Origin of the sequence: Bradyrhizobium sp. AUGA SZCCT0431 (assembly GCF_018131065.1) — a bacterium.
Classification (GTDB): domain Bacteria; phylum Pseudomonadota; class Alphaproteobacteria; order Rhizobiales; family Xanthobacteraceae; genus Bradyrhizobium.
The window spans coordinates 1-54,664 of record NZ_JAFCLR010000019.1; the positions used below are offsets into that span (position 1 = coordinate 1).

At 63.7% G+C, this 54,664-nt stretch carries 61 protein-coding genes and 1 riboswitch (1 of these 62 cut by a window edge); of the genes, 30 read left to right on the forward strand and 31 right to left on the reverse strand.

The genetic code is table 11. From position 1 onward, the window contains the following. Positions 1-385: 385 nt before the first annotated feature. Together JQ567_RS38645 and JQ567_RS38650 are read left to right on the forward strand one after the other, a co-directional pair. Positions 386-520 (forward strand): hypothetical protein, encoded by a 135-nt coding sequence (locus JQ567_RS38645; protein WP_283816529.1) that lies wholly within the window; start codon positions 386-388, stop codon positions 518-520. 96 nt (positions 521-616) lie between these two features. Next, complete coding sequence (locus JQ567_RS38650) at positions 617-751, forward strand: hypothetical protein (RefSeq protein WP_283815965.1); 135 nt, start codon at positions 617-619, stop codon at positions 749-751. 19 nt (positions 752-770) lie between these two features. Here the strand turns inward: JQ567_RS38650 and JQ567_RS19545 are convergent, their stop codons facing one another. Further along, positions 771-986 (reverse strand): hypothetical protein, encoded by a 216-nt coding sequence (locus JQ567_RS19545; protein ID WP_212440330.1) that lies wholly within the window; start codon positions 984-986, stop codon positions 771-773. A gap of 262 nt (positions 987-1,248) precedes the next feature. Between JQ567_RS19545 and JQ567_RS19550 the strand changes: the two genes are divergently transcribed. From JQ567_RS19550 to JQ567_RS19560, 3 genes are all read left to right on the forward strand, one after another. After that, positions 1,249-1,398, forward strand: coding sequence for a hypothetical protein (locus tag JQ567_RS19550; RefSeq protein WP_212440331.1), 150 nt, complete (start codon positions 1,249-1,251; stop codon positions 1,396-1,398). Between the two features lie 173 nt (positions 1,399-1,571). Next, positions 1,572-1,874: a plasmid stabilization protein gene (locus JQ567_RS19555; protein ID WP_212440332.1), complete on the forward strand. Its 303-nt coding sequence runs from the start codon at positions 1,572-1,574 to the stop codon at positions 1,872-1,874. Between the two features lie 11 nt (positions 1,875-1,885). Continuing rightward, on the forward strand, positions 1,886-2,119 hold the full coding sequence (locus tag JQ567_RS19560; protein ID WP_212440333.1) for a hypothetical protein: 234 nt from the start codon (positions 1,886-1,888) through the stop codon (positions 2,117-2,119). 104 nt (positions 2,120-2,223) lie between these two features. On the opposite strand, the gene JQ567_RS19565 is transcribed toward JQ567_RS19560, so the two are convergent. The 3 genes from JQ567_RS19565 to JQ567_RS19575 form a co-directional block, all read right to left on the reverse strand. Next, positions 2,224-2,595 carry a hypothetical protein gene (locus JQ567_RS19565; RefSeq protein ID WP_212440334.1) on the reverse strand — a complete coding sequence of 124 codons (372 nt, stop codon included), beginning with the start codon at positions 2,593-2,595 and terminating at the stop codon, positions 2,224-2,226. A 219-nt stretch (positions 2,596-2,814) separates the two neighbouring features. Beyond that, positions 2,815-3,294 (reverse strand): Crp/Fnr family transcriptional regulator, encoded by a 480-nt coding sequence (locus JQ567_RS19570; protein ID WP_212440335.1) that lies wholly within the window; start codon positions 3,292-3,294, stop codon positions 2,815-2,817. Positions 3,295-3,455: 161 nt separating this feature from the next. Next, positions 3,456-4,148 (reverse strand): TIGR02594 family protein, encoded by a 693-nt coding sequence (locus JQ567_RS19575; RefSeq protein WP_212440336.1) that lies wholly within the window; start codon positions 4,146-4,148, stop codon positions 3,456-3,458. Positions 4,149-4,390: 242 nt separating this feature from the next. Here JQ567_RS19575 and JQ567_RS19580 point away from each other — a divergent pair, with 242 nt between their 5' ends. Further along, on the forward strand, positions 4,391-5,257 hold the full coding sequence (locus JQ567_RS19580; protein WP_212440337.1) for an alpha/beta fold hydrolase: 867 nt from the start codon (positions 4,391-4,393) through the stop codon (positions 5,255-5,257). A 164-nt stretch (positions 5,258-5,421) separates the two neighbouring features. On the opposite strand, the gene metW is transcribed toward JQ567_RS19580, so the two are convergent. Both metW and JQ567_RS19590 read right to left on the reverse strand, forming a co-directional pair. Then, a complete protein-coding gene (gene metW / locus JQ567_RS19585; RefSeq protein WP_212440338.1) occupies positions 5,422-6,090 on the reverse strand; it encodes a methionine biosynthesis protein MetW in 669 nt (222 codons plus the stop codon). 1 nt (position 6,091) lies between these two features. Then, entirely contained in the window at positions 6,092-7,294 is a 1,203-nt protein-coding gene (locus JQ567_RS19590; protein WP_212440339.1) for a homoserine O-acetyltransferase, read from the reverse strand. 87 nt (positions 7,295-7,381) lie between these two features. Next, positions 7,382-7,461: riboswitch (SAM riboswitch) on the reverse strand. A gap of 161 nt (positions 7,462-7,622) precedes the next feature. On the opposite strand from JQ567_RS19590, the gene JQ567_RS19595 reads away from it, so the two are divergent. The 8 genes from JQ567_RS19595 (at position 7,623) to JQ567_RS19630 (ending at position 14,705) form a co-directional block, all read left to right on the forward strand. Beyond that, positions 7,623-8,483, forward strand: a complete 861-nt coding sequence (locus tag JQ567_RS19595; RefSeq protein ID WP_212440340.1) for a chorismate mutase — start codon at positions 7,623-7,625, stop codon at positions 8,481-8,483. Between the two features lie 29 nt (positions 8,484-8,512). After that, entirely contained in the window at positions 8,513-9,610 is a 1,098-nt protein-coding gene (gene hisC / locus JQ567_RS19600; RefSeq protein ID WP_212440341.1) for a histidinol-phosphate transaminase, read from the forward strand. A 7-nt stretch (positions 9,611-9,617) separates the two neighbouring features. Continuing rightward, positions 9,618-10,559, forward strand: coding sequence for a prephenate/arogenate dehydrogenase family protein (locus tag JQ567_RS19605; protein ID WP_212440342.1), 942 nt, complete (start codon positions 9,618-9,620; stop codon positions 10,557-10,559). A gap of 23 nt (positions 10,560-10,582) precedes the next feature. Continuing rightward, positions 10,583-11,632, forward strand: a complete 1,050-nt coding sequence (locus JQ567_RS19610) for a malate/lactate/ureidoglycolate dehydrogenase (RefSeq protein WP_212440343.1) — start codon at positions 10,583-10,585, stop codon at positions 11,630-11,632. A gap of 23 nt (positions 11,633-11,655) precedes the next feature. Further along, the gene (locus JQ567_RS19615) at positions 11,656-12,273 is read left to right on the forward strand and encodes a HutD family protein (protein WP_212440344.1); all 618 of its coding nucleotides are present in this window, start codon (positions 11,656-11,658) and stop codon (positions 12,271-12,273) included. 186 nt (positions 12,274-12,459) lie between these two features. Continuing rightward, positions 12,460-13,494: an amino acid ABC transporter substrate-binding protein gene (locus JQ567_RS19620; protein WP_212440345.1), complete on the forward strand. Its 1,035-nt coding sequence runs from the start codon at positions 12,460-12,462 to the stop codon at positions 13,492-13,494. An 18-nt stretch (positions 13,495-13,512) separates the two neighbouring features. Continuing rightward, on the forward strand, positions 13,513-14,409 hold the full coding sequence (locus JQ567_RS19625) for a L,D-transpeptidase (RefSeq protein ID WP_212440346.1): 897 nt from the start codon (positions 13,513-13,515) through the stop codon (positions 14,407-14,409). 137 nt (positions 14,410-14,546) lie between these two features. Then, a complete protein-coding gene (locus JQ567_RS19630) occupies positions 14,547-14,705 on the forward strand; it encodes a hypothetical protein (RefSeq protein ID WP_212440347.1) in 159 nt (52 codons plus the stop codon). A 980-nt stretch (positions 14,706-15,685) separates the two neighbouring features. Here JQ567_RS19630 and JQ567_RS19635 read toward each other — a convergent pair. The 4 genes from JQ567_RS19635 to JQ567_RS19650 form a co-directional block, all read right to left on the reverse strand. Next, positions 15,686-15,940, reverse strand: coding sequence for a hypothetical protein (locus tag JQ567_RS19635; protein ID WP_192738295.1), 255 nt, complete (start codon positions 15,938-15,940; stop codon positions 15,686-15,688). 13 nt (positions 15,941-15,953) lie between these two features. After that, entirely contained in the window at positions 15,954-16,211 is a 258-nt protein-coding gene (locus JQ567_RS19640) for a hypothetical protein (RefSeq protein ID WP_212440348.1), read from the reverse strand. Positions 16,212-16,615: 404 nt separating this feature from the next. After that, the gene (locus tag JQ567_RS19645) at positions 16,616-16,840 is read right to left on the reverse strand and encodes a hypothetical protein (RefSeq protein ID WP_212440349.1); all 225 of its coding nucleotides are present in this window, start codon (positions 16,838-16,840) and stop codon (positions 16,616-16,618) included. A 236-nt stretch (positions 16,841-17,076) separates the two neighbouring features. Continuing rightward, entirely contained in the window at positions 17,077-18,264 is a 1,188-nt protein-coding gene (locus JQ567_RS19650) for a DUF2125 domain-containing protein (RefSeq protein WP_212440350.1), read from the reverse strand. Positions 18,265-18,457: 193 nt separating this feature from the next. Here JQ567_RS19650 and JQ567_RS19655 point away from each other — a divergent pair, with 193 nt between their 5' ends. Then, on the forward strand, positions 18,458-19,054 hold the full coding sequence (locus JQ567_RS19655; RefSeq protein ID WP_212440351.1) for a gamma-glutamylcyclotransferase: 597 nt from the start codon (positions 18,458-18,460) through the stop codon (positions 19,052-19,054). A gap of 83 nt (positions 19,055-19,137) precedes the next feature. Then, a complete protein-coding gene (locus JQ567_RS19660; RefSeq protein WP_212440352.1) occupies positions 19,138-19,860 on the forward strand; it encodes a hypothetical protein in 723 nt (240 codons plus the stop codon). A 21-nt stretch (positions 19,861-19,881) separates the two neighbouring features. On the opposite strand, the gene JQ567_RS19665 is transcribed toward JQ567_RS19660, so the two are convergent. The 3 genes from JQ567_RS19665 to ftsE form a co-directional block, all read right to left on the reverse strand. Next, positions 19,882-20,595, reverse strand: coding sequence for a YdcF family protein (locus JQ567_RS19665; protein WP_212440353.1), 714 nt, complete (start codon positions 20,593-20,595; stop codon positions 19,882-19,884). 116 nt (positions 20,596-20,711) lie between these two features. After that, positions 20,712-21,683 (reverse strand): ABC transporter permease, encoded by a 972-nt coding sequence (locus JQ567_RS19670; RefSeq protein ID WP_212440354.1) that lies wholly within the window; start codon positions 21,681-21,683, stop codon positions 20,712-20,714. Further along, on the reverse strand, positions 21,676-22,335 hold the full coding sequence (gene ftsE, locus JQ567_RS19675) for a cell division ATP-binding protein FtsE (protein ID WP_192738303.1): 660 nt from the start codon (positions 22,333-22,335) through the stop codon (positions 21,676-21,678). Before ftsE ends, JQ567_RS19670 begins: the two co-directional genes overlap by 8 nt. Positions 22,336-22,539: 204 nt before the next feature. On the opposite strand from ftsE, the gene JQ567_RS19680 reads away from it, so the two are divergent. Both JQ567_RS19680 and JQ567_RS19685 read left to right on the forward strand, forming a co-directional pair. Further along, complete coding sequence (locus JQ567_RS19680; protein WP_212440355.1) at positions 22,540-23,412, forward strand: MJ0042-type zinc finger domain-containing protein; 873 nt, start codon at positions 22,540-22,542, stop codon at positions 23,410-23,412. Between the two features lie 39 nt (positions 23,413-23,451). Continuing rightward, on the forward strand, positions 23,452-23,829 hold the full coding sequence (locus JQ567_RS19685) for a response regulator (RefSeq protein ID WP_212440356.1): 378 nt from the start codon (positions 23,452-23,454) through the stop codon (positions 23,827-23,829). A 159-nt stretch (positions 23,830-23,988) separates the two neighbouring features. On the opposite strand, the gene JQ567_RS19690 is transcribed toward JQ567_RS19685, so the two are convergent. After that, entirely contained in the window at positions 23,989-26,637 is a 2,649-nt protein-coding gene (locus tag JQ567_RS19690) for a TIGR02302 family protein (protein ID WP_212440357.1), read from the reverse strand. A 167-nt stretch (positions 26,638-26,804) separates the two neighbouring features. Between JQ567_RS19690 and JQ567_RS19695 the strand changes: the two genes are divergently transcribed. Together JQ567_RS19695 and JQ567_RS19700 are read left to right on the forward strand one after the other, a co-directional pair. After that, complete coding sequence (locus JQ567_RS19695) at positions 26,805-27,185, forward strand: carboxymuconolactone decarboxylase family protein (protein WP_212392321.1); 381 nt, start codon at positions 26,805-26,807, stop codon at positions 27,183-27,185. A 162-nt stretch (positions 27,186-27,347) separates the two neighbouring features. Then, positions 27,348-28,259: an NAD(P)-dependent oxidoreductase gene (locus tag JQ567_RS19700; RefSeq protein ID WP_212440358.1), complete on the forward strand. Its 912-nt coding sequence runs from the start codon at positions 27,348-27,350 to the stop codon at positions 28,257-28,259. Positions 28,260-28,329: 70 nt separating this feature from the next. Here the strand turns inward: JQ567_RS19700 and JQ567_RS19705 are convergent, their stop codons facing one another. The 4 genes from JQ567_RS19705 to argH all read right to left on the reverse strand — a co-directional run bounded on the left by JQ567_RS19705 (position 28,330) and on the right by argH (position 31,696). Beyond that, positions 28,330-28,590: a DUF3551 domain-containing protein gene (locus JQ567_RS19705; RefSeq protein ID WP_212440359.1), complete on the reverse strand. Its 261-nt coding sequence runs from the start codon at positions 28,588-28,590 to the stop codon at positions 28,330-28,332. Between the two features lie 57 nt (positions 28,591-28,647). After that, entirely contained in the window at positions 28,648-29,913 is a 1,266-nt protein-coding gene (gene lysA, locus JQ567_RS19710) for a diaminopimelate decarboxylase (protein WP_212440360.1), read from the reverse strand. 7 nt (positions 29,914-29,920) lie between these two features. After that, positions 29,921-30,193, reverse strand: coding sequence for an LPS translocon maturation chaperone LptM (gene lptM, locus JQ567_RS19715; protein ID WP_212440361.1), 273 nt, complete (start codon positions 30,191-30,193; stop codon positions 29,921-29,923). A 105-nt stretch (positions 30,194-30,298) separates the two neighbouring features. Further along, positions 30,299-31,696: an argininosuccinate lyase gene (gene argH / locus JQ567_RS19720; protein ID WP_212440362.1), complete on the reverse strand. Its 1,398-nt coding sequence runs from the start codon at positions 31,694-31,696 to the stop codon at positions 30,299-30,301. 140 nt (positions 31,697-31,836) lie between these two features. On the opposite strand from argH, the gene tlpA reads away from it, so the two are divergent. Next, positions 31,837-32,514 carry a thiol:disulfide interchange protein TlpA gene (gene tlpA, locus JQ567_RS19725; protein ID WP_212440363.1) on the forward strand — a complete coding sequence of 226 codons (678 nt, stop codon included), beginning with the start codon at positions 31,837-31,839 and terminating at the stop codon, positions 32,512-32,514. A gap of 98 nt (positions 32,515-32,612) precedes the next feature. Here tlpA and JQ567_RS19730 read toward each other — a convergent pair whose 3' ends face one another. The 6 genes from JQ567_RS19730 to JQ567_RS19755 all read right to left on the reverse strand — a co-directional run bounded on the left by JQ567_RS19730 (position 32,613) and on the right by JQ567_RS19755 (position 36,548). Beyond that, entirely contained in the window at positions 32,613-32,801 is a 189-nt protein-coding gene (locus tag JQ567_RS19730) for a hypothetical protein (protein WP_212033028.1), read from the reverse strand. 61 nt (positions 32,802-32,862) lie between these two features. Next, positions 32,863-33,744, reverse strand: a complete 882-nt coding sequence (locus tag JQ567_RS19735) for a 3-hydroxybutyryl-CoA dehydrogenase (protein ID WP_212440364.1) — start codon at positions 33,742-33,744, stop codon at positions 32,863-32,865. Positions 33,745-33,931: 187 nt separating this feature from the next. After that, positions 33,932-34,882, reverse strand: coding sequence for an electron transfer flavoprotein subunit alpha/FixB family protein (locus tag JQ567_RS19740; protein WP_192738319.1), 951 nt, complete (start codon positions 34,880-34,882; stop codon positions 33,932-33,934). Further along, complete coding sequence (locus tag JQ567_RS19745) at positions 34,882-35,631, reverse strand: electron transfer flavoprotein subunit beta/FixA family protein (RefSeq protein ID WP_192738320.1); 750 nt, start codon at positions 35,629-35,631, stop codon at positions 34,882-34,884. The genes JQ567_RS19740 and JQ567_RS19745 overlap by 1 nt, the downstream gene beginning before the upstream one ends. Positions 35,632-35,757: 126 nt before the next feature. After that, a complete protein-coding gene (locus JQ567_RS19750) occupies positions 35,758-36,330 on the reverse strand; it encodes a cob(I)yrinic acid a,c-diamide adenosyltransferase (RefSeq protein WP_212440365.1) in 573 nt (190 codons plus the stop codon). A 23-nt stretch (positions 36,331-36,353) separates the two neighbouring features. Then, positions 36,354-36,548, reverse strand: a complete 195-nt coding sequence (locus tag JQ567_RS19755) for a twin transmembrane helix small protein (protein WP_192738322.1) — start codon at positions 36,546-36,548, stop codon at positions 36,354-36,356. A 238-nt stretch (positions 36,549-36,786) separates the two neighbouring features. On the opposite strand from JQ567_RS19755, the gene JQ567_RS19760 reads away from it, so the two are divergent. Further along, on the forward strand, positions 36,787-37,671 hold the full coding sequence (locus tag JQ567_RS19760) for a YihY/virulence factor BrkB family protein (RefSeq protein WP_212440366.1): 885 nt from the start codon (positions 36,787-36,789) through the stop codon (positions 37,669-37,671). Here JQ567_RS19760 and JQ567_RS19765 read toward each other — a convergent pair. Then, the gene (locus JQ567_RS19765) at positions 37,607-38,857 is read right to left on the reverse strand and encodes an ATP-binding protein (RefSeq protein WP_212440367.1); all 1,251 of its coding nucleotides are present in this window, start codon (positions 38,855-38,857) and stop codon (positions 37,607-37,609) included. The two genes, JQ567_RS19760 and JQ567_RS19765, sit on opposite strands and share 65 nt — an antisense overlap. A gap of 83 nt (positions 38,858-38,940) precedes the next feature. After that, positions 38,941-39,825 (reverse strand): tRNA glutamyl-Q(34) synthetase GluQRS, encoded by an 885-nt coding sequence (gene gluQRS, locus JQ567_RS19770; RefSeq protein ID WP_212440368.1) that lies wholly within the window; start codon positions 39,823-39,825, stop codon positions 38,941-38,943. Positions 39,826-39,862: 37 nt separating this feature from the next. Here gluQRS and JQ567_RS19775 point away from each other — a divergent pair, with 37 nt between their 5' ends. After that, positions 39,863-40,510, forward strand: a complete 648-nt coding sequence (locus JQ567_RS19775) for a DNA-3-methyladenine glycosylase (protein ID WP_212440369.1) — start codon at positions 39,863-39,865, stop codon at positions 40,508-40,510. A 1-nt stretch (position 40,511) separates the two neighbouring features. Here the strand turns inward: JQ567_RS19775 and JQ567_RS19780 are convergent, their stop codons facing one another. Beyond that, on the reverse strand, positions 40,512-41,399 hold the full coding sequence (locus JQ567_RS19780; RefSeq protein ID WP_212440370.1) for a LysR family transcriptional regulator: 888 nt from the start codon (positions 41,397-41,399) through the stop codon (positions 40,512-40,514). 150 nt (positions 41,400-41,549) lie between these two features. Here JQ567_RS19780 and JQ567_RS19785 point away from each other — a divergent pair, with 150 nt between their 5' ends. The 7 genes from JQ567_RS19785 to JQ567_RS19815 all read left to right on the forward strand — a co-directional run bounded on the left by JQ567_RS19785 (position 41,550) and on the right by JQ567_RS19815 (position 50,177). Beyond that, entirely contained in the window at positions 41,550-42,524 is a 975-nt protein-coding gene (locus tag JQ567_RS19785) for a nitronate monooxygenase family protein (protein WP_212440371.1), read from the forward strand. Between the two features lie 76 nt (positions 42,525-42,600). After that, positions 42,601-43,758, forward strand: a complete 1,158-nt coding sequence (locus JQ567_RS19790; RefSeq protein WP_249165573.1) for an ABC transporter substrate-binding protein — start codon at positions 42,601-42,603, stop codon at positions 43,756-43,758. Between the two features lie 12 nt (positions 43,759-43,770). After that, positions 43,771-45,348, forward strand: a complete 1,578-nt coding sequence (locus JQ567_RS19795; RefSeq protein WP_212440373.1) for an acyl-CoA synthetase — start codon at positions 43,771-43,773, stop codon at positions 45,346-45,348. A 73-nt stretch (positions 45,349-45,421) separates the two neighbouring features. Then, a complete protein-coding gene (locus JQ567_RS19800) occupies positions 45,422-46,507 on the forward strand; it encodes a DUF2855 family protein (RefSeq protein ID WP_212440374.1) in 1,086 nt (361 codons plus the stop codon). 106 nt (positions 46,508-46,613) lie between these two features. Then, positions 46,614-48,395 (forward strand): NAD(P)/FAD-dependent oxidoreductase, encoded by a 1,782-nt coding sequence (locus JQ567_RS19805; protein ID WP_212440375.1) that lies wholly within the window; start codon positions 46,614-46,616, stop codon positions 48,393-48,395. 28 nt (positions 48,396-48,423) lie between these two features. Continuing rightward, positions 48,424-49,392: a peptidyl-alpha-hydroxyglycine alpha-amidating lyase family protein gene (locus JQ567_RS19810; protein WP_212440376.1), complete on the forward strand. Its 969-nt coding sequence runs from the start codon at positions 48,424-48,426 to the stop codon at positions 49,390-49,392. A 227-nt stretch (positions 49,393-49,619) separates the two neighbouring features. Beyond that, positions 49,620-50,177 carry an HNH endonuclease gene (locus JQ567_RS19815; RefSeq protein WP_212440377.1) on the forward strand — a complete coding sequence of 186 codons (558 nt, stop codon included), beginning with the start codon at positions 49,620-49,622 and terminating at the stop codon, positions 50,175-50,177. Positions 50,178-50,193: 16 nt separating this feature from the next. Here the strand turns inward: JQ567_RS19815 and JQ567_RS19820 are convergent, their stop codons facing one another. From JQ567_RS19820 to JQ567_RS19835, 4 genes are all read right to left on the reverse strand, one after another. Further along, positions 50,194-51,324, reverse strand: a complete 1,131-nt coding sequence (locus tag JQ567_RS19820; protein WP_212440378.1) for a hypothetical protein — start codon at positions 51,322-51,324, stop codon at positions 50,194-50,196. Positions 51,325-51,587: 263 nt separating this feature from the next. Further along, on the reverse strand, positions 51,588-53,156 hold the full coding sequence (locus JQ567_RS19825) for a GMC family oxidoreductase (protein WP_212440379.1): 1,569 nt from the start codon (positions 53,154-53,156) through the stop codon (positions 51,588-51,590). Positions 53,157-53,174: 18 nt separating this feature from the next. Next, positions 53,175-54,044: a peptidyl-alpha-hydroxyglycine alpha-amidating lyase family protein gene (locus JQ567_RS19830; RefSeq protein ID WP_212440380.1), complete on the reverse strand. Its 870-nt coding sequence runs from the start codon at positions 54,042-54,044 to the stop codon at positions 53,175-53,177. Positions 54,045-54,091: 47 nt separating this feature from the next. After that, on the reverse strand, positions 54,092-54,664 hold the 3' portion of the coding sequence (locus JQ567_RS19835) for a M20 family metallopeptidase (protein ID WP_212440381.1). 846 nt of this gene lie beyond the right edge of the window; only the last 573 of its 1,419 coding nucleotides appear in the window; its start codon lies off the right edge, out of view — the gene reads right to left on this strand; the stop codon is at positions 54,092-54,094.

The following is a 54,664-nucleotide window of genomic DNA, read 5'->3' on the forward strand; positions in this document are numbered from 1 at the left end:
CTGATCAGCTTTTGGCCTCTCAGGAACTTGACGCCAGCAACGGGGCGCCAGGACCACACGACTTCGCCGTACGCCTCAGTGCCGTTCGTCGCCAGCACATCAGCGTCCACCGCAACCCGTCCAACGTCCGTGACGACGGCCGACGCCCTCTGAGTGGGACGGGATGGCGATATATGTGCCCCTGATTTGCCTTCGGGAAAAGCGAAATATTTTTTGTTTCGGGGCTTGACACGATTTCTGTAAATCAGAATTAATTCTGCCCCCGGCTACGCCGGGCGCAGCCGTCGAGCCAATTGTCGCGCCTGCTGTGCCCGTCCGCGGGCATAGGGCCTCCCAAATGGAACCGGCGGCCGCTCAGAAAGTTTGCATGGGGTGGAGGACTACCATGCGTAAAGTCTTCTCCATGTTGGATGACGAACAGCGACAGGCTCTCATCGAGGTTGTCGACCTCAGCACGGCGATTGCTTCAGCCGGGCTAATCGTGGCTATCCTCAAACTGTTCGTCGACCTGATGACGTGAACCGCCTGAGCCATCGGGTGGGTGGGAGTTTCTGGTTAACCCGCTTCGAGGGCCGGAACGACTCGTGCTGTCGGTTTGAATCCCTGGAGGTGCGTAATGAAACACGACCTGATTCATGAGGACGCTGCGAGAGAAGCGCTGCCGACTGAGGCAGAGCGGAACTACGGGATGCTGACCGCTGGTGTTATGGCCCTCGTGGCTGTTGGAATGGCAATCTACTGGATTGCGTAGATTTCACAAAGCGCCGGTGTCAGGAAATATCGCGCGGAAGTTTCCAATCGGGCCGCGGGTCGCAGGGCTCTTCGACCCTAGCGACGTGATAACCGCTGGGAATCACCTGGCCGCCTTCCTCATCCGCAACCGGAACGTCCATCACAAGCCCCTCTATCAGGGCTGCTTCCCAGACCTCTTTCTCGGTAGGGAAGGCACTTCCGATCTGCTTGTCGCCTTCAAATAGCGCATACATCGGGCCTCCTAACCAAAACCCCGCCAGCTACAAGTGTAACTGACGGGGCTTTTGAGATGATATTTCCGGTGGATTTCTCCCTCGTTGTATCACTCGAACAATCAACGTGCCCGGAGAAAAGTCGTTCCTATGTTCCGGCCATTTTTTTCGCGGCCGGAAGCGGACGTCGAGCGGGGAACCTAGGGGATCGGGAGGCCGTTTGTTGCCATGTGCGCAAAGCGTTCATCCCACGAGCGTGCTTTGGGGGCTCTGGAGAAACGTCATGATCCGCAAATTAGCTTCGGGCGAATACCGGCTCTATTCCCGCAAGATTAATCCCAAGACCGGGAAGAGACGCAATCTCGGCACCTTCAAGTCCCGCGCGGCGGCTGAAAAGCATGAACGCGACGTCCAGTATTTCAAAAGGCAGTAGAGCATTATCGGTTCTGATTGAATCAGAACCGAAGCGTTAGACTCTTGCTTTGACGCGTTTTCTTCACGCGAACCGGTATCCACTTCGCTCGAAAACGCTCTAAGGCACGGAAGCAACGATAGGAACTCTCCAGCACCGATGGTGTTTTGCATCAGCCAACGAAGGAAGGATTCATGCCCCGCGGCGACAAATCCACCTATACCGACAAGCAAAAGCGTCAGGCCGAGCACATCGAGGAGGGCTACGAGCACCGCGGCGTCTCCCACGACGAAGCCGAGCGGCGGGCCTGGGCTACCGTGAACGCCGAAACCCATGGCGGCAAAAAGAGCGGATCCGGGCGGGGCAAGAAGGTAGACCACGCCCCGTCCCGCAAGGGCGGCAAGCTCGGTGGAAAGGCCGCCGCGAAACGCCCGGCGGCAGAACGTTCCCGGTCGGCGAGGAAGGCGGCACAGACCCGCAAACGACGTGCAGCTTAAGGAGGCGAAATATGGCCAGTTGCGAGACCTGCGGAAATTCGTACGACAAGGCTTTTCAGGTCGTGATGAACGGCAAATCGCACACCTTCGATAGCTTTGAGTGCGCCATTTTTGCCCTTGCACCAACCTGCAAGCAGTGTGGAACGCGCATCGTCGGTCATGGACTCGAAAAGGCCGGCACCTTCTATTGCTGCGACCATTGCGCTCAAAACGACGGGGTCACCGGGTTGCGCGACCGTCTTTGATACCTGGCGTGATGTTGCTGCAACCAGGATGACGCCATTAAGCCCGCCGGATTCACAGCCGGCGGGCTTGGTGGTCGCATCTAACTTTTAATGAGGTGTCTCGTTCAGGCCGTCTTGGCAAACATCGTCAGGACGCCGTCGGCGATGTTGATGGCCACGACTTGTGACGAAGTCAGGCCCTTGGCCTTGAGCACCGATGCCGCTTCCGGCGTGGCGTCGATGGACTTCCGAAGCGACTGAATGTCTTCCTCGCGGGTTTGGGCCACGAGTTCATCGACCTTCGAGCGCACCGCCGGCTGCAGATCCTTGACGTCGACGACCTGGATGCTCCGGATGACGGTGCTGGACTGCGAAGGCTGCGCCTCGGATTGCGACGGGCTTGCTTGAGATTGCGAGGGGGTTCCCTGTGCCTGCACGAAAGTTGGCGCGCCCAAAGAGAGGGCGGCAATGATGACGGATGCCGTAACGATGCGCATGCTCACTCCTTTTCAGTTTGACTGGAAGGACTCCTATCCACGAAGTTTGGTTGGGGTCTGATTCCGATGTGGCCATTCAGTGAAACCAATGCGGCTGCAATGCGCGCACCCGAGCCTGCCGGTTCCCGGTCTGATCGGCCGAAGGTTCCGATTTGCCCGTCGGAGCTAGATGTTGCGCCCTGTAGCCAGCTCAGCCCACATGATGCACACCCGGCTGTGTCATTCACTCGTGTGAAGCATCTGCAACTCGGCAATGCGTTTGTCGGCCCGGCGGAGCCGCCGGCAAAGCTCGCGGTTGATATTCTGCATCACCATCACATAGGCGTGGATGTCGGCCTTGTAGCACGCGTAGAGTTGCCGGGCCGTGAGCTCGTACAGCACGGTAGGGCTCTCCGCGACGACGGTGGCTGAGCGGTTCTGCATTTCGATCAGCGTCATTTCGCCGAAAAAATCCCCGGGCTCGAGACCCGTCATGCGAAGGACGCGCCCGGAATCCAGCAGCTTGCTTACCACCAGCTGGCCCGAGTGAACGATGAACATCGAACGACCGGGCTCGCCTTCCGCGACCACCGTGGCGCCGGCGTCGAAGCGGCGCTCGGCCAGCATTGAGATCAGGAGATCGAGGCTTGCGTCTGAGAGGCCACCGAAGAAAGGCGTGGCGAGCAGGAACGCTTTCAGATCTGGGGAGCTGACAGCCATCGGGCCAATATACCTGCGCGCCCGGCGGCGGCAAGCGGGCCAGGCCCGACGCACTGCTCAGCGAGGGCGGCGGCGGCCCGCCGGCCTGCTTCGGCGAGGCCATGATGGGCACGGCGCCGACGCGCCTGTGCCCACCCACCGGTTCGTTCGCAATGACGATTTCAGCTCGTCGGCATCACGTAGGCGTAAATCCGGCCGCGCGAGATCGGCGCTTCCCGGACCCGGTTGCCGTTGTTGCCGGAGATCATGATCGGGTTGCCCTTGGCGTCGATGCCGGTGATGACTCCGACATGGCCGCCGCCGCGGCCCCTTGTCATCACGGCGATGGCGCCGACCTGCGGGCCGGAGACGCGCTGGCCGTAGCTGGCGAACGATTTCGCCATGTCCGAGCCGGTGCCGCGATAGCCGGAATGCTGCAGCACCATGTTCATGAAGCGGGCGCACCACAGGCTGCCGCGCCCGGTCGGGTTACCGCCGAGGTAACGCCGCGCCTCAGCGACGACGTTGGAGGAGCCGCCAAAGCTGCTCGGTGCCATCACGCCGCCGGGCGGCGTCAGGGTTGAATTGTGGTCGGTGAAGGTTGCGCTGGCATCGGCGTTGGCGTTGGCATCGGCAAAGCCGCCGGCCTGCATTTGCGCGACACCGCGCTCCCAGCGCGACAAGCGCGCGATCTTGCGGTGATGGTGGCGGGCGTAATGCCGTGCATGGTGACCGGCGTGGTAGCCGCGGACGTGGCGCCCTGCGCCATGGTGGGGCCGGGCTGACGCCGGCGTGGCAATGACTGCAATCGAAACCGAACACAACGCCAGCGCAAGGACACGAAGCGACCGGCGAAACGCAAACAACTGAAGCATCTTTGATCCTCTATGACACACCACAATCCCGCAGCGTTCGTGGACAAACGAACGCGGCGACGGGTTTGAATTTTTGGCTGTGGCGAGAGGAAGATTTCATGCGGCGGTGCGGGAACAATTCCGGGGTGATTCCGCGATCATTTTATGGCCAAAAACAAACAGGGCTGCCTCATTGCAGCCGGGAACATTAACTGCGAATTTCGGGGCCGGAGAGCGCGCAAAACCAAAAAGAGGAACCGCCAATGCCCTATGCCGTCACCAGCGACAATGTCCGCCTGTATTTCGAGGAAGCGGGCTTTGGCACGCCGATCATCTTCCTGCATGAATTCGCGGCCGACCACACCAATTGGGAGCCGCAGATGCGCTACTTCTCGCGTGGCCACCGCTGCATCGCCTATTCGGCGCGGGGCTATACGCCTTCCGACGTGCCGCCGACATCAGAGGTCTACACCTACAAGCATTTCTACACCGACGCGCTTGCCGTGCTCGATCATCTCGGGATCGCAAAGGCGCATTTCATCGGCCTGTCGATGGGCGCCTATTCGTCGCTGCAGATCGGCCTCAACGCCCCGGAGCGGGCGCTGTCGATGACGCTCGCCGGCGTCGGCTCCGGCTCGAGCATCGAAAATCTCGAAGCCTTCCGCAAGCAATGCGTGGCCAATGCCGAGCAGTACGAAAAAATCGGCTCGGTGGAGGTCGCCAAGGTGACGCGCGAGGCGCCGAGCCGGATTCCGTTCCTGGTGAAAGACCCGCGCGGCCACGCCGATTTCTATGCCGCATTGGCGCGCCATGACGCCAAAGGCTCGGCCAACACCATGCGCAGCTTTCAGGGCGGCCGGCCCTCGATCTACACCATGACGGAGGCAATCCGCAACGTGCCGACGCCGGCGCTGATCATCTGCGGCGACGAGGACGACAATTGCATCGAGCCGAGCCTGTTCCTGAAGCAGCATTTGCCGGCGGCGGGACTGACGTTCTTCCCGAAGTCGGGCCACGTGCTCAACCTGGAAGAGCCCGCGCTGTTCAACGAAATGGTCGAGCGCTTTATTGCGCTGGTGGAGGCCGGGAGGTGGCCGGTGCGGGATGCAAGGTCGATGGTGGCAGGGTGAGCGCCGGTGCGCTCCCTCTCCCGCTCTTGCGGGGGAGGGTTGGGGTGGGGGTGTCTCCACCCGACGCGGCCCCCGAGTGGAGAGAGCCCCCACCCGCCGCGCTCTAACGAGCGCGTCGACCTCCCCCGCAAGCGGGAGAGGTGCAGCGGAGCTTGCCGCAAAACCTACTTCCCCTTCTCCGCCCGGCTCAGCAAAAACACGCCCTGCTCGCCGAACATGTTCCAGAACCACCACGGCAAATTCAGCCGCAGCGGGCGGCCGTAGAGATCGAGCGCCACCGCGCGCTCCATCTTGACGTTGATCTCGTCGCAGAGCTGCACGAAATCCTTGATGGTGCAGAAATGGATGTTCGGCGTGTCGTACCAGGTCGCGGGCAGGTTTTCGGTGCGCGGCATGTGGCCGCCGACCAATAATTGCAGCCGCATTTTCCAGAACCCGAAATTCGGGAACGAGACGATGGCGCGATGGCCGATCCGCAGCAGGTTTTCCAACACCACTTTCGGCTGCCGCGTCGCCTGCAGTGTCTGCGACAGAATCACGTAGTCGAAGGCATCGTCGGGATAATTAATCAAATCGGTGTCGGCGTCGCCCTGCACCACTGCAAGGCCCTTGGCGACGCAGCGGTTGACGCCCTCGCGCGACAGCTCGATGCCGCGGCCGTCGATGCCGCGGCTTTCCAAGAGCTGCAGCAGTTCGCCATCGCCGCAGCCGACGTCGAGCACTTTGGAGCCGCTCTGCACCATTTCGGCGACCAGCAAATGATCGCTGCGAAGGTTTTCGGTGCGATGCGGCTCCACGCCGGTGAGCGGCAGTGTCTGTTGCGACAGCGACATATCAACCACCCGCCGTTTTCAGGCCCCGCGCGGTGCCTGCGGATTGCAGAAAAGCGCGGGAAATGTCGAAGAATTCGGGCACGTCGAGCAGGAAGGCGTCATGGCCGCGATCGGTTTCGATTTCGGCGAACGACACCCGCGCGCTCGACGCGTTCAGCGCATGCACCAGCGCACGCGATTCCGCGGTCGGGAACAGCCAGTCCGAGGTGAACGACACCACGCAGAAGCGGGTCTGGATGCCGGTAAACGCTTTCGCCAGCACGCCGCCATGGTCGGCGGCGATGTCGAAATAATCCATCGCGCGCGTCAGATAGAGATAGGAGTTGGCGTCGAAGCGCTCGACGAAGGACGAGCCTTGATAGCGCAGATAGCTTTCGACCTGGAAATCCGCGTCGAACGAAAACGTCGGCAGCTCGCGGTCCTGCATCCGTCGTCCGAACTTGCGATGCAGTGCGGCGTCGGAGAGATAGGTGATGTGCGCGGCCATCCGCGCGACGCCGAGGCCGCGATGCGGATGCGTGCCATGTTCAAAATAGCGCCCCCCGCGCCAGTCCGGATCGGCCATCACGGCCTGTCGGCCAAGCTCATGGAATGCGATGTTCTGCGCCGAATGCCGCGTCGAACATGCGATCGCCAGCGTCGAGAACACGCGCGCCGGATACGCCGCGGTCCATTGCAGCGCCTGCATGCCGCCCATCGAGCCGCCGACCACGCAGAACAGGGTCTCGATGCCGAGACGATCGATCAGCATGGTCTGCGCGCGCACCATGTCGGGAAGGGTGATGATCGGGAAATCGAGGCCCCACAATTTGCCGGTGGCCGGATTGGTCGAGGCCGGGCCGGTCGAACCCATGCAGCCGCCGATTACGTTGCTGCAGATGATGAAGTAGAGGTTGGTGTCGAGCGGCTTGCCGGGGCCGACCATGGTGTCCCACCAGCCATGCTTGCCGGTGACGGGGTGCGCATTGTTGACATGCTGATCGCCGGTGAGCGCATGGCAAACCAGGATGGCGTTGGAGCGATCCGCATTCAGCTCGCCATAGGTCTGGTAGGCGATCTGGAACGGCGCCAGATCGACGCCGCAATCGAGCTTGAGCGGCTGGTCAGCGCCGAACTTCGCGACCTGCGAGGTCGGATGATCCGCCTCATGGGCCCGATCCTCATTATGGATCGAGGGGCTTGGTATCGACTGAACGTTTGTCATCTCGGCCACCGACCTCGAAAGCTGAGGTCCTCCCGGACAGAAATCAGGCCATAAAAAAACCCGGCCTGAACAAAGGTTCGACCGGGATCACTTCTGTCCCCGGCCTGTTTAGCGAGTTGTTTAACGTGGCTGCAAGCCGGCCGGCTCAAATGACCACGGAATGGGCTAAAGCTAGTCCGAAGGGAGCTTTTCGTCAAGGCGGGCCATGGTTAACCGGCCGGGCGCGCCATCATTGCCGATGTTTCTCTTTGCTTTCGGCGGCCGTCTTTCCTAATCAATGCCCTTGTATTTGCCGGTGATTTCGGCCCCCGGCGCTAAAGGCTAGAACATGTCCAAGGGACCCTCGAAGGCACCCCCCGCCCCGCCCTCCCTCGCGGTGCTGCGCAAGGAGATCGACAGCATCGACGAGCAGGTTCACCGCCTGTTGATGGCGCGCGGCGACATCATCGATCGGCTGATCCAGGTGAAAGAGACCCAGGAAGTCGGCTCCGCGTTCCGCCCGGCGCGCGAGGCCGACATGATGCGGCGGCTGGTGGAGCGGCATCGCGGCATCCTCCCGATCGACACCATCGAGAGCATCTGGCGCGTCATCATCTCGACCTTCACCTACGTTCAGGCGCCGTTCTCGGTGCATGCGGACGTCTCGGTTGGCGAATCCGCGATGCGGGATTCGGCGCGGTTTCATTTCGGATTCGTGGTGCCTTACGTGGCGCATTTCAGCGCGCAGGCCGCGGTCGAAGCGGTGGCGAAATCGAAGGGCGATCTGGCGCTGGTGTCGGCGACGTCGAGCCGGACGCCCTGGTGGATCGAACTCGAAGCCGATGGCGCGCCAAAGATCATCGCGCGGGTGCCGTTCCTCGAACGCGCCGACCATCCGGCGGCCTTGCCGGTGTTCTTGGTCTCGCGCGTCGCCGACAACGCCATGGTGATCGAAGTCGAGACCTGGAGCGTGCGCGTCTCCGGCTGGAACGCCGAGACCGCCCGCGCGCTGGCGCCGCTCGCCGAGATCGTCGCTGTCCCCGATACCGCCTTCGACGGCGCCGCGCTCTTGGTGTCGATATCAGGCACCGGGATGGAGAAGATCAAGACCGCCCTGATCGAGGCCGGCGCGTCGGTGCGCTCCTCGGCCCTCGTCGGCAGCCACGCAACACGCTATACGGTGCCCCCGAACGGGGCGGCCAAATCCTAAATAGACGCCCTACGATCCGGAGCCAGAAGATGTCCCGCCCCGTGCCGAACCCCGGCATTCTCGATATTGCGCCCTACACCCCCGGCAAGAGCCCGGTCGCCGAGCCGGGCCGCAAGGTGTTCAAGCTGTCCGCCAACGAGACGCCGTTCGGCCCGTCACCGAAGGCGCTGGCGGTCTACCGGGACGCGGCTGGTCATCTGGAGGACTATCCGGAAGGCACCTCACGGGTGCTGCGCGAGGCGATCGGCCGCGCCTTCGGGCTCGATCCGAACCGCATCATCTGCGGCGCCGGCTCGGACGAAATCCTCAACCTTTTGGCGCACACCTATCTGAAGCATGGCGACGAGGCGATCTCGACCAGCCACGGCTTTCTGGTGTACCCGATCGCGACCATGGCGAACGGCGCCAAGAACGTGATCGCGCCCGAGACCAACTTCACCGCCGATGTCGATGCGATCCTGAAGCTGGTCACGCCGCGCACCAAGATGGTGTGGCTCGCCAATCCGAACAACCCGACCGGAACGTACATTCCGTTCGACGAGGTCAAGCGGCTGCGCGCCGGACTGCCTGATCATGTGCTGCTGGTGCTCGACGCCGCCTATTCCGACTATGTGTCGCGCAACGATTACGAACTCGGCATCGAGCTGGTGGCGACCACGGAAAACACCGTGGTGACGCATACCTTCTCCAAGATTCACGGGCTGGCGTCCTTGCGGATCGGCTGGATGTTCGGCCCGGCCAACATCGTCGACGCCGTCAACCGCATTCGCGGGCCCTTCAACGTCTCGACGCCGGCGATGCTGGCGGCGGTCGCGGCGATCGAGGACACCGCGCATGTCCAGATGTCGAAGACATTTACGGAGCACTGGCGCAACTGGCTGACGGAAGAAATTTCCAAGCTCGGCCTCAAGGTGACGCCGAGCGTGGCGAATTTTGTCCTCATCCATTTTCCGCAGGAAAAGGGCAAGACCTCGGCGGACGCCGACGCGTATTTGACAAAACACGGCCTGGTGCTGCGGGCGCTGAGCAATTACGGCCTGCCGCATGCGCTGCGCATGACGATCGGCACCGAAGAGGCCAACCGCCTCGTCGTCGACGGCCTCAGAGACTTTATGGCGGGCAAGTGAGCATCAAGTGAGCACTGAACCTCTCTTCAAACGCGTCGCGCTGATCGGCTTCGGCCTGATCGGTGGCTCGATCGCCCGTGCCGCACGTGCGCAGGGTCTCGCCGGCGAGATCGTCACCTCGGCGCGCTCGGCCAAGACCCGCGCGCGGGTGGAAGAATTGCGCGTGGTCGATCGCGTGCTCGAAACCAACGCGGAAGCGGTCAAAGGCGCCGACCTCGTGATCCTCTGCATCCCCGTCGGCGCCTGCGGCCCGGTCGCCGAGGAGATCGCGCCGTTCCTCGAGCCGGGAGCCATCGTCTCCGACGTCGGCTCGGTCAAGGGCGCCATCGCCCGCGACATGGGCCCGCATATTCCGCCGGGCGTCCACTTCGTTCCCGCCCATCCCGTCGCCGGCACCGAACATTCCGGTCCCGACTCCGGCTTCGCCGAACTCTTCATCAACCGCTGGTGCATTCTCACGCCGCCTGATGGGACCGATCCCGCCGCGGTCGAAAAGCTTCGCGAGTTCTGGGCCGGGCTCGGCGCCAAGGTCGAGATCATGACGCCGGATCATCATGACCTGGTACTCGCGATCACCAGCCATCTGCCGCATCTGATCGCCTACACCATCGTCGGCACCGCGGACGAACTGGCGCAGGTGACGTCGTCGGAGGTCATAAAATTCTCCGCCGGCGGTTTTCGCGATTTCACCCGCATCGCGGCCTCGGACCCCACGATGTGGCGCGACGTGTTCCTGGCCAACAAGGAAGCGGTGCTGGAAATGCTCGGCACCTTCAACGAGGACCTTTCCAAACTCACACGCGCGATCCGCCGCAACGACGGCGAGGCGCTGTTCGAGCATTTTACCCGCACCCGCGCCATCCGCCGCGGCATCGTCGAGATCGGCCAGGATTCGGCAGCGCCCGACTTCGGCCGCCCGCACGCGAATTTAACGAAGAAGCCGGAGTAGAACGGCTCACGACGGAGTGAAGCATGATTATCGACCATTCGAAGCTGCTTGGGCTTGCCAACCGCATCGTCACGGCCGGCGGCAGTTCGCCGACGGAAGCCGCCATCGTGGCCGAGCATCTGGTCGAGGCCAATCTGCGCGGCCATGACAGCCATGGCGTCGGCATGCTGGTCGCCTATGTGCGCGACCTCGACGCCGGCACGCTGAAGATCAACCAGACACCCGAGGTCGTCTCGGACACCGGAACCATCTCGGTGTGGGATGCCCGCGCCGGCTACGGCCAGGTGGTCGCGCGCCAGGCGGTGGAATGGGCGATCGAGGCGGCCAGGAAACATGGCGTCGCGGTCAACGGGCTCCGCAACGCGCACCATATCGGCCGCGTCGGCACCTATGGCGAGATCGCCGCCCGCGCCGGGATGGTGGCGCTGCATTTCGTCAACGTCGCTTCGGGTTCGCCCGGCGTCGCGCCGTTCCGGGGCCGCGAGGGCCGGTTCCTGACCAACCCGGTCTGCATCGCAATCCCCGGCACCGACAACAACGAGCCGATCCTGCTCGATTTCGCCACCAGCCGCGTCGCACTGGGAAAAGTGCGGGTGGCGCATAATGCCGGCAAGCCGATGCTTGATGGTGCGTTGCTCGACTATGCGGGCCAGCCCACCACCGACCCTTCCGTCATGTACACCGACCCGCGCGGCGTGGTGTTGCCGTTCGGCGAGCACAAGGGCTCCGGATTGGCGCTGGTGTGCGAACTCCTGGCCGGCGCCATTGTCGGCTCGCCAAGCGTCACCACATCGACACCGCCCGAACGCGGCATCATCAATGGCATGCTGAGCATCGTGATTGACCCTATCAGGCTTTCGACGCGCGACAGCATGATGGCCGAGATCGACGACATGATTTCCTGGGTGAAATCGGCCAAGCCCGCCGAGCAGGACTTGCCGGTGCTGATCGCCGGTGAGCCCGAGCGGCTCGCACGAGCCGCACGGATCGCCAAGGGCATCGAAATCGACGACACGACCTGGGGCCAGTTGGCTGATATCGCCCAGCGCTACCAGATCCGGATTGATAGCTGAGCAACACCGTTTGGACGCATGCAATGACATCCTCCGACGGCGGGATTCAGCTAACGGCGCTCGATCCCGCCAGCTACCGGCATATGCCCTGGAAGAACGGCGGCGGGGTCACGATCGATATCGCCGTATCCATGCTCCCTGGATTCGCGCCGGGCAGTTGGGAAGGAATCATCTGGCGTTTCAGCCGGACCGCCATCGTGACGCCGGGCGCGTTCTCGGATTTGAGCGGCTATGACCGCCAGCTGGTGCTGGTTTCCGGCGAGGGTCTCGTGCTCGGGACACCTGTTGGAGAGATCGACGTCCGGCAGCCGTTCAGGCCGGTCCGGTTTACCGGCGAAACCAGTATTGTCAGCCGGCTCGAAGCCGGACCCGTCGAAGTCGTCAATCTGATCGGCGACCGGTCGCGCGTGGCGATTGACCTCTGCTGCCTTTTGGGCGGCGCAACGCACGCCTGCCCGGCCGGCATTCACATCGTCTATGCAGCGACAGGCTCCTGCGAACTGTCGATCAACGACAAGGCCCGCGAGATCGCAGCGGGCCACGCGGTGCGCATCGATGCCGGGGAAAGTTTTGCGGTCGCAAACCGGCTTGGCACCGCGATCGTCGCCAGCGTTATTCCCGTGGCGCGGACATCCGGCTGATCCGGAACGCGTCACAGGACGATGACGGGCGCCAGCGCGTTCCCGTCGCGCAAGCGAGCGGGTCCAAAAATTCATTTGTCGGAAACACATTGGTAACGCTTCCACTTGTGTTAGCTTGCCAACATCACTTCCGCCAAAGAACTTGCCGCCACCAAAGAAGCTGCAGCCACCGATCGCGGGGAAAAAATGTCCGGCTCCAAGAAGCGACCCATCATCTTTCCCGTCATCGCGTTGCTGGCCCTGCTGTTCGCGAGCGGCAATCCCGCGCAGGCCCAGACCCTGAACGCCGTCAAGGAACGCGGCACGCTGAATTGCGGCGTCGGCCAGGGACTGCTCGGCTTTTCCAGTATGGATGACAAGAACGCCTGGAGCGGCTTCGACGTCGATATCTGCCGCGCCGTCGCGGCTGCGATCTTCGGCGACCCTGCAAAAGTGACGTTCACGCCGCTCGATGCGGCCACGCGCTTTTCGGCGCTGCAGTCGAAGACGATCGACGTGCTGTCGCGCAACTCGACCTGGACGATGTCGCGGGAAAGTTCGCTCGGCCTGATGTTTGCAGGCGTCGCCTATTACGACGGCCAGGGCTTCCTGCTGCGCCGAGATGCCAGGATCGACACCGCGTTGCAACTCGGCGGCAAGACCGTGTGCACCCAGACCGGCACCACGACCGAACTGAATCTGGCGGACTATTTCCGCGCCAACGACATGCCGCTCAAGGTGCTCGCGCTCGCCACCGCCGAGGAAAGCCTGAAAGCGTATGATGATCGCAAATGCGACGTGCTGACCAGCGACGTCTCGCAGCTCTACGCCGAGCGTCTAAAACTCTCTGCGCCCGACAGCCACATCATCCTGCCGGAAGTGATTTCAAAGGAGCCGCTGGGACCCGCGGTGCGGCAAGGCGACGACCAGTGGTTCAACCTGGTCAAATGGACGCTCTATTCCCTGATCAATGCCGAGGAGCTTGGCGTCAAACAGGCTGGCATCGACGATGCGGTGAAATCAGCCAATCCCAATATCAAGCGGCTGGTCGGCACCGAGGGCGAATTCGGCGCGCAGTTGGGCGTTGCCAATGACTGGGCCGCGCGCGCCGTGCGGGCCGTCGGCAATTACGGCGAGATCTATGAGAGAAACATCGGCACGCAGTCGAAACTCAGCATTCCGCGCGGGCTGAATGCGCTCTGGACCCAGGGCGGCATCCAGTACGCGCCTCCCGTCAGATAGTTCTTCAGGGGTCAGGCCATGACCGTGGATTATTACGCATTGCTGACCAAGGCCGTTGCCGGCAAGGACACCCTCGGCCGCGACAAGATCTACAAGGACGCCTATGACCTCATTATGAGGTCGTCCCACCTCACCCGCGAGGCCGCCGCCTCAAATGTCGCCGCACTTGAAGCCGCGATCCGGCGGATCGAGGATGACATCGCCGTCGAGGAAGGCCGCGACGCCGCTCAAATCAACGAAGTGTTGTCGGAAGGCACGAACTGGAAGCCATGGGCCTTCGGCGCCGGTGCGCTTGCACTCGCCATCGCCTTGTCGGCACTGGTCTATGGCTATGTCGTCACCAAGGGCCCCGTCGTCGTCGCGACCAGCGTGACGGCGCCGCCACCGCCAAAAACGGCACGCGCGCGCGAAGACGTCGTGATGGCCGACCTGAAGGCCGGCGAAGATGGCGGCTCCACCGGCGAAGGCCTGCCGTTTTCGCTGCAGCGCCAAGTGGTGTTCTACCGCACCACCGTGGTCCCGGGGTCGATCGTGGTCGACCGGGAGAACCGCTTTCTCTATCTGATCGATTCCAACAATTCCGCACGCCGCTACGGCATCGGGATTGCGCAGGAATGCCTCAAGGGCGGCAGCTTCTTCCGCGTCACCAACAAATTGGAATGGCCCGACTGGCGGTCTTCCGCGCAAAACGCCCGGGATGCCGACGCATTGGCCGCTTCCGCCGGCCGTCCCGGCAGTCCGCTCGGCGCCCGCGCGCTGCTATTGGACAAGCCCGGGCTACTGATCCACGGCACGAATTCGCCCAAGACCATCGGCCACCTCGTCGCCTCCGGATGCATCCGGCTCGTCAATGACGACGTCGAGGATCTGTACCGCCGGGTTTCGCTGGAGACGCGGGTGGTGTTTGTCAGCTAGGGGCTGGTCTGCACGCTGACGGCGGGTGCCAATACTCCGGCTGTGACTGTCGTCACAGCCACCGTCGCCTGCCGCGCTTACTCCTGCCCTGACGGATGGCGGGAATAGTCCCTCCACCGGCAACAGGAGGGACTAGAATGGAACAGCTGAGCAAAAAAGCCGACGAACTGACCATCGACGAACTCGATGCCGCGTCGGGCGGCGCCCTCTACCAGCCGCTCATCGTGGTTGCGATTGCCACCGCCGTTGCGATCCGCACGGGCATCGAGTCGCTGGTTCACAAGATTACCCGTTGAGGTTCCTGCAAGCTCCTTGCGGAGAACGTTCGATTCTTCGGAAGGCGCTTGCAGCCTTTGACAGAACGGACATCTGAATGAAGCATCGCGGGCAACTGCCCGCGAAACGTCATTGTGCCGACATAAGAGTCTTTGGATTACGCGCGCGGATTAACGACTGTGTACCCGCGCAACGAGCGCGCATGGATTCTCGTTGCGTGGCTACCCGAGTTGGCATCGTACGCCATCCATGTATCACCTCCGACATGCTGCTCCAGGACGCAGACGTGCCCGCGTCGCGCGGCAACCATTCCCGGTGCTGGCGCCGTCCGGGGAAACCGCAGCCAGTTGGAGGCAAGATTTAATCCGGGCACGATATGGCCGAACACCCGCATGGATGCGCCGCAGCCGCAGAAAGAGCGGGGACAACCGGCTGGGCGCCCGCCGACGATCTGACCACGCCCGCTGTTCGCTTCCGCCCTAGCATTGCGCGGCAGAATTGCCGGCCGTTCTGTGCTCCGCGATTCCCGGCCGTAAGCGTTCACACCAACGCGTTGCGTTGGCGAATTCGAAAAGTCGCACGGCATGGTTACGTTGCATCCCGGCGCTTGACCAACGATGCGGGGCGGGCGTGCTTCTGATGCGGATGAAGAAAAGGCAACGAGTACGGACGCAACAAATACTAGTCTTAACATGACAGGGCTCCGGCATTTGAACCTGCCCTGTGTTCACGTACCCATGATTGTTAGGCGAAAATGCGGTGGCCAACGACCGCTGCTCGGCACTGAGGCCTGGTTAGCCGCCTCAAAAGAACGGCCCCAGCGCGGGGCTGGAGAGCGCTGGGGCCTTCTTGAGCGGCGCGGGGGCGGCCCTCGCGCAGCGCTCGTAAATTACCAAACCACATTTGCTTCTTGAGGGTTGGTCAATATTGACCATCCTGCCTCAAAAGATCCGGAACGGTTTAGCGACCGGCCTGTTCGTAATTTATCCCAAGCCTCCCGTCAGCTTTCACTCGTCAGATGCTTCAGCATCAGGTTGCACGCTTCCTCGGTCTCCTCGAACGTTGCAAAAGGCGATCCACCGATCTTGATCGCCCCGCTGCCCTGATAAAGCGGACGCCATGACGCCACGTAGCCGGGCCGTCCGTGAAAGCCGGGGCCGGCGCGGCTCTCGTGGGTGATTACGAACGAAAAGCCGTCGCTGCTCGCGCTCCAGATTTCCAAGCTATCGACGGCACGGTGGAATCGCAGGGCCATCAGCAGTCGTTCACTAGCCATCTTTCATCAAAGCTCGCCGCCACATGAAATCTCTAGCCAGGGACCACAGCACTTCAGCCTCGGGGTCTTCATCCGGCAGGACAAAATCGAAGCCCGCTGGACCGGGATCAGGTATTGAGAGCGCGTCGCTTTCTGCCTGGTGATGAATTTTCAGCAGCGACAGCTCCCATTCATACGCTCTCACCGAGCAGCCTGTTAGTGGGCTTTGATCACCCAAGATTCCCATTGCTCGTGAGGGGCGCTGCGTCATCTGCTCCTCCTGCGGACAACCTCTCTTGTGGTAGTTCCGGACTTGCAGTTTGCGATGCTGCTAGAGCCGCTTGGCGGCCGATCACGGGCCATACCTCTCCCTGGACTCGATTGCGGAAGCTGCCTTAGCCGAGCACCAAAGTGCTTCCAAGCGCAACATTCCCTCGGGGGTAAAGCACTCCTTTCACGGAGTACTCCGTTTGCGCCAGGCAGATCACTTGCGCGATATATGCCCAAGGCGATTAATGACGCGAGGTCATTTTTTGCCAACTCGATCCCGATGCAAACCCGGGGGCCGCGTCATTAAAAAAGCGACGCCCGCTCATGACGTCGCGCCGAAGGCAGTCGCGAAAGCGAGACTGCTGAATCGAAAACGATTCGACAGTCTCGCCTTGCGCAATCAGCTCAAAAGATTGCGCTGATGCAATATCCGATGCCGCCGAGGAGCGCGCCGCCAATGGCGCCCGGCACCGCGCCGATGCCGCCGACCGCCGCACCGCCTAGGCCGCCGGTCACGCCGCCGGCGCCCATCGCGACGCCCAGTTCCTTCCAGAAGCCGCCGGCCGCAGCGTCGAGTTCATCGATCGAAAGCTCATGATTGACTGCATCGTTCTTCGTAACGTTCGTCATTCCAGTTCTCCATCCATCTGTTGAGGTGCGGGATCATCCCGCAACCACCGTCAGGATGTCCGAACGGTTCAGCGATCGCCGTGACGCGAGTCACGCATCGCGAATCTCACCGCGATGATTGAAGATTGTTCCAGAGGAGGAACCATTCGATCGAAAATCGGACGCGCAAGCACGCGCGCCTCGGATGGACGCTGGTGTTCACTCGGGGGATGACGACGGAGATGGGCAAAGCGGAATCAAAACAGCGGCGGGATCTGCCCCACCTTCAGGGGCCCCAGGAACACCGCGCCGTCGACGAAGCGCAGCGGGAAGCTGCGGGCCTTCTTGCCTTCAAGCTCGGCTGCGGTGCCGAGCGAATTGATGCCGACGGCGACGCCGACATTGGTGTTCTGCTTGACGACCTTGCCAAGACCCGGAATAGCCTTGTCGAGCGCGCCGAACAGATTGGTGAGGTCCTGGCTCTTGACGCCGGGCGCCACGCGATCGAGCGTGGCCTGCGGCACGCCCTGCTCCAGCATTTTGTCGATACCCAGCGCCGGGATCACCCGCTCCAGACCCGCCACCGTCATCTGCAGCTCGCCCTCGATCTGCCCCTGCGCGTTGAGGCCCAGCGTCCCCGCGGCCACGGCGACCAGCTCGCCCTGCTGAATCCGCGAGCGCACGATCTCGACCTTGCCGCCCGCGGCCTGCATTTCGCGGAAGCGCTCGGGCCACGGCTTTGGCGAGAAATCCTTCAGGCCGCTGAGCTTGGTCTGCACATCTGATTCGAATGGCGTCGCCAGCAGCGGATGCAATTCCTGAATGCTGCCTCCTGATATCTGCAGCGCGGTCTGGATCACCGGATCTGCAATCGATGATCCCTCCGCAAGCCTGCCGTGCAGTTCAACGCGGTTGGCGCGCGCCAGCGGCGTCTGCACCGGTCCGTTGACGCGCTCGATCGAGGCATTGTCGAACACGATCGAGGCGCGCTCCGGAACGGCCGGCAGCCCCGCCACGCTGCTGCGGCCAACGCTCCAGTTCACCTTCAGCGACGGCGGCTGGCCGCGATCGGCAATCGTCGCCGGCGCCTTGAATTCGGCGATCAAGAGTTTCGGCTGGTAGATCGAGGCGATCACCATGATCTCTCCGAGCCGCGCCGTGAACGGCGCGCCCGCGCCCGCCGTTTGCGACACCAGCGTCACGCTGGCGTCCTCGCAACGGACTTCGAGGCGGAACGGATAGCCCGCGACCGAGCGCTTGCCGCAATCATAGATCCGGCCGGCTTTCGCTTCCTGCGCGCGCCACGCATCGGCGCGCACGCCGACCTCGGACGCCGCATAGAACCAGAAACCGCTCCAGGCGATGGCTGCGACCACCAGCAGTGCGGGCAAGATAAAAAGGCGCCAAAGCGGGCGCCGGCGCGGCGCAGGGGTGATGTCGGGCATGCGGCGACCTTTGGCTCATGATTTTGTCAAATGTAAGCGAGTAGAGACCCGGGCAAAAGCCGCTGAATTCGCTTCGCTTTGCCGGCTCCTTCTGGTAGCCGTTCCTCGTTTGGACGCGTTTTCTTTACGCGAACCGGTCCCCCACCCCCGGATCAGGTCCGAGGGCATGCTTCGCTCGAAAACGCTTGTGCCGATGTCCGCAATGACCCTGCAAGATTCGGAATTCTCGAGCGGCGACCTCTGGGTGTTCGGCTATGGCTCGCTGATGTGGCGGCCGGGCTTCGAATTCGTCGAACGGGTGCCGGCCCGGCTGATCGGCGAGCATCGCGCGCTCTGCGTCTATTCCTTTGTCCATCGCGGCACCCCCGAAAAGCCCGGCCTGGTGCTCGGGCTCGATCGCGGCGGCGCCTGCCGCGGCATCGCATTCCGGGTCGCGGAGCAGAACCGCGCCGCCACCATCGCCTACTTACGCGAGCGCGAGCAGGTCACCTCGGTCTACCGCGAGGTGAAGCGCTCGGTGTGGCTGGAAAACGAGGCGCGGCAGCGCGTCAGCGCGCTGGCCTATGTGGTCGATCGCGGCCATGTGCAGTACGCCGGAAGGCTGTCGCTGGCGGACCAGTTGCGTCACGTGCTGCAGGGTCACGGCCAGTCCGGCGTCAACCGCGACTATGTGCTGGCGACGGTGAAGGCGATCGAGGCCGAAGGTTTTCGCGATACCCAATTGCACCAGCTGGCACTGATGCTGCACGATTCGCACCCGGTCTTGCACCGGAAAACGCCTGCGGAATAGGCGTTTGCGGCATTTTCGCCACCCTGCTTCGATGAGGTGGAAAACGGGGTGACGCAAATGGCGTTCTGGGCTAGGTGTCCCGTATGGGCACGACATCACGCCGTTTCGATGGCTTCTTCAAAAGCGAATTCAGGGTCAACGAAGCCGTCGGACGCAGCGTCAGCTACGTCCGGGACGGCAAGCTATTGGGTGGCAATTCGGGGTTCGCACACATCGGGACCTACCGTTTCGACGGCGACGCGATCGCCGTCGAGGTGACCAGCCGCCGGCACAATTTCGGCGCCGATCATCAATCGCTGCTCGGCTCCGATATTTCGACCATCGCGGTCACCGGACGGGCGGTTGGAAACGCGTTTTGCTTTGAGGGCGGCTCGCCGCAAATGCCCGACGCGACGTTTCGATCCGTGATGACGCCGCTCGACGAGAGCGAACTCGCAGCACCCGGCGCGATCGGCGAAGGCGGCATTTCCAACGGGCTCTACTCGATTCACCTCAAAATCCTGGACGGCTTGCCCGGCGGCTTGACCGGCGTCATGCTGCTGAACAACGGCCGCATCGTCGGCGGCGATGCCTTCTTCTATTATCTCGGGTCGTATTCATCATCGAACGGCCGCTGGAAGGGCCAGATGGTCAATCAGGAACACACGCCGGCGCGGGGTGAAGACCCTGTCTTTGGCGGGCATGAAATCGGAATCGGGTTTTCCGGGACATGCGATGCGGAGGGCGGCACCCTCGAGGGTACCGCGCTGGCGGGCAAGCGAAGCATCCGGTTCGAAGCCGAGTTGAAACTGATCTGCGCGGCCTAGATAGAGCGCAGGCAACGACCATCAATTGGCTTGCGCGGTCGCTGGCCGGCGCGGCGCCGTCGAACCGGCCGGCTGATCGTCGGGCAAAACTTCGATGCCGATATCGGCGAGCCGCACCCGCACCTCCGCCGCGACATATTTGGCATATTCCGACAGCAGCAGGCGGAAGGTCGCACCTGAGGTCCACCATGGCTCGTCGCGCCATTTTTCGCCGACCACCGCAAACGGGATCAGCGCGATGTCCGGCATCGCATGCGACAATTCGACGATCGCCCGCGGCATATGGTAGTTCGAAGTCACCACGATCAGCGATTTGAAACCGCGGTCCTTGACCCAGCGCCGCGTCTCCGCCGCGTTGCTTCGCGTATTCACGGCCGAGCGGTCGAGATCGACGCAGCAGCGCAGCAGCGAATGATTGTCGGGCAGCGTGCGGGAAATGTCGCTGGCGGCGTTGGTCGGGTGCACGCCCGAAATCAAGAGCCGCTTGCCATAGCCGCCGGCCAGCAATTCCATCGCATCCGACACCCGCGACGAGCCGCCGGTCAGCACCACGATGCCGTCGGCATTGCGGGCCGGCTTGATTTCGACGCCGCGCAATTGCGACAGGAAGCCGATGAAGCCCACCGCCGCGCCGACGAAGCCGAGCGCCAGTGTGGCGACGATGGTCGCACGCAGCCACCCTCGCGGCCGCACGGCCGGCGCATTCGGCGACGTATCGTCGGGTTGCACACGCATGCAGTTCTTGCTGTCCTCTCCGCTCGCAATTCTAGAAGTTTTTTGGGCGAAGTGGAGTCTGGTCCGGTGCCCTCCCCCGGATCAAGTCCCCGGCCATTGCTTCGCTCGAAAACGCTTCAATCAATGTCGTCCAGCGTCGCGAACAGCGTCCGCCGCGAGGCCCAGGCCGTGATCGCCGCGATCAGCACCGCTTGCGCCGCCAGCGCCAGATAGCCGGACGGACGCAGCGAAAACGTGCCCAGCAGCGCGGCAAATTGATCGCCGACCGGCGTGCCCGAGAACCAGCTCGCGATCGATTCCGAGAAACCAAAACCCAGCATTGCAGCGCCGCCGCCGATCAACCCGCCCTCGAGGCCGAGCCTGAGGAAATGCCGCAGGAAGCGGTTGGCGATGTAGCTGTCGCCGGCGCCGACGAAATGCAGCACCTCGACGATCGGGCGGTTCGCCGCCATCGCGCCACGCGTCGCAAACGACACCGAAATGATGGTCGCCACGATCACCAGAGCCAGGATGCCGATGCCGGCGAATACCGTCGCCCCGGTCATCGAGCGCATGCGCTCGATCCAGGCGCGGTGATCGTCGACGCTGGCGGAGGGCGCTGCCTGCAACACCCGCGCGCGCAAGGCGGCGAGGTCGGGCGTGGTGCCGGGCTGCACCCTTGCTACGATGACGCGCGGCACCGGCAGTTGCTCGATCGACAGCCCGGTGCCGAGCCACGGCTCCAGCAATCTGGCCGACTCGTCCTTGGTGAAGGGCCGGACCTCGACGATGCCGGCCTGCGCCCGCATCGCCTCGACGGCCGCGATCGCATCGCGGTCAAGATCGCGGCCTGCCGAGGGGCGCACCTGGATGGTGATTTCGCTGGCGACCTCCGATTGCCACTCCGCCGCCGACGCGCTTACCAGCAGCACGGTGCCGGTGGTGATCGAGGCGAGGAACGTCATGATCGCGACCACCGCGACCAGCGCGCGGCCGGAGATCGAGGCGCGCGGCACGATCGGCGACATGTTGCGCGCCCGCGCCGGGACCTGCGGGCGTTCGTGCCCGAGATCGACCAGCGGACCATGCTCGTCACCGGATCTATTCATAGATATGCAGCCGTCCCTGATGCAGCACCAGACGCCGTGCCTCGTATTGATCCATCAGCGTGATGTCGTGGGTCGCGATGATCACGGCGGTGCCCGACTTGTTGAGCTCGATGAACAGCCGCAACAACCGCCGGCCCAGCGTCGGGTCGACGCTGCCGGTCGGCTCGTCCGCGAGCAATAATTGCGGCCGCGAGATCACCGCGCGCGCGATCGCCGCGCGCTGTTTTTCACCGCCGGACAGGATCGGCGGCAGCGCATCCATGCGCTCGCCGAGCCCGACCCATTTCAACAGATCGATCACTTCGCGCCGGTAGCTGGATTCATCCCGCCCCATGACGCGGAACGGCAGCGCCACGTTCTCATAAGTCGTCATGTGATCGAGCAGGCGGAAATCCTGCAGCACGATGCCGATGCGTTTGCGCAAATCCGCAATCTGGTCCTTGCCGAGCAGCGAGACGTCGTGGCCGAACAGATTGACCAGACCGCGCGTCGGCCGCATCGACAGGAATAACAGCCGCAGCAGCGAGGTCTTGCCGGCGCCCGACGGGCCGGTGAGGAACTGGAAGGAATGGGCCGGGATCAGGAACGACAGGTCGCGCAAAATCTCCGGGCCGAGCCCGTAGCGCAATCCAACATTTTCGAACCGAACCAAGCTCAGCTCCGCTCGAGATGGGCCTCGGCTTCTGCCTCGGCCTCGACGTTTGCCTGGGCCTTGACCGGAAACCAGTACCCTTGGGCTCGCAGCCCCAGGTTTTGGGCGCGAACCGGACAAAACGGTTGTGCGACCGTTATGGTTTCCGATTCGTTAACGGTCGCTAGGTAGCATCGGCCCAAAGACACTGTGGAAACGGGCTCCATGCACATCGTCTGCCCCCATTGTACAACATCCTACGCGATCAAGCTGGCCACCCTGGGTGCCGGCCGTACCGTCCGTTGTTCCCGCTGCAAGGAAACCTGGCTGGCGCGCCCCGAGGACGCGGTCGAGATCGCACCTGCCGTGCCGGCGATGGCGGAAGCCAGCCAGGGAACCGGAAATGCCGAGGCGGACGCGGCCGCCGAGTGGGAGGCCATGGCCCGCCAGGAAGAGGCCCAGGAGGCCCCCGTGGTCGACAGCCCGTCGATTTCGGCCGATTGGCCCGCCGAGGGCGAAGGTTCCCGGGGAAATGAAGCCGACTGGCCGTCGGTCGCCCAGCAGGATGCCGAGGCGCATCAGGAGGCGGTTTCCACCCACCGCTCGCGGCTGGCCAAGCTGTTCCGGCTGCCCAGATTGCCGTCCATTCGCCTGCCGTCCATCAGCGCTCCCGTCGCCTGCGCCGCGATGGGCGCACTGGTCGTGGCGCTGATGTTCTGGCGCACCGACGTGGTGCGGCTGCTGCCGCAGACCGCGACGTTCTACAAGATGGTCGGGCTTGAGGTGAATTTGCGCGGGCTGTCGTTCAAGGACATCAAGATCACCAACGAGACCGTCGACGGCAAGCCGGTGCTTGTCATCGAAGGCATGATCGTCGGCGAGACCAGGAAGCCGGTCGAATTGCCGCGGCTGCGCTTTAGCGTTCGCGACGAACAGGGCGCGGAGATCTATGCCTGGAACGCAGTACTGGAGCAGCCGGTGCTGAAGCCGGGCGAACGGGCCTATTTCAAGTCGCGGCTGGCGTCGCCGCCGCCCGAAGGCCGCAATATTGATGTACGCTTCTTCAACAAGCGGGATCTGGCCGCCGGCCGCGCGTAAAATTGGCCGGAACGTCCCGCTCGCAAATGAGCTGTTGCCATGCCGCGTGTATTGATTGCCGACGACGAAGACTCGATGCGCTCCCTGGTGGCGCGCGCCATCGCCATGGACGGCCATGACACCGTCACCGCCGAGGACGGCGCCGAGGCGCTTGATATCCTGACGCGCGAAAAGGGTGCGTTCGACCTGCTGCTCACCGACATTCAGATGCCCGTGATGGACGGGATCGCGCTGGCGCTGGCGGCGGCGCGCGATTTCCCCAACCTGAAAATCCTGCTGATGACCGGCTTTGCCGATCAGCGCGAACGCGCCTCCGGCCTCAATGCGATCGTGCATGACGTGGTGACAAAGCCGTTTTCGGTGGCCGATATCCGCACCGCGGTCGCCGATGCGCTGGCGGCAAGGAAGGGCGGCTAACTTCTATAGAGCCTCGAAGGCGCCACCACCCCAACTCGTCATACCCCGCGAAAGCGGGGTACCCAGTACGCCGCGGCCTCTCGATTTGAATACTGACGTCTCTGGAATACTGGGTCGCCCGGTCAAGCCGGGCGACGACAGTTGTGAGGATGTCGAAACTCAATAATCCTTCAGCAGCCGCTCGATGTAATCGAGTTCGATCTGCGGGCGGGCCGGATCGGCGAGGCGCCGGCGCAGTTCTTCCAGAATGCGGCGCACGCGTTGGACGTCGATCTCGCCGGGGATCTTCACCGAATAATCGTCGTTGAACTCGTTGTTGCGCATCGGCCGCCCGAGCGGATCGGTATTCCGTTGCGCGCCCTGCTGCCGGCCGTTCGGATTGCCCGGGCCGTCGCCCGCCGGGTCGCCGTCGCCCTGCTGCATCGCTTCAGCCAGGCTCTGCGCGCCCTTGCGCAGCGCATCCAGCGCGCGGCCTTGCGAATCCACCGCGCCGTCGGCGTTGCCTTCGCCGAGCCGACCGGAGGCGTCACCCATCGCGCCATCGGCCTGCTCCAGCCCGTCCTCGCCGTCGCCCTGGTCGCCGCCGGGCTGGCCTTGCTGACCCTGCTGACCCTTTTCGCCGCGCTGGCCTTTCTCGCCGCGCTGGCTCGGACCCATACCGCGCTTGGCGAGTTCTTCCTGCAATTTCTTCAAGCGGTCGCGCAGGCCCTGCTGGTCCTGCTGCAGGTCGCCCATGCTCTGCTCGCCCTGCTTGCCGCGCATGCGATCGCGCCGCGAATCCTGGCCCTGCTTGTAGGTCTTGTCGCGCAATTGCTGCTGCTTGCGGATCATGTCGCCGAGCTCGTTCAGCGCCTGCTCCATGTCGTTGTCGCCGCCCTGGCCGGGCTGCGCCATCTGCAGGTTTTCCAGCATCTGCTGCAGCTGCTCCAGCAATTGCTTTGCCGCATCCTTGTCGCCGGAGCGTGACAGCCGCTCCATCCGGTCGAGCATGCTCTTGAGATCCTGCTGGCTCAGCATCTTGGTATTGGGATCGAGCGGCCGCGCCAGTTGCTGCGGATTGTTCTTGAGCTGTTCGGCGAGCTGGCGCAGGAAATTATCCAGCGCGGCGCGCAGATTGTCGGTGAGCTTCTTGATCTCCTCGTCGCTGGCCCCGCGCTCCAGCGCCTGCTTCAGCGCCTCCTGTGCCGCGCGCAACGCCTTATCGACATCGGTGATGTTGCCGTCCTCGATCGTGACCGCGAGCGACCACAGGCTCGCCACCACCTCGCGCATGGCGTCGTCGGTGCGCGCCGCCTCGAGCTGGCGCGAGACGCTGTAGAGGCCGAGATAATGGCCGGCTTCCGGCGTAAACAATTCCGGCGCGATCATCAGCGCGGCAAGCGCGGCATAGACCTGGCCATTCTGGTTGGCGTCCAGCGCCAGGATGCGGCGCTGCTCGATCAGCGCGCGCGCCAGCGGCTTGGTGAACAGCCGCTCCGGCAGCCGCATGTTGAACGGCTCGCTGCGGCCTTCATTGCCGGCCTCGTCCTTGGCCGTCAGCGTCAGCGTGACGTCGGCGCCGGCATAGGGATCCTCGCTAAGATCCTTGACGGTCTGGCCGACACCATTGCGGGTGCGTGCGTTCGGCAGGGCCAGCGGAAACTGCGGCGCCGGGAACAGCGGGCGCGCCTCGGCAGTTTTTTCGGCAGTCTTTTCGGCGGCCTTGTCTCCGCCTTTGGCGCCCTTTGCCGGTTCCTTGCCGATTTCCTTGACTGCTTCCTTGCCGGGATCGGCCGGCCGGGCCGCGAACGAGGCGCGCGCTTCGGTAACGCCGTAATCATCCTCGAGCTTGTAGGACATCTGCAGCGAGCCGCGGGCCTGGCGCTCGGGATCCTTCGCCAGCGAAATGGTCGGGGCACGGTCGGGCGTCGCGGCGAACCGCCATTGCGGCTGGCCGGCCGGTGCGCGGACATGGGCGGTGCCGTCGCCGGCGATCTTGAAATGGCGCTCGTTGGTGCCCTTCGGCGCCTGTTCGCTGGGCGCGACCTCGCTGACGCCGCCACCCACCACGACATCGATCGAGCCGCCGCTGGAGCGCACCAGCAGCGTGCTGCCGGCCGGAACCGCCAGCGGCCCGCTATTGGGTCCAGCGTCCTTGCTCGCGGCGGAAAGAATGATAGGCGGCTTGCTGGTGTAGACCGGTGGCGTCACCCAGGCATCGACCCGGATATTGGCCGGCGCCAGCACGCCGTTCCAGTCGAACGCCGCGGCGATGCGCATCGTGCGTTCGTCACCGGCGGCAAAATAGGCCGCCACCGCCATCACCATGACCAGCGCACGCAGCGCCCAGGGATCGTGGATCGGCAGCCGCGGCGACGGCAGACCGGCGCGGATCCGCTTGATCGAGGCCAGCGTCCGCTCGCGCTGCTCCTTCCAGAGGGCCAGCGCGATCGGATCCTTGCTTGCCAGCGTGTCGGTGAGCGCGGTCGCCGGGCGATGGCGGATGCCGGTACCGCGGTCGAGCCGGCTCAGGCTCTCCTCACGGGTCGGCCAGCGATAGCGCAAAATCGGGTACAACGCGCCGAGCGCCAGGCCTGCGAACAAGGCGATGCCGACGACACGGGCGACAAACGGCAGCGCCAGCCACAATCCGGCCCAGGACGCCACCAGAAACAGTCCGACGACGGTCAACAGCCGGGCCAGAATCGGCCACCCGCGCTCCCACGCGATCGCATATTGGGCCCGCTGCAGGGCCTGCGTCAGTTGAAGCCGCGCGACCGCATCAGGCTCGCGCGCTGGCTCCGTGGGGTCAGGGTTGGCGCCGTTCAATAAACTCTCCGGGTTGCCGACAAATCAGCCTAGCACAGCGGCGGCAATGAGGCACCCGTTTCCAAGGCCAACCCACACCCGGAAATACGCATAACACGAAGGCGTGACTGCGGGGCTTCGACCCCCTAACGTCCGCCCGACCCCGCAAAAATACCGAAGGAAACGTCATGGACAAGAAGACCTACGACAAGGGCCTGGAAGTGCGCAAAGCCGTGCTCGGCGAGGCCTATGTCAACAACGCCCTGAAGAACGTCGACGATTTCAACCGTCCGTTCCAGGAACTCCTGACTGAATATTGCTGGGGCGCGGTGTGGGGCCGCGAGGAACTGCCGCGCAAGACCCGCAGCATGCTCAACCTCGCCATGATCTCGATCCTGAACCGGCCGCATGAATTGCGCACCCACATCAAGGGCGCGCTGACCAACGGCGTGACCAAAGACGAGATCCGCGAAATCTTCATGCAGGTCGCGATCTATGCCGGCGCGCCCGCCGGCGTCGACAGCTTTCGCATCGCGCGCGAAGTGTTCGCGGAAATGGACAAGGCTTAGAACCGACCAACAATCCAACAAGAATTTTCTGTCATTGCGAGCGAAGCGAAGCAATCCACCTCGCCGCACCAAGAAAGAATGGATTGCTTCTGCGGAGCCTGTCATCGGGCGCGCATTCGCGCGACCCGGTGGCTCGCAATGACGAGATAGGGGAATACCACCATGGAAATCGGATTCATCGGCCTCGGCAAGATGGGCTTCCCGATGGCGCGCCGCCTGATCGAGGCAGGCCACCAGCTCACCGTGTTCGATACGCGCAAGGAAGCCACCGACAAGCTTGTGGCGCTCGGCGCGCAAGTGGCGTCATCGCCAAAGGATATCGCCGATCGCTGCGAGACGGTGCTGGCGAGCCTGCCGTCGCTGCAGGCCTCGCTCGACGTCGCAACCGGCACCGGCGGCGTGATCGACGGCAAGCGCGTCAAGCGCTTCGTCGACCTCTCCACCGTCGGCTCGCAAATGGCAACGCGGATTCACCGCCTCCTGGCCGCGAAGAACATCGTGCAGATAGACTCTCCCGTCAGCGGCGGTGTCGGCGGCGCGGAAAAAGGCACGCTCGCCGTGATGGTGTCGGGCCCGCGCGCCGATTGCGACATGTTGAAGCCCGCGCTCGGTGTCATCGGCAAGGTGTTCTTCATTGGCGAAAAACCGGGCTCCGCGCAGACCATGAAGCTCGCCAATAATTTCCTGTCAGCCACCGCGATGGTGGCGACGTCGGAAGCGGTCGTGATGGGCGTCAAATCGGGACTTGATCCGGCCGTGATGGTCGACGTGATCAATGCCGGTTCGGGAATGAATACCGCCAGCCGCGACAAGTTTCCGCGCGCGGTGCTGCCGCGGACGTTCGACTTCGGCTTCGCCACCGGACTGATGGTGAAAGACGTGCGGCTCGCGCTGGACGAGATGAAATCGCTGGGGCTGTCGATGGAAGTCGCTGAAGCGGTCGGGCGTCTGTGGGAAGTCGTGATCCGCGATCAGGGCGCGGAGTCGGATTTCACCGAGGCGATCAAGCCGATCGAAAAGGCCGCGGGTGTCGTGGTGGGCGGGGCAAAGGGCGGCAGCCACGCGGCGAAGTAGCGCGGTGCAACTCCCCGGTGGACCGCTTGCCGGCCGACCCAGTCGTCGGGCCGGCCCCTCTCAATAGACTCTAATAGCCTTGGCGATAACGCCGGCCGCTGCCTTCCGGCCGCCCTGCGTAATACGGATTCTCGATACACTGGGCGGGAAGGCCCAGTGCGGTCGCGTTGCACTGCTCCAGCGAGGTATAGGCGCATTCGATACGTTCGCCACCGAAATTCTGGATCTGCTTGATGCAGACTGGATACCTCGGATTATAGGTCTGGGCGCGCGCCGGCGACGTCGCCGAAACCACCGCCATCGTCAAGACAGCCAAAGCCAGAATGCGCATCGGAAACTCCTTTGAAATCGGCACAATGTCAGCGCGCGCTGACAAATATGCCTTGGGTCACAGCCAAGGCGCCTGCCGGTCCATCGCGATCAGTTCGTCGACCTCGATGCGCGGACGCACCACGGCGTATTGATTGTCCTTGACCAGCACTTCCGGCACCAGCGCGCGGGTGTTGTAGAAACCGGACTGCACCGCGCCATAGGCGCCGGCGGTCATGATCGCCAGGAGATCGCCGGCCTTGGGCTCGGGAAGCTGGCGGTCGAGCGCCAAATAATCGCCGGTTTCGCAGACCGGCCCGACCACGTCGGCGGTAATCGTCGGGGTGCCTGCCGCAGCTTCGCGGACCGGCAGGATGTCGTGATGGGCTTCATACAGCGTGGGGCGGATCAGATCGTTCATCGCGGCATCGATGACGACGAAATTCTTGGCGTCGCCTGGCTTCACATAGATCACGCGCGCAACGAGGATGCCGGCATTGCCGACGATCATCCGGCCCGGCTCGAACATCAGCGTGCAGCCGAGATTATGCGTCACCCGCTTGACCATCGCGGCATAGGCTGACGGCAGCGGCGGCGCTTCGCGGTCCATGTGATAGGGAATGCCGAGCCCGCCGCCGAAATCGATATGCGAGATGTTGTGGCCGTCGGCACGCAAGGTCCGCACGAAGTCGGAGAGAATCCGGAACGCGGTCTCCATGCGGCTCAGATCCGTGATCTGGCTGCCGATATGCATGTCGGTGCCGGTGACCTCGATCCCGGGCAGCCTTGCGGCACGGGCGTAGACCTCGCGGGCGCGCGCAATCGGCACGCCGAATTTGTTCTCGGATTTCCCGGTAGCGATCTTGGCGTGGGTGCCGGCATCGACGTCGGGATTGACGCGCACCGAAATCCGCGCGGTCCGGCCCATTTCGACCGCGAGCCGGGACAACAATTCCAGTTCAGGCTCGGATTCGACGTTGATGCAGAGGATATCCGCCGCCAGTGCCGCGCGAAGTTCGGCCTCGGTCTTGCCGACGCCGGAAAACAGGATCTTGTTTGCGGGTATTCCCGCCGCCAGCGCCCGCTTCAACTCGCCGCCGGAAACCACGTCGGCGCCGGCGCCGAGTTTCGCCAAGGTGCGCAGCACCGACTGGTTGGAATTGGCCTTCATGGCGTAGCAGACCAGCGTCTTCTCGCCGGCGAAGGCCTCGGTGAATACCCGGTAGTGGCGCTCCAGCGTCGCGGTCGAATAGCAATAGAACGGCGTTCCCACGGCATCCGCGAGATCGGAAAGATTGACCGCCTCGGCGTGGAGCACGCCGTTGCGATAGTCGAAGTGGTTCATGGTGCGCTCAGTTACCCAGCAGCGGGTCGAGTATGAACGGTTTCTTCTTGCCTCTAGCCGCCTCCGGCTGGGCGTCAGACCCGAAGCCCGGATTGTAAACGCCCGGCTGGGCCGCGCGCTCGGCCTCCGAATCGGTGGCCGCGGATTGCGACGACGCATTCGAGGCGTTCGGCGGCAGATCGAGGCCGCCCTTGCGGCCGCAGCCGCCAAGCGCAAGCGCAGTCACGCTCAGCAGGATGATGGCCCATCCTGACGATGTCGGCCGGTAGTTACGATTCACGACGAAAATCCCCAATACGCGGGCCGCACCATACAAAGATTGGCTTGCTCTGGCGAGACCTGACAACCCCGAGATAACCATGGAATTGCAGCGAAATTTTTGGCCTCAGCCCAATTTTCGCTCTTTTTCCAGCCGCTTCAGCCAGGACTTGGCCTGGGCCGTCACATTCTTCGGCGCGGTGCCGCCATAGCTGGTGCGGCTTTTGACGGACGCTTCCACCGACAATACCCGCAGCGCCTCTGCCGTAATCTTCGACTCGACCTCCTGCATCGCCTTCAGCGGCAGTTCGTGCAGTGCCACGCCCTGTTTCGACGCCAGGCCGACGATGCGCCCGGTGACGTGATGGGCGTCGCGGAACGGCATTTTCAGCGTCCGCACCAGCCAGTCGGCGAGATCGGTGGCGGTGGCATAGCCCTCGCCCGCGGCCGCCTTCATCCTGTTCTCGTCGGGCACGAGGTCGGCAACCATGCCGGTCATCGCCCGGATCGCGAGCGACAACGCGGCGAACGCTTCCATCGCGCCCTGCTTGTCCTCCTGCATGTCCTTTTGATAGGCGAGCGGCAGCCCCTTCATCACGATCAAGAGCGCCGTCAGCGCGCCGATTACCCGCCCGGTCTTGGCGCGCACCAGTTCGGCCGCATCGGGGTTGCGCTTTTGCGGCATGATCGAGGATCCGGTGGTGAACTTGTCGCTCAGCCTGATGAGGCCGACCAGCGGCGAGGTCCAGATCACGATCTCCTCGGCGAAGCGCGACATATGCACCGCCGCGATCGACGCCGCCGACAGGGTTTCCAGCACGAAGTCGCGGTCCGATACCGCGTCGAGCGAATTGGCCATCGGCCGGTCGAAACCCAGGGCCTTGGCGGTGGCATGGCGGTCGATCGGAAACGAGGTGCCGGCGAGTGCGGCCGCACCGAGCGGCGATTCGTTCAGCCGCTTGCGCGCATCGGCAAAGCGGCCGCGGTCGCGTGCGGCCATCTCGACATAGGCCAAGAGATGATGCCCGAGGGTCACGGGCTGGGCGGTCTGCAGATGGGTGAAGCCCGGCATCACGGTGCCGGCATGTTCCAGCGCCCGCTCTACCAGGACATATTGGAACGCGGCCAGCGCCGCGTCTAGCTCATCGATCGTGTCGCGCACATACAGACGAAAGTCGGTCGCGACCTGGTCGTTGCGCGATCGCGCGGTGTGCAGCCGGCCGGCGGCGGGCCCGATCAGATCGGTCAACCGGCTCTCGACGTTCATATGGATGTCTTCGAGCGCGCGCTTGAAATCGAACGAGCCTTTTTCGATTTCTGACAGAATCGTGTCTAGACCTTTGCCGATATTTTTCGCATCACCGGCCGTGATAATGCCCTGCGCGGCGAGCATCGCGGCGTGGGCCTTGGACGCGGCGATGTCCTGGGAATACATGTGACGATCGACGTCGATGGAGACGTTGATTTCCTCCATGATCGCATCGGGACGCTCGGTGAACCGGCCGCCCCACATCTTGTTGCTCATGACTTCTCGCTCACGACTTCTTATTCAGGTGCTGGCTATTCAGGTCTGGCCTTTATCGTCGAAACCGGCGAAACGCCGTGCCGGTTTCGGCCGTAACATGAGCACTGCATAGCCGTATCTGATACAGGATGACAAACGATATGCCCGAAACGCCTACCCCTCGCCCGGCCGCCACGCGCCGGATCCCCATCGCCATCGGCGCGGTCCTGATTGGGGCTGCGATCGGCTTTGCCGGGGTCTACGGGTTCGGCGGCTTCAAGCGCGGCTCGGGCGGCGATGCCGCCTGTGCGGGGGCGGTCGAACTGGCGCGCAAGATCGGGCCTTTGGCGCATGGCGAGGTCGCCGCGCTGACCATGGCCACCAGCCCGCTCAGGCTGCCCGACCTCGCGTTTTGGGATGCCGAGGGCAAGCCCCGAAAACTCTCGGACTGGCGTGGCAAGACCGTGCTGGTCAATCTGTGGGCCACCTGGTGCGTGCCCTGCCGGAAAGAGATGCCGGCGCTCGACAGCCTGCAGACCAAGCTCGGCGGCAAGGATTTCGAGGTGGTCGCGATCAACATCGACACCCGCGATCCCGAAAAGCCCAAAAACTTCCTGAAGGAGGCCAATCTGACCAAATTGGCCTATTTCAGCGACACGAAAGCCAAGGTTTTTCAAGATCTTAAGGGCATAGGCAAGGCGCTGGGGATGCCGACCTCGGTGCTGGTGGACGGCCAGGGCTGCGAAATCGCCAATCTGGCCGGTCCCGCCGAATGGGCCAGCGACGACGCGATTGCGCTGATCAAGGCGGCGGTGAAGCCGGCGGCGGCGGGGTCCTAAAGCGTTTTCGAGCGAAGTGGATACCGGTTCGCATAGCAATCAAGTTTACGCAGATTGCGTAGACTTATCTGCGTAGAAAACGCGTCTAAGCAAGGGTTTTAGGCGATCGCGTTCAGATTGCCGCCAACGCCCGGCGCCAGGTTGGCCGTCGAGGGGGTGCCGAGCAGGGTCTGGACCGCGAATTTCTCGGCGTCGTTGTTCTGTTTGATGATCGAGGTCTGAATCTGCTGCTGCAGACCGCCCGCCTGCATGGCGAGCATGCTCGAGACCATAGCCATCATGTCCATACGCACGACTCCCGAAACGCCGGGAGACCCTAGCGGAGGCTGGTTAACGAGAAATTGAGGCTCAGCGCGTCGGCACCGGCTTGTCGCCGCGGTAGTCGTAGAATCCGCGCTGGGTCTTGCGGCCGAGCCAGCCGGCTTCGACATATTTCACCAAGAGCGGACACGGCCGGTACTTCGAATCCGCCAGCCCCTCATGCAGCACCTGCATGATCGACAGGCAGGTATCGAGGCCGATGAAATCGGCCAGCTCGAGCGGGCCCATCGGATGGTGGGCGCCAAGCTTCATCGCCGCATCGATCGCCTCGACATTGCCGACGCCTTCATACAGCGTGTAGATCGCCTCGTTGATCATCGGCAGCAGGATGCGGTTGACGATGAAGGCCGGGAAATCCTCGGACACCGCGACCTGCTTGCCGACCTTGGTGACAAAGGCCTTGGCGGTGTCGAAGGTCTCGTCATCGGTGGCGATGCCGCGGATCAGCTCGACCAGTTCCATCGCCGGCACCGGATTCATGAAATGAATGCCGATGAATTTTTCGGGGCGGTCGGTCGAGGCCGCGAGCCGCGTGATCGAGATCGACGAGGAGTTGGTGGCGACGATAGCTTCCGGCTTCAGCACCGCGCAGACCTCGTGGAAGATCTTGCGCTTGATCTCTTCCTTTTCGACCGCGGTTTCGATCACGAGGTCGCAGTCCGCCAACCCATCGATGGTTTCGGTCGAGGTGATACGGTCCAACGCCTGCTTGCGGGCGTCCTCGGTGATCATCTTTTTCACGACCTGGCGCGACAGGTTGCCGTTGATGGTCGCCATCGCCGATTTCAGCCGGTCGGCGGACACGTCGTTGAGCACCACGTCCAGGCCGGCCAGCGCCGCCACATGGGCGATGCCATGGCCCATCTGGCCCGAGCCGATCACGCCGACCTTCTTGATTGTCACCGCCATCTTGTCATCCACCCGAACGGCACGCATATCGCGCCAGTTCATCCCGTTAGGCCCCGGTCCGAACCGAGGCTTAAACCTGTTCTCGACGCGTTTTCTTCAAGCGAACCCGGTAGCCACTTCGCTTGAAAACGCTGCCCTAGTTTAACACCGGCCGGAGCTTACGCGTCCGGCCGCTGTTTGACTGCCTTTATTTTCCGAGCTTGCCGAGCGCCTCGGTCAACTCCGGAACCGCCTGGTACAAATCCGCGACCAGGCCGTAATCGGCGACCTGGAAAATCGGCGCGTCCTCATCCTTGTTGATCGCAACGATCACCTTGGAATCCTTCATGCCGGCGAGATGCTGGATCGCGCCGGAAATGCCGATCGCGACATAGAGCTCCGGCGCCACCACCTTGCCGGTCTGGCCGACCTGCCAGTCGTTCGGCGCATAGCCGGCATCGACGGCGGCGCGCGAGGCGCCGACGCCGGCCCCGAGCTTGTCGGCGAGCGGTTCGATATATTTGGCAAAATTCTCGCGGCTCTGCATGGCACGGCCGCCGGAGACGATGATTTTTGCGGACGTCAGTTCGGGGCGGTCGCTTTTGGCGACTTCCTCACCGACGAAGGTGGAGAGGCCCGGATCGGCCGCGGAGGCAGCGTTCTCGATCGCAGCGCTGCCGCCGTCACCGGCCGCGGCGAAGGTCGAGGTCCGTACCGTGATGACCTTCTTGGCGTCCTTGGACTTCACGGTCTGGATCGCGTTGCCGGCATAGATCGGCCGCTCGAACGTGTCTGATGAGACCACCTTGATGATTTCGGACACCTGCATCACGTCGAGCAAAGCTGCGACGCGCGGCATCACGTTCTTGAAGCGCGAAGTCGCGGGCGCGACGAAGGCGTCATAGGACGGCGCCAACGCCACGATCAGCGCCGCCAGCGGCTCGGCAAGGTCATGGGCGTAGGCGTCGCCCTCGGCAACGAGCACCTTGGTGACGCCGGCGAGCTTCGCCGCCGCCTCGGCCGCCGCCTTGGTGCCCTGGCCGCCACCGGCGACCAGCACGTGAACCTCGGCACCCAGCTGGGTGGCCGCGGTCAGCGCCTTGTTGGTGGAGTCCTTGAGGGCCTCGTGGTCGTGTTCAGCAATCAACAGCGTGGTCATCAGAGAACCCCGGCTTCGGTCTTGAGCTTCGAAATCAGTTCGGCGACGTCCTTGACCTTGACGCCTCCCTTGCGGCCGGGCGGTTCGGTGGTTTTCAGCACTTCGAGATGCGGCGTGAGATCGACGCTGTAGTCGGCCGCGCTCTTGTCGGCGATCGGCTTCTTCTTCGCCTTCATGATGTTGGGTAGCGAGGCGTAGCGCGGCTCATTGAGCCGCAGATCGGTGGTGACGATGGCCGGCCCCTTCAGCTTCAGGGTCTGCAGGCCGCCGTCGACTTCGCGCGTCACTTTGAAATCAGAGCCGTCGACTTCGAGCTTGGAGGCAAAGGTCGCCTGCGACCAGCCGAGAAGTGCGGCCAGCATCTGGCCGGTCTGGTTCGAGTCGTCGTCGATCGCCTGCTTGCCGAGGATGACGAGGCCGGGCTTCTCTTCGTCGACGATGGCTTTGAGAATCTTGGCGACCGCCAGCGGTTCGACATTGCCTTCGGCCTTGACCAGGATGCCGCGGTCGGCGCCCATCGCCAGACCCGTGCGGATGGTCTCCGAAGCCTGTGCGGGCCCGATCGATACCACCACCACTTCGGTCGCCTTGCCGGCTTCCTTGAGCCGCAGCGCTTCCTCGACGGCGATTTCGTCGAACGGATTCATCGACATCTTCACGTTGGCGAGTTCCACGCCCGTTCCGTCGCTCTTGACGCGGACCTTGACGTTGTAATCGACCACCCGTTTTACCGGCACAAGAACCTTCATCGATCCTCTTTCGCTTGAATTCTGGGGTTTGGTGAGCTTTCTATTAGCTTGGGCGCGGAACCTAAAGGTCCCGCTATCGGCGGTCAACGCGCGAAAGCCAAAAATCGCCCCCTTCAGACGACCACTTTAGCGGTTCTGGCCGGGCACCCACAACACGTCCCCGGCGCCATTATCGTTCATGGCGCGGCTGGCGACGAACAGGAAATCCGACAGGCGGTTCATATATTGTATGGCAGGTTCGCTGACCGGCTCTTCCGGCCGGGCCGCCAGTTCCACCATGATCCGTTCCGCTCTGCGACATATGGTGCGAGCGAGATGCAGGTATGCCGCAGCGGGGGTGCCGCCGGGCAGCACAAAGGAGGTCAGGGGCGCCAGATGGGCGTTGAGCGTATCGATATCGCGCTCGAGCCGCTCGACCTGGCTGGACAGCATGCGCAGCCGCTCCGCCTTGCCGTCGCGCTGGGGCACCGCGAGATCGGCGCCGAGATCGAACAGGTCGTTCTGGATCGGGCCCAGCATCGCATCGAGTTCGCGCGCCTGCGCCAGATGCAGCCGCACCACGCCGATCGCGGCGTTGGTCTCGTCCACGGTTCCATAGGCGCTGACGCGCAGATCATATTTCGGGCGGCGTTCACCGCTGCCGAGCGCGGTAGTGCCGTCATCGCCGGTCCGCGTGTAGATTCGATTAAGCACGACCATTGGCGGATCCCCTCTTACTTGCCCTATTTGCCCATCGCCCAGACCACGGCCATCGTGATGACGATGGCGATGAATTGCAGCAACACCCGCAGCCGCATCAGATTCTGCGAGCGACTGGGCGAGCCGCCCCGCATCATGTTGATGAGGCCCAATAACAGCACGATCGCAACGGCAGCGACCGCGATCGGCAGAACAATCGAACCAAAAAAGGATGCCATCGGCGCTACATAACACCGCGCCGGGCCGGCCGCTATACGTTCACCGAGCCTGCACAGATGCCTGATCGATCTGGCTTTTAGCCCAATAATATCAGATTCTTGTTTTGACGCGTTTTCTATCGCAGATAAGTCTACGCAATCTGCGTAAACTTGATTGCTATGCGAACCGGTACCCACTTCGCTTGAAAACGCTCTAGTATCTCGAATCGAACCGTCAACCGCCAGGCCAGGGTGGCATGTGAGGCAGGTCAAATACGTCTATCACGTCGTGGTGGATGCCTTTTACGAGTTCCTCATCGACGATGGCTGGGCGATCGCCAGCCATATCGCGCTGTCGACGTTGATGGCGCTGTTTCCGTTCCTGATCGTGCTGACGTCGCTGGCCGCTTTTGTCGGGTCCAAGGAACTCGCCGACCAGGCGGTCGGGCTGCTGCTGCAGGTCTGGCCGCAACAGGTCGCCGATTCGCTTTCAGGCGAAATCCATGACGTGCTGACCACGACCCGCGGCGACCTCTTGACCATCGGCGCGGTGCTGGCGGTGTATTTCGCCTCGAACGGCGTCGAGGCGCTGCGGGTGGCGCTCAACCGCGCCTATTCCGTGATCGAGCCGCGCAGCTGGTACTGGCTGCGGCTGGAGTCGATCGGCTACACGCTGGTCGCCGCCTTCACGGCGCTGGCGATGGCGTTCCTGATCGTGCTGTTTCCCCTGATGCTGGAGGCGGCACGGCGCCACATTCCATTTTTCGTCGAGACCAACGAGCACTTCCTCAACGTCACCCGCTACAGCATCACGATTGGCGCGCTGATCGTGGCGCTGTTCATCCTGCACGCCTGGCTGCCGGCGGGACGCAGGGGGTTTCTGCAGATCCTGCCCGGCATCATCTTCACCATGGTGGCGTCGCTGGTATCGGGCATCGTGTTCGGCCAGTATCTGGCGCGCTTCGCCAATAATTACGTGACGATGTATGCGGGCCTCGCATCTGTCATCATCGCGCTGGTGTTTTTGTATTTCCTCGCCGCGATCTTCGTCTATGGCGGCGAACTCAACGCGGCGATCATCAAGTCGCGGCTGCCGCGCGGCGTGTCGCTTCAAGCAGCGCAGTCGCTAGCGCACGTGGACTGACGGGCTTGACCAGGAAGGCGTCGGCCCCCGCGGCGCGCGAGGCCGCCTCGTCCTCGCCGCGCCCCGACACGCAGATGATGGCGATGCGGCCGAGCGGCGGATCGAGCGCCCGAATGCGCCGGATCGCCTCGATGCCGTCGATGCCCGGCAGCACCATGTCCATCAGCACCGCGTCGAAACTGCCCTGCGCGATCCGCTCCGGCGCGGCCTCGCCCTGGCCGATGAACTCGGTCTGGTGGCCGAGTTCGGTCAGGATGGCGTTAAGCACGACGCGGCCGAACGGATTGTCCTCGACGCTGAGCAGGTGCAAGGACCGCAGCGCCCCGGTCGACGGCTCGCCGTCGGCCCCCGTCATGATCGTAATCGGGCCCTTGGCCGGCGACATCACGACGCTGAGCGTGAAGGTGGTGCCGCCGCCGCGCCGTTGCGTCACCACGATGTCGCCGCCCATGGCGCGCGCGAGTTGCTTGACCGACGACAGCCCAAGCCCGGTGCCGCCGAACTTTGAGGCGATCGAGACATTGGCCTGCGAGAACGGGCGGAACAGGCGCTTGATCTCGCCGAGCGTGAGGCCGATGCCGCTGTCGGAGACCGCAAAGGCGACGCCGATCTTGCCCCTGGGCGCGCGCAGCGGCGACACAACAAGCGTGACGCTGCCCTGTTCGGTGAATTTCACCGCATTGTCGATCAGGTTCTCCAGCGCCGCCCGCAGCCGTACGGGATCGCCGACGGCGAATGCCGGCAGCTTTTCGGAAATCTCGACCGACGACTGCAGACCCTTGGCCGCCGCCCGCCCGGTCAGCGAATCGCCGGCGTTGCGCGCCAGCGTGCGCAGATCGAAGAAATCGTGGCGCACGGTGAGCCCGGGACCGCTGCTGCGCGCGGCATCGACGAACAAGGTCGCAAGGCTCGCCAGATGTTCCGCGCCGGCCTTGATGGTATCGACCCAGCGCCGTTCGCGCTCGTCGAGGTCGGAGGTGGCCAACAGATTGCTGATCGCCAGAATGCCGGTCAGCGGCGTGCGCACCTCGTGTGCAAAGGCCGCCAATGCCACTTCGACCACGCCGGGCCCGGCCGCCGCTTTCCGCGGGCCGCGTTTCTTCACGCCAACGCGCGATACGCGCTTCTTCTTCGGCTGCCTCCTGGTCAGCCGTGTTGTACGCCGTGAACGCGGTGATGCCGCCATGATCCCCTGACCCATCCTGGAACCAAGCATGGCATGCCACGGCAGCCGGAGTCACGATGGCCTTTTGGGGCAACCCTCAGTAATTACGGAAGTCCGACCAGACGGCGGATGTCGGCCGGCGTGGCGCCCTGCCCACGCAATTCGCGCAAGGCGGTGGCCTTGGTCGACTTCGACAGTTTCTGTCCGGTGTCGTCGAGGACCAGCCGGTGATGCCGGTAGGCCGGTTGCGGAATACCGAGCAGCGATTGCAGCAGCCGATGCACGCTGGTCGACCAGAACAGGTCCAGACCGCGCACCACGTCGGTGACGCCCTGCAGGGCGTCGTCGATCACAACCGACAGATGATAGCTGGTCGGCGTCTCCTTGCGCGCCAGGATGACGTCGCCCCAGGCTTCCGGCCGGGCGGCCACGAGGCCGGTTTCGCCGCCAGCGCCCTCGCCGTGCTCGATCCAGGCGAGATCTGGCGCTTGTGCCATGGCCGCCGCCATATCGAGCCGCAACGCGTAAGGCAGGTCCTGTTCGATCAATCGCCGCCGCGCCGGCGCGGAAAACGACTTCGCGGCGCCCGGATAGAGCGGCGCGCCATCGGGATCACGCGGCCAGGACGCTCCGGTTTTCGCGGCGGACTCCCGTTCGGCCACCAGACGGGCGATTTCCGCGCGGCTCTCGAAGGCGGGATAGATCAGGCCGCGGCCTGACAGTTCTTCCATCGCTTCGCGAAAGTCGGAAAGATGTTCGGATTGCCGCCGCACCGGCGCCTCCCAGCCAATGCCGAGCCATTCGAGGTCTTGATAGATCGCGGCCTCGAATTCCGGCCGGCACCGCGTCGCGTCGATATCCTCGATGCGGAGCAGAAATCTTCCACCGCTCGCGCGCGCCAGCTCGAAATTCAACAACGCCGAAAAAGCGTGGCCGAGATGGAGGTAGCCATTGGGGCTTGGCGCAAATCGGAACACAGGTGACGGCATTGATCTCTTTCGCGGGACATGATGGTTTTAACGGGCAATGACCATTCACCTCAACTCCCAGGCCGACCTCGAAGACGCGATTGCGGCCCTCGTCGTACAGGACAAGCGGCTCAAACCGATTCTCGAACTCACGGGCATGCCGGCGCTGCGCCAGCGCGAGCCGGGCTTTGCCGGGCTGGCGCATATCGTGTGCGGTCAGCAACTCTCCACCGCCAGCGCCGGGGCGATCTGGGGACGCCTCACCGCCGCGTTCGATCCGTTCGATCCCGAGCCCATCCGCAAGGCGCGCGCCGAGCGCCTCGGACGGCTCGGCCTGTCGGCGGCCAAGATCAAGACGCTGAAGAACATCGCGCGCGAACTGGCCGCGGAGCGATTGAACCTCGACGTGCTGGCGGAAGAGGACGCCGACGCCGCGCACCATACGTTGACCGCGCTGCATGGCATCGGCCCGTGGACCGCCGACGTCTATCTGCTGTTCTGCCTCGGCCATGGCGATGCCTGGCCGGCCGGCGATATCGCGATCCAGGAAGCGATCAAAATCGGGCTCGGCCTGCAGACGCGCCCGACCGCCAAGCAAATGGCGCCGCTGGCGGAGCCATGGCGTCCCCTGCGCGGGGCGGCGGCGCATCTGTGGTGGAGCTATTACCGCGTCGTGAAGAATCGCGAGGGCGTGCTCGCGAAGTAGTTCAGCCGCGCAGCCTGACCCGGTCCTCGCGCGCGCATGCCGTGACGAAGTCGATCACCGCGCGCACCGCGGGCAGTTCCACCAGATCCGGGTGCGCCAGCAGCCAGAGATCGGCCACGCTGACGAGCTTTTGCGGCGCGACCCGCACCAGATCGGGATCGCCGGCGGCGACGAAGCATGACAGCGCCGATATCCCGAGGCCGGCTTTCGCCGCGGCCAGCATGTCGCCCTGCGACGAACAGCGCAGCACCACCGACCCCTGCCGGGTGATGAGATCGCTCCAGCGCGCCAGCCGTTCGTTCGAGGCCCGGTCGGCAAAACCGATCACGCTGTGCCCCTTCCACTCGTCGCGCCGCTCGGGCAGCCGGCGCCCTGCCGCATAGGCACGCGAGGCGTAGAAGCCGGTGCCGAGCCGGCCGATCCTGCGGCCGATCAAATTCTCTTCGCCGCTATCCACCGGACGCAGCACGACATCAGCCTCGCGGCGCCGCACGCTGGCCGGAAACGGATAGGTGATGATCTCGATCTGGACGTGGTCATGCGCGCGCAGGAACGGACCCAGCCGCGGCATCAGCCAGTGCGAGGCAAAGGTCGCCCCGATCGAGAGCTTGACCACGCCTCGGGCGTCCGCACCGGTCGCCGACACTGCGGCCTCGGCGCGCAGCGCGGCCGCCGCCATGGCGTCGACATGCTCACGGAATTTGCGGCCCTGCGAGGTCAGCGACAGGCCTTCGTTGGAGCGCGCGAACAGGGGTATGCCGAGCTGGCCCTCCAGTTCGGCGATCTTGCGGCCGACCGTCGGATGGCTGGAACGGAGCTGGCGCGCCGCCGCGGCGAAGCTGCGGGTCTCGGCCACCGTGACAAAGGTCTTACACAGCTCCCAGTCCATCGGCGATCAGGCCCATATGTTCATTACTGAATGGTCAGCTGTTCAATATTGAACGTCGGAGACGACCCGTCCAGCCCTATAATGCAGCGCATAAGCAAGCCGGCTGGAGCGGAACCGTTCGCCGGCCTCGAAACCCAAAGGGAGGATTGAATGCCGTTGCCCCCGTCGCTTACCAATTCGCTTGAACTGCCGGTGGTCGGCTCGCCGCTGTTCATCGTGTCCGGGCCGGAGCTCGTGATCGCCCAGTGCAAGGCCGGCATCGTTGGATCGTTTCCGGCGTTGAACGCGCGGCCGGTCGAAAAACTCGACGAATGGCTTGATCGAATCAAGAATGAACTCGGTGAGTACAAGGCGCTGCACCCCGGCAAGAAGGTCGCGCCCTACGCGGTTAACCAGATCTGCCACGCCTCCAACGACCGGCTGATGAAAGACATGGAGACCTGCGTCAAGCACCAGGTTCCGATCATCATCACCTCGCTGCGGCCGCCGCTGGAGATCGTCGAAGCCGCGCATTCCTATGGCGGCGTCGTGTTCCACGACGTGATCAACGTCAAGCATGCGCGCAAGGCCGCCGAACAGGGCGTCGATGGGCTCATTCTGGTTTGCGCCGGCGCCGGCGGGCATGCCGGTACGCTGTCGCCGTTCGCGCTGCTGCGCGAGGTCAAGCAATGGTTCAAGGGCACCATCCTGCTGTCGGGCGCGATCTCCGACGGCTGGAGCATTGCCTCCGCACTCGCGCTCGGCGCCGACCTTGCCTACATGGGCACCCGCTTCATCGCCACCGAAGAGGCCAATGCCGACCTCGCCTACAAGAAGGCGCTGACCGAGCACGCCGCCCATGACATCGTCTATTCGAACCTGTTCACCGGCGTGCACGGCAATTATCTCGGCCCGTCGATCGTGGCCGCGGGCCTCGATCCCGACAATCTGCCGGTCGCCGACAAGACCAAGATGAATTTCGGCTCCGGCGGCAACACCAAGTCCAAGGCGTGGCGCGACATCTGGGGCTCGGGCCAGGGCATCGGCCAGATCAATGATGCGCCGCCGGTCGCCGAACTCGTCGCGCGCCTGAAAGCCGAATTCGACGATGCCGGCAGCGACTTTCTCAGGCGGGCGCGCGCTTAGGCGGCGCGCGCTCGGCTTCGACAATAATCAAAACAGAGGGATGGGAACGATGAGCGTATCACGCACTGCATTGAGCATGGTGTTCGCATTGTTGGCGACCGCAGCCGTCGCCGCCGACGACAAGGGCGAAATCCGTATCGGCCAGACGCTGCCCTATAGCGGGCCGGTATCCGGGTTCGGCATCATCGGCCGGGCGCAGGAGGCCTATTTCGAGAAGGTCAACGCGGACGGCGGCATCAATGGCCGCAAGGTCAAGTTCATCACCCTCGACGACGCCTACTCGCCGCCCAAGACCGTGGAGCAGACCCGAAAGCTGGTCGAGCAGGAAGAAGTGCTGGTCATGTTCGGCTCGCTGGGCACCGCGACCAACAACGCCGTGCATCGCTACCTCAACAGCAAGAAAGTGCCGCAGCTGTTCGTGCTGAGCGGCGCCACCAAATGGGCCGACCCGAAGCATTACCCATGGACCATGCCGGGCATGGCGACCTATCAGTCCGAGGGCGTCGTCTATGCCAAATACATATTGCAGGCCAAGCCGGATGCGAAGATCGCCATCCTGGCGCAAAACGACGATTTCGGCCGCGACTATGTCGCCGGCTTCAAGCGCGCGCTGGGAGACAAGGCCGCGACCATGATCGTCTCCGAGGCGAGCTATGAGACCAGCGCGCCGACCATCAGCTCGCAGCTCGCGACGCTGAAAGCCTCCGGCGCCAACGTGATGTTCGGCGTCGTGCTCGGCAAGTTCACCTCGCAGATGATCAAGGGCGTCGCCGAACTGAACTGGAAGCCAGACCTGTTCTTTGTGCCGACATCGGCGTCATCGATCTCGTTCCTGGAGCCCGGCGGACTGGACAACGCGGTCGGGCTAATTTCGTCGAGCAACCAGAAGGACACGATGGACGCGCAATGGGCCAATGACGCCGGCGTGAAGGAGTATTTCGCGTTCATGAAACAGTATTTGCCCAATGCCGACCTCAACAATTCGAACTACGCGGCGGGCTACCATTATGCCAACCTGATGACGAAGGTGCTGGCGGCGTGCAAGGACGATTTCAGCCGCGAGAACGTCATGCGCCAGGCGGCTTCGCTGCGCCAGGTTTCGCTGCCGCTGCTGTTGCCTGATATAACGGTGTCGACCGATGCCGAGGATTATCTGCCGTTCCAGCAATTGCGGCTGCGGCGCTTCGACGGCAAGAGCTGGGTCGGTTTCGGCGAAATTCTGGACGACCGATAAGGAGCACGCAACGTGATCATCGGCGGCGAACGTTCCATCAGCTACCCCCAGATCCACGGCCGCATCGCACGCGCGGCGACGGGATTTCAGAGCCTCAGCCTTGGCGGCGGCACGCCGGTCGCCATGATGCTGCGCAATGATTTTGCGCTGTTCGAAGTTTCCGGCGCTGCCGCCGCGCTTGGCAGCCCGGTGGTGCCGATCAACTGGCACCTGAAGGCCGAAGAGGTCGCCTATATCCTGGCCGACAGCGGCGCCGAGATTTTGGTCTGCCACGCGGACCTGCTGCCGCAAATCAGGGACGGGCTACCAGCCCATATCAGATTGTTGATCGTGACCACCCCGCCGGAAATCGCCGCCGCGTTCAATGTTCCACCCGCGCTGACGCAAATCCCTGATGGCATGACCGACTGGGACGCCTGGCGCGACACCCATCCGCCATTGCCCGAGCCGCCGATCGGCAGCGCGCCGATGTTCTATACGTCAGGCACCACGGGCCTGCCCAAGGGCGTGCGGCGCAAGCCGATGAAGCCGGAACAGCAAGCGGCCTCGGCGCGCGTCGGCACCATCGCCTACGGCATCAAGGCCGATGACGATCAGGTCGTCCTGATGAACGGCCCGATGTACCATTCGGCGCCAAGCTCCTACGGCATGCTGGCGTTTCGCAGCGGCTGCACGATCGTGCTCGAACCGCGCTTCGACCCCGAGGACATGCTGCAACTGATCGCGCGCCATCGCGTCACCCACATGCATATGGTGCCGACCATGTTCGTGCGGCTGCTGCGGCTGCCGGACGAGGTGAAGCAGCGCTACGATCTGTCGTCGCTGCGCTTCGTGGTCCATGGCGCCGCGCCCTGCCCGCCGCAGGTCAAACGCGCCATGATCGAATGGTGGGGGCCGGTCATCAACGAATATTTCGGCTCGACCGAAACCGGAATCCCGGTGTGGCACTCGGCCGAGGAAGCGCTGGCCAAGCCCGGCACCGTCGGCCGCGCCATCGAAGGCGGCGTCGTCAAGATCTTCCGGCCCGACGGCGAAATGTGCGGCGTCAACGAGCCCGGCGAAATTTTCATGCGGCAAATGTCGGTGCCGGATTTCGACTATCATGGCAAGGCCGAGGCACGCACCGAGGCCGGGCGTGATGGTTTGGTCAGCGTCGGCGACGTCGGTTATCTCGACGAGGACGGCTATCTGTTCCTGTGCGATCGCAAACGCGACATGGTGATCTCAGGCGGCGTCAACATCTATCCCGCCGAAATCGAGAACGCGCTGATCGGCATGGACGGCGTGCGCGACTGCGCGGTGTTCGGCATTCCCGACGACGAATTCGGCGAACGATTGTTCGCCTGCATCGAGCCTGACACCAATGCCGCGCTATCGCCGGCGGCGGTGCAGGAATTCCTGCGCACCCGCCTCGCCAACTTCAAGGTGCCAAAGGACATCCAGTTCATGGACGCAATGCCGCGCGAAGCCACCGGCAAGATCTTCAAGCGCAAGCTCAGGGATCTCCACGCCGAGGGGCGTTTACGCGCGATCGCGGCACAGGAAGCAAACAGCGTTTCAAACGAACAGCGTTTTAAACGTCCTTGTTGAACATACTTGCTGTTGCAAAAGGGCCGTCAGAGAGCGCAAAGATCGCGGCATGTCACGAACAAGGATCGGACACATGCACGCCACTGATTTTATCGTCGCCCGCCATGATCTGCAGCAATACAAAGTGATCGAGACAGAGCTACCCGACGCGGGCACATTGCCGGGTGAGGCGTTGCTGGTCAAAGTTGTCAGTTTCGCCTTCACCGCCAACAACATCACCTACGCCGTGCTTGGCGACCAGTTCAATTACTGGCAGCTGTTTCCTGCGCCAAAGGGTTTCGGCAATATTCCGGTGTGGGGATTCGGCGACGTGATCGCGTCGAAGCATCCTGATATTGCCGAGGGCGAACGCCTGTTCGGCTATTTCCCGATGGCGACGCACGTGGTGATCGAAGCGGCTGACGTTAGCAAGCACGGCCTGCGCGATGCCGCCGCGCATCGACAAGTCGCTGCGCCGGTCTACAACGCCTATGCCCGCGTCAGCGGCGATCCCTCCTTCGCCGGACGTCGGGGCGATTTTCAGGCGCTGCTGCGACCGCTGTTCATGCTGTCCTTTCTGGTAGATGATTTCCTCGCCGAGAATGATTTCTTCGGCGCGCAGAGCGTGATGCTCTCCTCGGCCTCCAGCAAGACCGCGTTCGGGCTTGCGCATCTGCTGCACACAAGGCGCAACGGAATCAAGGTGATCGGGCTGACCTCGGCTCCGAACGTGGCATTCGTCAAATCGCTCGGCTGCTACGACGAGGTCGTGACCTATGACGCCGTGACATCGTTGCCACCGGATTCACCTGTCGCGTTGGTCGACATGGCGGGGAACAGCGAATTGCGCGCGACGCTGCATAATCATTTCGGCGACCAGATGAAATATTCCGGACGCATCGGACTTACCCATCGCAGTTCGTCGCCCGACGAGCCGGAATTGCCCGGCGCCAAGCCAACCTGGTACTCCGCGCCCGTCCAGATTCGCAAACGCGCCAAGGAATGGGGCTCGGGCGGCGTCGGCACGCGGTTTGGCGCGGCATGGTCGGGTTTTGCGCCGATGCTGGACGGGTGGCTCACCGTGACCGAAGGCCGCGGACCGGCGGCGGTTCGACAGGTCTATCTCGACACCCTCAACGGCCGTGTGCCGCCGGACCAGGGGCATATCCTCGCTCTTTAGCGAATGTCCGCTATCTCCTCACGCCCTTCCTGCGGTCTCCCGAATGGGTATAGGCTCGCGGGAACAGGGAAAACGCCGCATAGACGGCCGGTGACGAGAAACGCGCATGCTCGACAAGACGGACGATATTTCGGTAGCCGCCGACAACTGGCTGGCGCAGTTCGAAGAGGCGCTGGCGAAATCCGATAGCGGCCTGCTGAAGACGCTGTTTCATGCCGACAGCCATTGGCGCGACGTGCTGGCGTTGAGCTGGAACATCCAGACCGTCAACGGCGCGGACGCGATCCTGAAAGAGCTCGCGCTGCACGCGCCGGCCGCCGGCCCGAGCGGCTTTGCGGTCGATCCCAACCGCGCCGCCCCGCGCAAGGTGATGCGCGCCGGCACCAACGCGATCGAGGCGATCTTCAAATTCGAGACCAAGGTCGGGCGCGGCAGCGGCATCATCCGGCTGATTCCGGATGCCGGCAATGTCCTGAGGGCGTGGACGCTGCTGACCGAACTCGGCGAGCTCAAGGGCTTTGAAGAGCAGATCGGCGTCGCGCGGCCGCGCGGCAGCGCCTATTCGCGTGATTTCCGCGGCCCCAACTGGCTCGATCTGCGCAAGGCTTCCGCCGGCTATGCCGAACACGATCCGACCGTGCTGGTGATCGGCGGCGGACAATCCGGCCTCTCGATCGCGGCGCGGCTGAAGCAATTGAATGTCGATACGCTGATCGTCGATCGCGAGAAGCGCATCGGCGACAATTGGCGCAAGCGCTACCACGCGCTGACGCTGCACAACCAGGTGCAGGTCAACCACCTGCCCTACATGTACTTCCCGCCGAACTGGCCGACTTACATCCCGAAGGACAAGCTCGCCAACTGGTTCGAGGCCTATGTCGAAGCCATGGAGTTGAACTTCTGGACCGAGACCGAGTTCGAGGGCGGCAGCTACGACGAGACGGCGCAACGCTGGAGCGTGACGCTGCGCCGCGCCGACGGCAGCACGCGCACGATGCATCCGCGCCATGTCGTGCTGGCGACCGGCGTCAGCGGCATTCCGAGCCGGCCCGAGATTGCCGGCTTGAAAGATTTTCGCGGCACTGTGATGCATTCCAGCCAGTACGACGACGGCGAGAACTGGAAGGGCAAGCGCGCGATCGTGATCGGCACCGGCAACAGCGGCCACGACATCGCGCAGGATCTGCATTCAAGCGGCGCCGAGGTAACGCTGTTTCAGCGCTCATCGACGCTGGTCGTGAGCATCGAGCCCTCGGCGCAGCTGGTGTACGCGCCCTATAATGAGGGCACGCTCGAGGACAACGACCTGATCGCGACCTCGATGCCGCTGAAGGTGGCGCGGAGGAGCCACGCGCTGACGACGGAGAAATCCAAGGAACTCGACAAGGAGCTGCTGGAGGGACTGGACCGCGCGGGCTTCAAGCTCGATTTCGGCGAGGATAACACCGGCTGGCAGTTCAAATACCTCACCCGCGGCGGCGGTTATTATTTCAACGTCGGCTGCTCCGATTTGATCGTCAAAGGCGATATCGCTCTGAAGCAATTCGCCGATGTCGAAGGCTTTGTCGCCGATGGCGCGGAGATGAAGGACGGCGAGACCATCGCCGCCGATCTCGTCGTGCTGGCGACCGGCTACAAGCGGCAGGAAGAGCTGGTGCGGCTTCTGTTCGGCGAAGCCGTCATGAACCGCGTCGGCACCATCTGGGGCTTTGGCGACGGCCAGGAACTGCGCAACATGTACACTCGCACCGGCCAGCCTGGCCTGTGGTTCATCGCCGGCGGCCTCGCGCAATGCCGCATCGGATCGAAACATCTGGCGCTGCAGATCAAGGCGATCGAGGAAGGGCTATTGCCGCGGGGCGCGAAGCCAGCGGCGGCCGTCGCGTGAATCAAGCTAACATCATGGGGGACTAAGCATGCCGTCCATTCTGGGCTCAGGCGAACACCGTTACCGCGTGGTGGAGAACTGGGCGAAGCTGCCCGATGGCTGGAATCTCTCCGACGTCGCTTCCGTCGCGGTCGACAGCCGCGACCGCATCTACGTCTTCAACCGCGGCGCCCATCCGATGGTGGTGCTGGACCGCGAGGGGAATTTCCTCAGGAGTTGGGGCGAAGGTCTGTTCAACCGCGCCCATGGGCTGCACATCGACGCCGACGACAATCTCTATTGCACCGATGACGGCGACCACACCGTGCGCAAGTGCTCGGTCGACGGCAAGGTGCTGCTGACGATCGGCATCCCGAACCGGCCAAAGCCGTATATGAGCGGCGAGCCGTTCCACCGCTGCACCCATACTGCGCTGTCGCCGAAGGGCGAGATTTACGTCTCGGACGGTTACGGCAACGCCTGCGTCCATAAATACACGCCCGACGGCAAGCTGCTGAAGAGCTGGGGTGAGCCGGGCTCCGATCCCGGCCAGTTCAACATCGTCCACAACATCGCAACCGATGTGGACGGCTTCGTTTACGTCGCCGACCGCGAAAACCACCGCGTGCAGGTGTTCGACGGCAACGGCAAATACGAGACCCAGTGGAACAATTTGCACCGGCCCTGTGCGCTGCATTGCTGCGGCGGCAAGCAGCCGCATTTCATCGTCGGCGAACTCGGCCCCGGCATGCCCGTCAACCTCAAGGTACCGAATCTCGGGCCGCGGCTCTCCATCGTCGACGCCAAGGGCCAGCGGATCGCCCGGCTCGGCGGCGAGGACGGCCCGGGGATCGAGACCGGCAAATTCCTCGCACCCCACGGCCTGGCGCTGGATTCCAGAGGCGACATCTATGTCGGCGAAGTCGGCGTCACCAACTGGAAAACCAGCTTTCCGGACACGCCGATGCCATCAGAGGTCGGCGTCGGCCGCTGTCTGCAGAAGCTGGAGAAGGTTTAGGAGCGGCCGCGCGGCTCGGGGGTTGGCACGCCCGATCACGATGGATTGACCGCGGATGCCCGCCCCTGGAGGTGCCTCGGAGGTGCCTTGGAGGCCGGGAACCGTGGCGATTCGTGGGCGGCATATGCTGGATAAGGCCCGGAACGCTCTTCACAATCCCGTCACGCTGCCTGTAGTATGCAGGGCGCATGCTGCTTCGCAGCTAACATGGGAGTCAGGAGCGTTTCTTGAACGCACACGTCTCGCAAGGCGGTTGGCCGGTACTCGTGCTGAACGCGGATTTCCGGCCGCTGAGTTACTACCCGCTGTCTCTCTGGTCGTGGCAGGACGCGATCAAGGCGGTGTTCCTCGACCGCGTCAACATCGTCGAGCATTACGACCGCGCGGTGCACAGCCCGAGCTTCGAGATCCAGCTGCCGAGCGTGGTGTCGCTGAAATCCTTCGTCAAGCCGACCACGCATCCCGCTTTCACCCGGTTCAACGTCTTCCTGCGCGACCGGTTCTGCTGCCAATATTGCCTGGCGCATGACGACCTCACCTTCGATCACATCATCCCGCGCAGCAAGGGCGGCCAGACCACCTGGGACAACGTCGTCGCGGCCTGTTCGCCGTGCAATCTGCGCAAGGGCAATCTGACGCCGCAGCAGGCGCGGATGTTCCCGCGCCAACACCCGTTCGCACCGACCGTGCACCAACTGCACCGCAACGGCCGCCTGTTCCCGCCGAACTATCTGCACGATAGCTGGCTGGATTATTTGTATTGGGATACCGAGCTCGATCCATAGGCTCGCGCGGTTTATTTCACAACGCTTCAAGCGCACTGCGCGATGGTGCCATCGGCAGCCATTCCGGGATACGGCGCTTCGCGATCCAATATGGTCGCCAGAGCGATTGCCAAGCGGCGCGGTCGAGCGGCGCCGTGCCCCAGTCACGCCACCCCATGTCGACCTGCGACAGATCATGCATGTGCAGCCACTGGCGCGCCGCCCACCACAGCTCACGCGGCACCTCTGCGTTCCCAGCGGCTTTGAGCTCGACGATATTCGGCAGCGGATCGCGATAACGCGAAGCAACGCGCAGCGTGGCAACGCGCTCCCCGTCGCGCCGAACGCTCCAGAGCCGCGAGCGATTATGCGCCAGGTTGTAGCCATAGGTGTGCAGGCAATTCCGCATGGCGTCCGCTTCTTCGGCGATAGCGACGATGGTGTCCAAGGGCAGGAAATCATAACCGGCCACGCGACCGGTCCGGAGCCACATGTCGCTGATCGGCAGGCGACCGAGATTCACCTGCAATGCGATGAGCATTCGCCAGTCGTCTGCAGCCGCAAGGGCCGGACCGATGCGCATGTCCGGCGTCCACGGCTTGCCGATCAGCCCGTGCCCGTACGTTGCCGGCTGGCTGGAAAACCATGACCAGAGACTCATCAGCCGCAATCGGGCCGGATTCACACGCCGCTGCTCGCGGACAAGCTCGCGCGCGATCCACACCGCCGCCGCCTCATGCGCGAGATCGGCAACATCAGCCACGACCTGCAGCCAAGTTGGGGCGAGCTTGGGCGAGCGCGGAAAATGGTTCGCGATCTGCCGGCGAAACAGCTCGCCGTCAGGCAGTCTCCCGATCGGACGCGTGAGCGCCTCCGGCGGCACCTTTCGCAGCCACATCGGCACATCGGCCGCCACCGCCGCCTCAGCTAGACCGAGGCCATCGACGACATGCGCGAGCGCCGGCGCGGGATCGAGCCCGGGCCGCGGGACGGCCAGCGCGAAGAGAAGCGCGGGAAAGCTCGCAGCAAGGTCCGCAATGCGCGAGTGCCGCATTGCCAGAACACGCACCTCTCCCTGGAACCGGGGATGATATCTCCGGAGCCGACGTTCAAGCAGGTCGGAGCGCGCGGCCTCCCGGCGAAGGGCCAGCAACAGATTCGAGGTCATGACAACAATTCCGCAGCGCGGACTCAGAGGTCCGCAGCCAAGATTCGATCGCGTTGAGGATTTGGATATTTCACCCGGGGTTTGAATCCCGGGACGCGCGTCAAATATCGCGTATCGAACCCGGGAAGCGCGCAGACGTAAACATGGTCGCCTCCATCGATGGCGTTGCGGAGCCGTCCCAATAGCCAGTTTTCTGCCGATGCGCAACCCGGGAATGCATCCTGCCGGCAGTTCACCTGACGCCCGGCTTGCGTTGGTCTTCCTCACCTCTGAGCTTTCAACCTGTCCGCCATCCGCTCGGCGATCGCCACCGTCGTCAGGTGGGTATTGGCGCGCGGGACTTCCGGCATGATGGAGGCGTCGATGACGCGCAGGCCGGTGCATCCGATCACCCGGCATTCCGGATCGACCACGGCGCGCGGGTCGTCGGCTGCGCCCATGCGGCAGGTGCCGCTGGCGTGCTGGGCGTCGCTGCACTCAGTGAACAGCCAGTCGTCCAGCTCGGCGTCGCTGAGCGCCTCGTCCATCGAGCGTCCGGTCGCGCCGTACTCAACGCGGTGGGCGATGTCGGTGATGGCGGGCTGCAGACAAATCTCGCGCAGGCGGCGCACGCCGTCGCGCATACGAATGAGATCGCTGCGATCGGACAGCATGCGCTCCTCCACCGCCGGATCGATGGTCGGATCTGTCGTGGTGATGCGGACGTGGCCCTGGCTGAACGCCTGATAGACCGACACCGCGATGCGGCCGCGCGCGGTGCTGGCCGTCTGATTGACGTCTCGGGCAAGGTTGCCCGCTATCATGATCATGTCGTTCTCCCCGGCGCCTTCGAGGCCGGAGCTGTAGCGCAGGCAGCAATTGGTGTGCCGGTGCATCAGCGTATTGACCTGGCCGTGCTCGCGCAGATGCAGCAGCGCATCCATGATCGGATGGTCGAGCAGGTTTTCGCCGACCGGCAGGTCGGCCAGAACAGGGATGCCCAAGCCTTCCAGCAATGCCGCAGGACCGATGCCGGAGCGCTGCAGAATGGCGGGCGAGTGAATGGCACCGGCGCACACGATCACCTCATGCTTCGCGGTGGGTGCATATGATTTGCCGCCGATTCGGACCCGGACCGCGCGGGCGTGCAGTCTATTACCTTCGAATTCGATTCCTTCGACCAGGGCATCGCCGACGATCTGCAAATTCGCACGGCCGCGCGCCGGCTCCAGATACCCGTCATTGGTGGAGACGCGGCGTCCGGCCTCGCTGTTGATGGCGTAGGGCGAGACACCGGTTCCGGTCGGCGCGTTGTGGTCGTCGCACCAGCCATAGCCGAGGCCGAGCGCGGACTGGCGCAGCGCCCGGTCCACGTTTCCCCAATCCGGCACCGGCGCGCGATACACCGGGATCGGGCCGCGATCGCCGTGGTAGGCCGCGTCCGGAAAATTCTTGTCGGTCTCCAGCTTGCAGAACCAGGGCAGCATCGCGTCCCAGCCCCATCCCTCACAGCCGCTGGCTTCCCAGCGGTCGAGATCGTCAGGCATCGCGCGGATGGCGATCTGGCCGTTGATCGTGGAACTGCCGCCCATGGCGCGCCCCCGCCACAGCAGGCGCGGCGCCTGCCGCTCGGTTCGCTTTGCCAGCAAGTTGGGCCAGCGGAAATTATCATCGCCGATGGCGCGCATCGGATTCGGGATCTGGATGTGCTCCGGCGTGTCGGCGGTGCGAAAATCCTGCCCGGCCTCGAGCAGCAGCACGCGATGGGCGGGGTCCTCGCTGAGGCGCGCGGCCAGCGTGGCGCCGGCAGAGCCGCCGCCGATGATGATCGTGTCGTACTCCTGGTCAATCATGCGCGGTCACCGGCAAAGTCATTCCCTGACATATTTCTGGATGCGCCAGTTCAGCGTGTCGGCGACGAAGACCTCATCGCGCGGGCTCACCGCGATGTAATGGGCTTCACCATACTTGCCGCGCGTTTTGCCCTGCCCTGCGCCTGATATCATCCCCACCACCTTGCCGCTCAAATCGAGCTTCATGATCTGGCCGGTGTGACCGGCTGCCAGCCAGATGTGCTGGTCGTCGCCCATGAACAGCCCACAGGGCGCGCCGGGATGCTGCGAGCAGCGGATGTAATTGCCGTCGGCGTCGAACACCTGGATGCGTTCGTTCTTGCGGTCGGCGATGTAGAGCAGCCCTTGCGCGTCGAACACAAGGGAGTGCGGCAGATCGAATTCGCCCGGCCCCTTGCCGTTGCCGCCCCAGGTCGTGATGAAATTGCCGTCAGGATCGAACTTGATCACGCACGACGTGCCCCTGCCGTGACCCTGCAGCACGTAGATGTCGCCGGTCGGACCGACCACCGCCTCGTTCGGTTCGTGGAACAGCCGCAGATGCCCGAACGGATGCCACTCGCCGGTGTGGCCCTTGACGCCGAGCACCATTTCCAGCCGACCGGACGGATTGAACTTGTAGACCAGGTTCGCGGCAACGTCGGTCGCCCAGATATTATCCTGCGCGTCGATCCGCAGGCCGTGCGAGCGTTCGAACATGCCCTCGCCGAACCCGCGGATGAAATGGCCGTCGGGGTCGAATTCCATCAGCGGCATCAGCCCGCGATGAATAACGAAGATGTTGCCTTTGGAATTGAAGGCAACGCCCGACGTGCCGCGGAAATTCATGCCTGGCGGCAGCTTGAACGATTCGGCAACCGCCACATAGGGAAGTGGTGGGAATTCCATTCGCGCCGCCCCTCATGCGAAAAGTTCGTTCGCCAGGTCAGGCCCGCTCAACCCAACGACATATCCAGCGGCGGCGCGACGTTGTCCGGCAGCGGACAGACATAGGGCGTGCGGGCGGTGCGCTTCTTGAGGTCGGCTTTGGCGGCAGCGATCAGCTCCGGCTCGCCCAGCGCCTGGACACCGAGCGCGGCCATCGCCTTGGCCGCCTGCACCATGGCCTTGTGGGCATGCGGGCTCTTGCCCTGGGCGACGATCTGCCAGGTGTGAAACGGCGTTCCGATGGCGACCGTCGGAGCGTGGACCTGAACGGTCGGGACCACCCAGCTGACATCGCCGACATCGGTCGAGCCGATCTGGGGATTGCGTTTGGCATCCAGCGGCACGATGAAATCGGCCAGCGGCCGGTCGGTCGGATCCATGCCGATCGAATGATAGACGGAGGCGATGTCCTTGTCGGTCAGGGTTGCGCGGATTTTTGTGGCGAATTCCTTGTCCGCCTCGTCGAAATGCGGGGGACCCAGATCCGTCATGATGCGGTGCAGGGTTTGCTCGAGCGGGGTGTTGTCCAGAACATTGGAGACGGCGGAAATGATCCGCATCTCCACACTTGTTTCGGTCAT

Excerpts from the sequence above, each read along its gene's own strand:
- JQ567_RS38645 (WP_283816529.1), top strand. The coding sequence starts at position 386 with ATGCGTAAAGTCTTCTCCATGTTGGATGACGAACAGCGACAGGCTCTC.
- JQ567_RS38650 (WP_283815965.1), top strand. The coding sequence starts at position 617 with ATGAAACACGACCTGATTCATGAGGACGCTGCGAGAGAAGCGCTGCCG.
- JQ567_RS19545 (WP_212440330.1), bottom strand. The coding sequence starts at position 986 with ATGTATGCGCTATTTGAAGGCGACAAGCAGATCGGAAGTGCCTTCCCT.
- JQ567_RS19550 (WP_212440331.1), top strand. The coding sequence starts at position 1,249 with ATGATCCGCAAATTAGCTTCGGGCGAATACCGGCTCTATTCCCGCAAG.
- JQ567_RS19555 (WP_212440332.1), top strand. The coding sequence starts at position 1,572 with ATGCCCCGCGGCGACAAATCCACCTATACCGACAAGCAAAAGCGTCAG.
- JQ567_RS19560 (WP_212440333.1), top strand. The coding sequence starts at position 1,886 with ATGGCCAGTTGCGAGACCTGCGGAAATTCGTACGACAAGGCTTTTCAG.
- JQ567_RS19565 (WP_212440334.1), bottom strand. The coding sequence starts at position 2,595 with ATGCGCATCGTTACGGCATCCGTCATCATTGCCGCCCTCTCTTTGGGC.
- JQ567_RS19570 (WP_212440335.1), bottom strand. The coding sequence starts at position 3,294 with ATGGCTGTCAGCTCCCCAGATCTGAAAGCGTTCCTGCTCGCCACGCCT.
- JQ567_RS19575 (WP_212440336.1), bottom strand. The coding sequence starts at position 4,148 with ATGCTTCAGTTGTTTGCGTTTCGCCGGTCGCTTCGTGTCCTTGCGCTG.
- JQ567_RS19580 (WP_212440337.1), top strand. The coding sequence starts at position 4,391 with ATGCCCTATGCCGTCACCAGCGACAATGTCCGCCTGTATTTCGAGGAA.
- metW (WP_212440338.1), bottom strand. The coding sequence starts at position 6,090 with ATGTCGCTGTCGCAACAGACACTGCCGCTCACCGGCGTGGAGCCGCAT.
- JQ567_RS19590 (WP_212440339.1), bottom strand. The coding sequence starts at position 7,294 with ATGACAAACGTTCAGTCGATACCAAGCCCCTCGATCCATAATGAGGAT.
- JQ567_RS19595 (WP_212440340.1), top strand. The coding sequence starts at position 7,623 with ATGTCCAAGGGACCCTCGAAGGCACCCCCCGCCCCGCCCTCCCTCGCG.
- hisC (WP_212440341.1), top strand. The coding sequence starts at position 8,513 with ATGTCCCGCCCCGTGCCGAACCCCGGCATTCTCGATATTGCGCCCTAC.
- JQ567_RS19610 (WP_212440343.1), top strand. The coding sequence starts at position 10,583 with ATGATTATCGACCATTCGAAGCTGCTTGGGCTTGCCAACCGCATCGTC.
- JQ567_RS19615 (WP_212440344.1), top strand. The coding sequence starts at position 11,656 with ATGACATCCTCCGACGGCGGGATTCAGCTAACGGCGCTCGATCCCGCC.
- JQ567_RS19620 (WP_212440345.1), top strand. The coding sequence starts at position 12,460 with ATGTCCGGCTCCAAGAAGCGACCCATCATCTTTCCCGTCATCGCGTTG.
- JQ567_RS19625 (WP_212440346.1), top strand. The coding sequence starts at position 13,513 with ATGACCGTGGATTATTACGCATTGCTGACCAAGGCCGTTGCCGGCAAG.
- JQ567_RS19630 (WP_212440347.1), top strand. The coding sequence starts at position 14,547 with ATGGAACAGCTGAGCAAAAAAGCCGACGAACTGACCATCGACGAACTC.
- JQ567_RS19635 (WP_192738295.1), bottom strand. The coding sequence starts at position 15,940 with ATGGCCCTGCGATTCCACCGTGCCGTCGATAGCTTGGAAATCTGGAGC.
- JQ567_RS19640 (WP_212440348.1), bottom strand. The coding sequence starts at position 16,211 with ATGACGCAGCGCCCCTCACGAGCAATGGGAATCTTGGGTGATCAAAGC.
- JQ567_RS19645 (WP_212440349.1), bottom strand. The coding sequence starts at position 16,840 with ATGACGAACGTTACGAAGAACGATGCAGTCAATCATGAGCTTTCGATC.
- JQ567_RS19650 (WP_212440350.1), bottom strand. The coding sequence starts at position 18,264 with ATGCCCGACATCACCCCTGCGCCGCGCCGGCGCCCGCTTTGGCGCCTT.
- JQ567_RS19655 (WP_212440351.1), top strand. The coding sequence starts at position 18,458 with ATGTCCGCAATGACCCTGCAAGATTCGGAATTCTCGAGCGGCGACCTC.
- JQ567_RS19660 (WP_212440352.1), top strand. The coding sequence starts at position 19,138 with ATGGGCACGACATCACGCCGTTTCGATGGCTTCTTCAAAAGCGAATTC.
- JQ567_RS19665 (WP_212440353.1), bottom strand. The coding sequence starts at position 20,595 with ATGCGTGTGCAACCCGACGATACGTCGCCGAATGCGCCGGCCGTGCGG.
- JQ567_RS19670 (WP_212440354.1), bottom strand. The coding sequence starts at position 21,683 with ATGAATAGATCCGGTGACGAGCATGGTCCGCTGGTCGATCTCGGGCAC.
- JQ567_RS19680 (WP_212440355.1), top strand. The coding sequence starts at position 22,540 with ATGCACATCGTCTGCCCCCATTGTACAACATCCTACGCGATCAAGCTG.
- JQ567_RS19685 (WP_212440356.1), top strand. The coding sequence starts at position 23,452 with ATGCCGCGTGTATTGATTGCCGACGACGAAGACTCGATGCGCTCCCTG.
- JQ567_RS19695 (WP_212392321.1), top strand. The coding sequence starts at position 26,805 with ATGGACAAGAAGACCTACGACAAGGGCCTGGAAGTGCGCAAAGCCGTG.
- JQ567_RS19700 (WP_212440358.1), top strand. The coding sequence starts at position 27,348 with ATGGAAATCGGATTCATCGGCCTCGGCAAGATGGGCTTCCCGATGGCG.
- JQ567_RS19705 (WP_212440359.1), bottom strand. The coding sequence starts at position 28,590 with ATGCGCATTCTGGCTTTGGCTGTCTTGACGATGGCGGTGGTTTCGGCG.
- lysA (WP_212440360.1), bottom strand. The coding sequence starts at position 29,913 with ATGAACCACTTCGACTATCGCAACGGCGTGCTCCACGCCGAGGCGGTC.
- argH (WP_212440362.1), bottom strand. The coding sequence starts at position 31,696 with ATGAGCAACAAGATGTGGGGCGGCCGGTTCACCGAGCGTCCCGATGCG.
- tlpA (WP_212440363.1), top strand. The coding sequence starts at position 31,837 with ATGCCCGAAACGCCTACCCCTCGCCCGGCCGCCACGCGCCGGATCCCC.
- JQ567_RS19730 (WP_212033028.1), bottom strand. The coding sequence starts at position 32,801 with ATGGACATGATGGCTATGGTCTCGAGCATGCTCGCCATGCAGGCGGGC.
- JQ567_RS19735 (WP_212440364.1), bottom strand. The coding sequence starts at position 33,744 with ATGGCGGTGACAATCAAGAAGGTCGGCGTGATCGGCTCGGGCCAGATG.
- JQ567_RS19740 (WP_192738319.1), bottom strand. The coding sequence starts at position 34,882 with ATGACCACGCTGTTGATTGCTGAACACGACCACGAGGCCCTCAAGGAC.
- JQ567_RS19745 (WP_192738320.1), bottom strand. The coding sequence starts at position 35,631 with ATGAAGGTTCTTGTGCCGGTAAAACGGGTGGTCGATTACAACGTCAAG.
- JQ567_RS19750 (WP_212440365.1), bottom strand. The coding sequence starts at position 36,330 with ATGGTCGTGCTTAATCGAATCTACACGCGGACCGGCGATGACGGCACT.
- JQ567_RS19755 (WP_192738322.1), bottom strand. The coding sequence starts at position 36,548 with ATGGCATCCTTTTTTGGTTCGATTGTTCTGCCGATCGCGGTCGCTGCC.
- JQ567_RS19765 (WP_212440367.1), bottom strand. The coding sequence starts at position 38,857 with ATGGCGGCATCACCGCGTTCACGGCGTACAACACGGCTGACCAGGAGG.
- gluQRS (WP_212440368.1), bottom strand. The coding sequence starts at position 39,825 with ATGCCGTCACCTGTGTTCCGATTTGCGCCAAGCCCCAATGGCTACCTC.
- JQ567_RS19775 (WP_212440369.1), top strand. The coding sequence starts at position 39,863 with ATGACCATTCACCTCAACTCCCAGGCCGACCTCGAAGACGCGATTGCG.
- JQ567_RS19780 (WP_212440370.1), bottom strand. The coding sequence starts at position 41,399 with ATGGACTGGGAGCTGTGTAAGACCTTTGTCACGGTGGCCGAGACCCGC.
- JQ567_RS19785 (WP_212440371.1), top strand. The coding sequence starts at position 41,550 with ATGCCGTTGCCCCCGTCGCTTACCAATTCGCTTGAACTGCCGGTGGTC.
- JQ567_RS19790 (WP_249165573.1), top strand. The coding sequence starts at position 42,601 with ATGGTGTTCGCATTGTTGGCGACCGCAGCCGTCGCCGCCGACGACAAG.
- JQ567_RS19800 (WP_212440374.1), top strand. The coding sequence starts at position 45,422 with ATGCACGCCACTGATTTTATCGTCGCCCGCCATGATCTGCAGCAATAC.
- JQ567_RS19805 (WP_212440375.1), top strand. The coding sequence starts at position 46,614 with ATGCTCGACAAGACGGACGATATTTCGGTAGCCGCCGACAACTGGCTG.
- JQ567_RS19810 (WP_212440376.1), top strand. The coding sequence starts at position 48,424 with ATGCCGTCCATTCTGGGCTCAGGCGAACACCGTTACCGCGTGGTGGAG.
- JQ567_RS19820 (WP_212440378.1), bottom strand. The coding sequence starts at position 51,324 with ATGACCTCGAATCTGTTGCTGGCCCTTCGCCGGGAGGCCGCGCGCTCC.
- JQ567_RS19825 (WP_212440379.1), bottom strand. The coding sequence starts at position 53,156 with ATGATTGACCAGGAGTACGACACGATCATCATCGGCGGCGGCTCTGCC.
- JQ567_RS19830 (WP_212440380.1), bottom strand. The coding sequence starts at position 54,044 with ATGGAATTCCCACCACTTCCCTATGTGGCGGTTGCCGAATCGTTCAAG.